Below are 56,157 nucleotides of genomic sequence, written 5' to 3' on the forward strand. Positions count from 1 at the left end.
CCACGGAGCGCAATACCGCGCGGACGCCTCAGGCCGCGGGCACCTCGGCGAGCAGCCCGTCGATCTGGCCGAGTGCCAGCTTCGACCCTTCCTCGTGGCCCATCGCGAGCATCTTCTCCATGTAGGCGACGGAGTCGAAGACGGTCGCGGCCGTCATCCGGGTGCCCGCCTCGATGGGCTCGAAGGTGACGGTGCCGTGCATGACCCCGGCTGGGTCGCGCTCCTTCGTGTCGTTGTCGGCGAGGCCGCCGTCGAACTCGAGGCGGTGCGGCTTCTCGACCGCGGTCGTCGCCCACCACGCGCGCTGGAACTCGCCGTTGGGGCCCGTCGAGTAGTAGCTCGAGGACCCGCCCGGCGTGAGGTCGTGGGACTCGAACGTCGCCGGGTACGGTTCGGGGCACCACCACTTCTCGAGCTGGCGCGGGTCCTCCCAGAGCTGCCAGACCCGCTCGGGCGGCGCCGCGAACTCGCACACGATGGTGAGGCTGCGCGCCTCGGGGTCGCGGGTGGATGAGATGACGGGCATGGTGCCCCTCCCTTAGTCGTCGTTCCGTTGGTCATGTCGCCCGCGGCGCCGATGCCGATCGCGCCGTTCGGGCCGTTCCTCGTCGAGCAGCGCGTCGATCGCCGCGGCGCGTGCGTGCCACAGCTGCTCGTAGCGGCGCAGCAGCTCCTGCGCACGGCCGATCGTCCCGACCTCTCCGCTCACGAGCTGCTCGCGGCCGTTCCTGCTCTTGCTCACGAGCGCCGCCTTCTCGAGCACCGCGACGTGCTTCTGCACGGCCGCGAAGCTCATCGCGTAGCCGGCCGCGAGCTCGGAGACGGAGTGCGGCCGCTGCAGCACGCGCGCCACGATGTCACGCCGCGTCGCGTCGGCGAGGGCGCGGAAGATGCGATCGACCGCCTCGTCGTCGAACGCGACGTCAATTTGTGCAACCATTTGGTTGTAGATTAGAGCGAGCGGATGTCGCGCGCAAGAGCGTCATCGACGAAGTCGGCACCCCGGCTGCCCGGTAGCCTGGTGCCCATGCGCCGCACCGTGACCGCCCTCGCCCTCGCCGCCGCTGTGCTCGCCCTCGCGGGGTGTGCCGGCTCGGCGACACCGTCGGCGACGACGCATACGGGCACCACGCAGCACGCCACCGCGACGCCGACCGCGAGCCCCGCGTCCCCCGCGAGCGCCGCCGACTGCGACGGCGTGTTCGTGACGGTGCAGTTCGGGCTGCTCGGCGCGACGGACATCGACGCCTGCGCCCCGGCAACAGGGCCCATCACCGCGGCGGCCGCCTTGAAGGAGGTCGACGTGACGACGGCGGGCACCCAGAAGTACGGCGATCAGGTGGTCTGCCGCGTGAACGGCTCGCCGTCTGCGTCGACGGCGATCGACGTCCCCGGTCACGACCCCTACACCGAGACCTGCCAGAGCATGCCGGCCGCCTACGCGTACTGGGCGGTCTGGGTGAAGGACGCCGGGAAGTGGGACTACGCCGCGAGCTCGATCACGACCCAGCAGGTGAAGCCCGGTCAGACGCTCGGGCTCAAGTTCACCACCGGCACCGACACGACACCGCCGCAGGGATAGCTCCTATGCCCACCGGGCTCGAGCCTCGGCAACGCGCACGGCGCACGGCGCTCGCCTCGCTGCGGGCGCATGTGCGCCTGCGGTTCCGGGCCGCTCCCCTGCGCCAGAGCGTCATCTTCGCGGCGGTGTTCGTGGTCGCGCGGGTCGTCTACGGCGCCGTGTTCGCGGGGGCGGCCGGTACCGGCATCCGCCTGCTCGACCTGCCGCTGATCTCGCTGCCCGCCCCGTTCACGGGCGTGCAGCTGCTCGGCCCCGTGACGGCGGACGGCATCGGCCGCCTGCTGCTCTCGGCCGCCCCCTTCACCGCCGTCATCGTGGGGTTCGGCCTGCTGAACGCCCTCGTCGACGTACGCCCGTGGTTCGCCGCGGCGGCACAGCGCGGGCCGCTGCGGTCGTTCGCGCGCGCGCTCGTGATCGCGTGGCAGACCCTTCCCGCCCTCGCCGGGGCGCTGCGCCGCGCCGCACGCGCCGCCCGGCTGCGGGGCGAGCCCCCCGGCCCGCACGTGCTCGTTCCCGTGCTCGAGGATGCGATCGAGCGTGCAGTCGCTCTGGCGGCCTCCCTCGAGCTGCGCGGGTTCGCCGCCTCGCGGCGCGCCGAGCCCGACTGCGCCGTGCCGGTGCGCGTGCGGGAGGCGGTGCTCTCGCGGCCGCAGGAGCGGCCGGGGTGGGCGGTGACGATCCCCTCCCTCGACCTCGCGCCGGGGCAGTTGACGGTGCTCGCCGGCAGCACCGGGGCGGGCAAGTCGACGGTGCTCGACGCGCTCTCGGGGGTGTTCCAGCACGCCGACGCCGGCGCGCAGTCCGGGCTCGTCGCGGTCGGCGGAGTCGACCGCGCCACGACTCCGCCGCGCGAGACCGCGGGATTCGTCGGGGCGGTCGCCCAACGCGTGCGGCCCGGATTCGTCGGCGAGACCGTGGCAGAGGAAGTCGGCTTCGCACTGTCGCTTCGCGGCATCGCAGCCGTCATCGTTGCGGATCGCGTGGCGGAGGTATGCGGGCGCCTCGGCATCGCGCACCTCGTGGAGCGCCCCGTCGCGGAGCTGTCGGCGGGCGAGGCCGAGCTGGTCGCCATCGCCGCCGCCGTCGCCGAGCACCCCACGGTGCTGCTCGTCGACGAGCCGCTCGCCGAGCTCGACGCCGTCGCGCGGCCCCGCATCGTGGCGGCGCTCGCGGCGCTCGCCCATGAGGCGGGCGTGTGCGTGGTGGTGGCCGAGCACCGCACGGCGTGGTTCGGCGCCGTCGCGGACCGCTGGCTCGCGCTCGGCGCTGACGGCGAGCTGCGCGAGACGAGCGGTGCACCCGCGACGAGCGCCGCGCCGGACGTCGGCGCACGAGAGCACGGCTCCGCAGCGCTCGCGTCTCACGAGGAGATCGTGGCCGAGGTGCGTGAGGTGACCGTGCGGCACGAGCGGCGGGTCGCCGTCGATCGGATCTCGCTCGAGGTGGCACGCGGCGAGATCGTCGCGCTCACCGGCCCGAACGGCGCCGGGAAGTCCTCGCTGCTCGATGCGATCGCTCTGCCGGCCGAGGCGGGGCGCGTCTTCGCACTCGGGGACGACGTGCACGCCCTGCGGCCGCGCGACCGACGCGCCGCCGTCGCGCTCGTGCCGGAGGGCCTGGAGGACCTGTTCGTCACCGACTCCGTCGCCGCCGAGTGCCGCCGCGCCGATCGCCGCTCCACCGCCTCGCGCCGGGGCCGAGGCGCCCGCACCGCGAGCAGTAGACCGCGGCGGGCGGGCGGCGCGGCGACGCTGGAGCGCTTCGCGAGGCTGGTGGGTGCGGATTCCGCCGCGCTGCTCGGGAGCCTCGCCGAGGCGCACCCACGCGATCTCTCCGGCGGCCAGCGTGTATGCCTCGCCATCGCGCTCCAGCTCGCCGCGCACCCCGCGGTGCTGCTCGTCGACGAACCCGCCCGGGGTCTCGACCCGAATGCGCGCGCCGAGGTCACGGCGGCACTCGCGCGCGCGGCGAGCGACGGCACCGCCGTGGTGTTCGCGACGCACGAGGCCGAGTTCGCCGCATCGCTCGCCCAGCGCACCATCCGGCTCGAGGGCGGCCGGCTCGCCGAGCCCCAGGCGGTGAGCGCGTGACGACCGCCCCCGTCCAGAGGCCGCAGCTCGGAGGCATCCGGCCGCCCCGTGGTTCCCGCGTGGACTGGCGGGCGCTCGCGCTGGTCGCCGGCAGCCTCGCCGCCGTCGCCGCGTTCGCCTGGCCGTTCTTCGCCCCGGCGCTGCCGAGCGACGCGCAGCGGACGGTTCCGTACCTGGCGGTCGCGCTCGTCCCGGTCATCGTCGCCGGGCTGACGCTCGCCCTCGACCGCCAGTTCGCGAGCGCCAAGGCGGTGGCCCTGCTCGGGGTGCTGGGCGCGATCGGCGCCGCGACCCGGGTGCTCGGCGACACGGTCGGCGGCGTCGAGCCCGTGTTCGTGGTGCTGATCCTCGCGGGCCGCGCGCTCGGTGCGCGCTTCGCCTTCCTGCTCGGCATCGTCGTCGTCACGGTGTCCGCGGTCATCACCGGGGGCATCGGGCCCTGGCTGCCGTACCAGCTGTTCGCCTGCGCCTGGGTCGGCGCCGGGGCGGGGCTCCTCCCCCGGCTGCGCGCCGGCCGGTGGGCGCGACGCGCCGAGGTCGTCATGCTCGCCGCCTACGGCGCGATCGTCTCGTGGCTGGTCGGCGCGCTGCTCAACCTCTCGTTCTGGCCGTTCGCCCTCGCCGGCGGCACGAGCATCTCGTATGCACCGGGTGCCGCCTCGTTCGCGGGCCTGCTCGAGAACCTCAAGGCGTTCGCGCTCTACTCGCTCGCGACCTCCACGCTCACCTGGGACACCGTGCGGGCGATCACGACCGTCATCGGGATCGCCGCGATCGGGCGCCCCGTGCTCGCCGCGCTGCGGCGCGCGAAGCTCTGACGGCAGGAGGGGCTGGCGACCCTCGCAGCGCGGGGCGCGGGACGCGCTACACGCTGAAGTACTTCGCCTCGGGGTGGTGGAACACGAAGGCGTCCGTCGACTGCTCGGGGTGCAGCTGCAGCTCCTCGGAGAGCTCGACGCCGATGCGCTCGGGCTTCAGCAGCTCGACGACCTTGCGACGGTCCTCCATGTCGGGGCAGGCGGGGTAGCCCAGCGAGAACCGGGCGCCGCGGTATTCGAGCTTGAACAGCCCCTCGACCGAGGCGGGCTCTTCGTCGGCGAAGCCGAGCTCTGCACGGATGCGCGCGTGCCAGTACTCCGCGAGCGCCTCGGTGAGCTGCATGGCGAGGCCGTTGAGCTCGAGATAGTCGCGGTAGCGGTTCTCTGCGAAGATCTTCGCGGTCGCGCGGCTCACGGACTCGCCCGCGGTCACCAGCTGCACCGGCATCACGTCGACGCGGCCGGAGCGCTCGGCATCCTCTCGCGACTTCACGAAATCGGCGAGGCACAGGTGACGGTCGCGCCGCTGCCGCGGGAAGTGGAAGCGCAGCCGCTCGGTGCCGAGCGCCGCACCCGAGCCGCCGTCGGGGGCGAGGATGCCCGCGGGGCCGAGCGCGCCGGCGGGGTCGTCGCCGTGGTGCAGCACGACGACGTCGTCGCCTTCCGAGACGACAGGGAAATAGCCGTAGGCGACGGATGCCTCGAGCAGCCCTTCCGCCAGGATCCGGTCGAGCCAGTACCGCAGCCGCGGCCGTCCCTCGGTCTCGACGAGCTGCTCGTAGGAGGCGGCACCGCGGCCCGGCTTCAGCCCCCACTGCCCCATGAACGTCGCGCGCTCGTCGAGGAAGGCCGAGAAGTCCGCGAGGGGGATGCCGCGCACGATGCGGGTGCCCCAGAACGGCGGCGCAGGCACCGGGTTGTCGGTCGCCACATCCGACCGGGCGGGCATCGCCTCGGGCTCGGTCAGCGTCAGCTGCGAGCCCTCGCGGTGGATGCGCTTCTTGAGCGCCGGCAGCCCCACCGAGGCAGGGTCGGCGCCACGGGCGATCTTGACGAGCGGCTCCATCAGGGCGAGGCCCTCGAACGCGTCGCGCGCGTAGCGCACCGTGCCCTGGAACATCCCGGCGAGGTCGTCCTCGACGTAGGCGCGCGTGAGTGCGGCGCCCCCGAGCAGCACCGGCCACCGGCCGGCCAGGCCGCGCTGATTCAGCTCGAGCAGGTTTTCTTTCATGACGACCGTCGACTTGACGAGCAGGCCGCTCATGCCGATCACGTCGGCGTTGTGCTGCTCGGCGGCGGCGATGATGTCGGTGATGGGCTGCTTGATGCCGAGGTTCACCACCTCGTAGCCGTTGTTGGTGAGAATGATGTCGACGAGGTTCTTGCCGATGTCGTGCACGTCGCCGCGCACGGTGGCGAGCACGATGCGGCCCTTGCCCGCCGAGGCATCCGACCTGTCCATGTGCGGCTCGAGATACGCCACGGCCGCCTTCATGACCTCGGCCGACTGCAGCACGAACGGCAGCTGCATCTCGCCCGCCCCGAAGCGCTCGCCGACGACCTTCATGCCCTCGAGCAGGTGCACGTTGATGATGTCGAGCGGGCTCTGACCACCCGACATGGCGAGGCCGAGATCGGATTCCAGGCCCTTCGCCTCGCCGTCGATGATGCGCCGCTCGAGCCGCTCGCCCACCGGCAGCGCCGCGAGCTCGGCCGCCCGCTGGTCGCGCAGCGCCTTGGTGTCGACGCCCGCGAAGATCTCGAGCATGCGCGCGAGCGGGTCGTACTCGAGGTTGCCGTCGGCGTCGTAGCGGCGCCGGTCCCAGACGAGGTCGAGCGCGACCTGGCGCTGCTCGTCGGGAAGGGATGCGAGCGGCACGATCTTCGCCGCGTCGATGATCGCCGAATCGAGGCCGGCCTGCACCGCCTCGTGCAGGAACACCGAGTTGAGCACCTGGCGAGCCGCCGGGTTCAGGCCGAACGAGACGTTAGAGACGCCGAGGGTCGTGTGGATGCCGGGGTACTTCCGCGTGATCTGCTCGATCGCCGAGATCGTCTCGATCGCGTCGCGCCGGGTCTCCTCCTGCCCGGTGGCGATCGGGAAGGTGAGGCAGTCGACGATGATGTCGGTAACGTCGAGTCCCCACTCCCCCGTCAGCGCCTCGACGAGGCGCGTCGCGATCGCGACCTTGCCCTCGGCCGTGCGCGCCTGCCCCTGCTCGTCGATCGTCAGCGCGACGACCGCGGCGCCGTGCTCCTTGACGAGCGGCATGATGCGGCCGAAGCGCGACTCGGGGCCGTCGCCGTCCTCGAAGTTCACGGAGTTGATGACCGGCCGCCCGCCGATGAGCTCGAGCCCCGCCTGCAGCACGGCCGGCTCTGTCGAGTCGACGACGAGCGGCAGGGTCGAGGCGCTCGCGAGGCGCGAGACGATCTCGCGGGCATCCGCGACGCCATCGCGGCCGACGTAGTCGACGCAGACGTCCAGGAGGTGCGCACCGGCGCGGATCTGATTGCGCGCGATCTCGACGCAGTCGTCGAAGCGACCGTCGAGCATCGCCTCGCGGAACGCCTTCGAGCCGTTCGCGTTCGTGCGCTCACCGATCGCGAGGTATGAGGCGTCCTGCTCGAACGGCACGTGCTGGTACAGGCTCGCGACGCCGGGGTCGACCTCGATCGCGCGCACGGTCGACGCGGCCCGGCCGACGCGCTCGACGACGGCCTTGAGGTGCTCAGGGGTCGTGCCGCAGCAGCCGCCGACGAGCCCGAGGCCGAACTCTCGCACGAACTGCTCGTGCGCCGTCGCGAGCTCGGCGGGCTGCAGCGGGTACTCGGCGCCGTTCTTGCCGAGCACGGGCAGGCCCGCGTTCGGCATGCACATGACGGGAAGGCGCGAGTGCTTCGAGAGGTAGCGCAGGTGCTCGCTCATCAAATCGGGCCCCGTGGCGCAGTTGAGGCCGATCGCGTCGACCCCGAGCGGCTCGATCGCGGTGAGCGCGGCCCCGACCTCGGAGCCCATCAGCATGGTGCCCGTGGTCTCGATCGTGATCTCGACGAAGATCGGCAGGCGGATGCCTGCGGCTTCGCTCGCCCGCTTGCACCCGTTGATCGCCGCCTTGGTCTGCAGCAGGTCCTGCGAGGTCTCGACGAGGAACGCGTCGGCGCCGCCCGCGATGAGGCCCGCGGCCTGCTGGGCGAAGGTGTCGCGCAGGTGCGCGTAGGTGGTGTGGCCGAGGCTCGGCAGCTTCGTGCCGGGGCCGATCGAGCCGAGCACCCAGCGGAGCCTTCCGTCGCCCTGCTGCCAGGCCTCGGCCCGCTCGCGGGCGATCCGGGCTCCGGCCGCCGCGAGCTCTTCGATGCGGTCGTCGATGCCGTAGTCGGACAGGTTCGACCAGTTCGCGCCGAAGGTGTTCGTCTCGACCGCGTCGCTGCCGACCTCGAAGTACGCGTCGTGGATGCCCGCGATGATGTCGGGCCGCGTCACGTTCAGGATCTCGTTGCAGCCCTCGAGCTGCTGGTAGTCCTCGAGGCTCGGGTCCTGCGCCTGGATCATCGTTCCCATGGCCCCATCGGCCACGACGACGCGCGCGCTCATCTCGTCGAGCAGCGCACGCGAGCGAGGAGGGACAGGCAGGGCCGGATGCATGCTTTCAGGCTACTGTCCGCGGGTCGAATCGGTCGTTCTGCGACGTCCCCTGTCCCCCGGCCTGTCCCCCGGCGCCTACTTGGCGGCAGCGAGCTCGAGCGGCAGCTCGTCGAGGTCGATGAGCTCGTTCTCGTCCTGCGTCTCGACGAGTTCGAGCGCCTCGGCGGGCGTCTCGACCGCCGGCATCGAGCCGGGCAGCGGGCGCCGTGCCGACTCGCGCAGGCCGAATGCCGCAGCTGCGCCGACGACGGCGAACCCGATCAGATAGTACGCCGGCGTCATCGGGTCGCCCGTGGCCTGCATGATCGCCTCGATGAACACGGGGGCGGTGCCGCCGAAGACGGCGACTGCGATGTTGTACGAGATGCCCATCGAGCCGTAGCGCATCGAGGTCGGGTACAGCGCGGGCAGCGCCGAGGCGAGCGTGCCGACCAGCAGCGCGGTCGGCACCGCCATCAGCAGCAGGCCGAGCAGAGTCGACCACACGGCGCCGATCGAGAGCAGCGCGAAGGCGGGCACCGCGAAGACGCCCATGGTCGCGGCGCCGATCCAGACCGTCGGGCGGCGCCCGATGCGGTCCGAGAGCATTCCGGCCACGGGGATCGCGGCCGACATCACGACGAGCACGGGAATGGTCAGCAGCGTGCCGTGGATCGGGTCGAAGCCGAGCGTGTCGGTGAGGTACGTGGGCATGTAGCTCGTGAGCGCGTAGCCGACCGTGTTGGCGGTCGCCACGAGCACGATCGCGATGAGCAGCGGCTTCCACTGCGTGCGCAGGATCGAGAGGATGCCCGTCTTGGGCGCCGGCCCCTCGACGGCATCCACCGCGTCGTTCATCGCCTTGAAGGCGGGCGACTCCTCGATCTTGAGCCGGAAGTACACGGCGATCGCGCCGATCGGGCCGGCGAGCAGGAACGGGATGCGCCAGCCGTAGTCGAGCATCGCCTGGTTGCCGAGCGTGAGCTGCATGATCGAGACCATCAGCGCGCCGAAGGCGAAGCCCAAGTACGAGCCGAGGTCGAGGAATCCGCCGAAGAACCCGCGGCGACGGTCGGGCGCGTATTCGCTGACGAAGGTCGTCACGCCGGCGTACTCGCCGCCGGTCGAGAAGCCCTGCAGCAGCTTCATGACCACGAGGATCACGGGGGCGGCTGCGCCGATCGTGCTGTACGACGGGATGAGGCCGACGATGAACGTCGCCGAGGCCATCATGATGAGCGTCGTGGCGAGCACGCGCTGGCGCCCGAGGCGGTCGCCCAGGCGGCCGAAGATGATGCCGCCGAGCGGGCGGGCGACGTAGGTCGCGGCGAAGACGCCGAGCGAGAACAGCACCTGCACGCTCGCGGCCGCCGTCGGCAGGAACACGGCGCCCATCGTGACGGCCAGATAGCCGTAGACACCGACGTCGTACCACTCCATGGTGTTGCCCACGACGGTGCCGCGCAGGGCGCGCTTCAGCATGGTGGTGTCGACGATCTGCACGTCGTCGAGGCGGAGCCTGCGGGGCCGGGGACGGGCCGCCTGGCGGGTGGCTCGGGCTGTGGTCGGGTGTGCGTGAGAACTCATGGTTCCTTCCTGATTGAGCGACTGACACGACGGCTCGGAACGTGCCGTCGTCGTCCGCCACTCAGGGGCTTAGCGCGACCCCCGTACGGGGGCTGTGGCGCGCGCATGAACCAACAAGTTTACAGGCGTAAACGAATTGCCGCGAATCGGCGGCCGATTATTCAGGCTGATCGGGGGCTAAATCACTGAGCGTCCGGGCCGAGTTCGGGTGATGCGAGATGCAACTCTTTGAGCGCGAGCTTCGCCGCTTGCCACCCCGACTGGCCGTGCACCCCAGGGCCGGGCGCGGTCGACCCGCCGCACAGATAGACGCCAGGAAGCGGCGTGCGCCACGGGGACCGGCGCGGCAGCGGGCGGGCCACGAGCTGCAGGGCCGACGTCGCCCCTGCGGCGATGTCGCCGCCGATCATGTTGGGGTCCATCCGCTCGATCTCGCGCGCGGTCGTTCCCGCGCTGGCGAGCACCGTGTCGCGGAATCCGGGCGCGAAGCGCTCGATCTCGGCGGTGATCGCCTCGGTGCGGTCGGCGTCGGAGCCGGCCGGCACGTGGGTGTACGCCCAGAGCACGTGTCGCCCCGCCGGCGCGCGCGTGTCGTCGAGCACGCTCGGCTGGCTGAGCAGAAGATACGGATGCTCCGGCAGGCGCCCGCTCGCCACCTCTCCCTCGGCGCGCGCGATCTCGGCGCGGGTGCCGCCCACGTGCACCGTCACGGCGTCGCGCAGCTCGGGCGCGGCCCACGGCACGGGGTCGCTCAGGGCGAAGTCGACCTTGGCGATGCCGTCGCCGTAGCGGAACGCCTCCATCGCGGCGAGGTACGGCCTCGGCAGGCGCTCCCCCGCGAGTTTCGCGAAGGCGCGCGGGGTCACGTCGAGCAGCACCGCGTCGGCGTCCGCCACCTCGGCGATGCTCTCGATCTCGACGCCGGTCTCGATGCGCCCCCCGTGCGCCTCGAGGTCGTCGGCGAGAGCGCGCGTGATCGCGCCGCTGCCGCCGCGCGGGATCGGCCAGCCGCGCGCGTGCGCGAACGCCGCGAGCACGAGGCCGGGTGCCGCCGCGCCGAGGGCGGGCAGTCGCTTGTTGGTGTGGGCGATCACGCCCGTGAGCAGCGCGGGTGCGGCACCCGTCGCGAACGCGGAATCCCACAGCGGGCTGCCCTGCTCGAGCCCGCGCAGCCCCAGGCGCAGCGCGACCGCGAGATGCGGCGGCGGCAGGAACGAGCCCCCGATGACCTCGGCGACCCGGTCGGCGTCGGCCGCGAGCGGCCACAGCAGGCGACGCCACGTGGAGGCGTCCGCGCCGAGCCCCTTCGCGGTGCGCTCGAGGTCGCGCCAGGCGAGAGCCGCAGTCGCCCCGCCGGGCGCGGACGCGGCGGCGAGCGCGTGGCCGTAGGACAGTTCGGGCGTGAGCAGCTCGAGGCGCCGGGTCAGCCCGAAGCGGCGGAAGAACTCGGAGTGCACGGCCATCGGGTGCACGGCCGAGCCGACGTCGTGGTGGAAGCCGGGCAGGGTGAGCTCGCGGGTCGCGGCGCCGCCGCCGAGGTGGTCCGAGCGCTCGAACACGGTGACCGAGAGACCCGCGCGGGCGAGGGTGACAGCGCCCGCAAGCCCATTGGGGCCCGAGCCGACGACGATCGCGCGACCGGTGGACATGCCCCCACCCTAGGGTTCGGGCCGCGTGCGCTGTAGGGGTGTCATCTCGGGCGCGAGCGCGCTACGGTCGCGCCTGTCATGGAGGATCTGCGCTGATGGACTGGCTGGGCTGGCTCGGAACCGGCGACTACGACGTGGCACGCGAGGTGGTGCAGCGCGGGGTGGCAGCCGTGTTCCTGATCGCGTTCCTCTCGGCCGCCGACCAGTTCCCGGCCCTGCTCGGCGAGCACGGGCTGCTGCCGGTGCCGCGGTTCCTCGACCGGGCCTACGCGCGCCGACAGCCGACGATCTTCCGCTGGCACTACAGCGATCGGATGCTTCGCCTCGTCGCGTGGGGCGGGGTCGTCGCCTCGGCGGTGCTCGTCGCCGGGCTTCCGCAGCTCGCCGCCCCCGGCGCGGCCGCTGTGCTCACCACGGTGCTGTTCCTGCTGCTGTGGGGCGCGTATCTCTCGATCGTCAATGTGGGGCAGACCTTCTACGGTTTCGGCTGGGAGTCCCTGCTGTGCGAGGCGGGCTTCACGGTGGCATGGCTCGGCGCGGCATCCGTCGTCGCCCCGGCCGCCACGCCCGTGACGACCCTGTTCCTGGTCCGCTGGCTGGTGTTCCGTCTCGAGTTCGGCGCCGGCATGATCAAGCTGCGCGGCGGGCCCGAGTGGCGCGATCTGACGGCCCTGTACTACCACCACGAGACGCAGCCCATGCCGGGCCCGTTCAGCAGGCAGGCGCATCTGCTGCCGAAGTGGGTGCACCGCGGCGAGGTGCTCGGCAATCACTTCGCGCAGCTGGTCTGCCCGTTCTTCCTGTTCGCGCCGCAGCCGGTCGCGTCGGTCGCGGCCGCGATCATGATCGTGACGCAGTTGTGGCTGATCGTCACCGGGAACTTCGCCTGGCTCAACTGGCTGACGGTCGTGCTGCTGTTCTCGGGCATCAGCGACGACGTGGTGCACGCCGTGATCCCGGCGTGGGCGTGGCCCGTGTCGAGTGATGCGCGCGGGCTGGGCGCGCTGCCCGTCTGGTACGGCGTGGTCGTGCTCGCGGCATCCGCCCTGCTCATCTATCTGTCGTGGTGGCCGGCGCGCAATCTGCTCGCGCGCCGGCAGCTGATGAACGCGAGCTTCAACCGCTGGCACCTCGTGAATGCGTACGGCGCGTTCGGAAGCGTCACGAAGCGACGCGACGAGATCGTGATCGAGGGCACGGATGACCCGGCCGGGCGATCCGGGTGGAGAGCGTACGAGTTCCACGGCAAGCCCGGTGACCCGGGCCGTGTGCCGCGCTGGTTCGCGCCGTACCACCTGCGGCTCGACTGGCTGATGTGGTTCCTCGCGCTGGGCGCCGAAGGCGGCGGCTGGTTCGACATGCTGCTCGTGCGGCTGCTGCAGGCCGATCGGCCCACGCTGCGACTGCTGCGGGTCGACCCGTTCGGCGGGCGGGCACCGGCGTTCGTGCGGGCCCGCGTGTACCGCTACCGCTTCGCGACGCGTGCCGAGCACCGCGAGACGGGCCTCGTGTGGATCCGTGAGGATCGCGGCCTGCTCGTGCCACCCGTCGGCGCTCGGGCCGACTAGCGGCCCCTGCGATCGCGTCGCGCGAGCGTCGTCACTCGCCCGTCAGGAGCCGGTCGGGCACCTCGAACTGCAGGCGGGTGAGCCACTCGGGAAAGGCCTCGGGCCAGGGGCGCCCTGTCGGCAGGCGCCGCAGCTGGCGCCGCACATCGCCCGACGACGCCGGCACGGGCAGCACGCGCGTCGGCGCCTTGCTCGAGAGCGCGCCGAACCACCAGTGCCGCCACGTGCCCTCGACGGCCTCGGGGTCGAGCACCAGGTAGTAGTCGGGCAGCTGGGCGCGGCCGGCGCGCAGCGCATCGGCCGCGACCTCGGCCTCCACGAGCAGCGTCTCGAGCGAGATCCGGTCGTCGAAGAACTCGACCCACGCCGCGGCGACGTGCGCGAGCGGGTCCGCGTCGCTGACCACGAACGACGCCGGCGACCGGCTGATGCGGCGCGCCGCCTCGTCCTCGTCGCCCGCGATGCTGAAGGCATCGACGTTGTGCAGCGTGCCGAGCTCTGTGATCAGCTCGGACGACCCAGATCCGACCAGTGTGACAACGGTTCCGCTCGATACGGCCATGTCTCACATTAAGCGCCGAGGCCGCCGATCAGCCATGCAATCCGGCGTGGCGTGTCACTCGACGCGGGCCGCTGCCGCGTCGATCTGCATGCGGCGAGCGCGCACCAGCTCGTCGAACACGTCGAGGGGCAGAGGGTTCCTGGTCGTGAAGTGCACGGACCCCGTCGTGGTCTCGAGCTCCGGGTGGGCCGCCGCGACGGCCGAGACCGCCGCGCCGCTGAACGGGTACACCGAGTAGCCGGCCTTGGTGGGCTGCAGCGAGACGAGCGCCTTGCCGCGATAGGTCAGCGCAGGCATCCCGTAGCTGCGCCCCTCTTCGAGGCCTTCGACGATCTCGCGGGCGCGCTCGAAGTACGGGCGCAGCACCTTCGCGCGTCCCTCATCGATCGAGGCCAGGTAGTCCTCGACCTCGGTGCAGCCGCCGGCGCCCGAGTCGGACATGCGAACAGTGTGCACCCGACCCGGCCTCGCGCAACAGCATCGGCCTGCGCGCATCGAGGCCTGCGCACCGCCCGATCTGCTTAAGGGGGTGCAATGAACCGACTGTGCGTTCTTCTAGCGGGAAAGTGAGGGCGCGTGTAACTTCCGCGCCATGACGAAACCCACCATCGTGCTCGTCCACGGCGCTTGGGCCGACGCCTCCAGCTGGAACCCCGTCGCCACCGCGCTCCAATCGCAGGGCTTCACCGTCCTCGCTCCCACCAACCTGCTGCGCGGCGTGCAGCAGGACTCCGACTACGTCGCCTCCTATCTGGCCCAGCACACGCAGGGGCCCGTCGTGCTGGTCGGCCACTCCTACGGCGGCTTCGTGATCACCAACGCCGGGGCGAGGGGCGGCGACGTCAAGGCGCTGGTCTACGTCGACGCCTTCATTCCCGACGAGGGGCAGTTCGTCTTCCAGCTGCTGGGCGGCTCGGGCTCGGCGTTCGACGTGCCCGACCCGACGACCGTGTTCGACATCCTGGGCTACCCCGGCGCACCCGAGGGCGACGCCGAGGCGCACCTCAAGCCCGACACCGTGCACACGGCCTTCGCGCAGGACCTGCCCGAGGCCGATCGCTGGCTGATCGTCGCCGGCCAGCGCCCGATCACCCTGCAGGCGAACACCACGCCGTCCGGGCCGCCCGCCTGGAGGTCGATTCCGAGCTGGGCCGTCATCGGCACCGAGGACAGGGTGATTCCGCCAGCCGTGCAGCGCAGCATGGCCGAGAACGCGGGGGCGACCGTCACCGAGGTCGGCGGCTCGCACGTGTCGATGCTCAGCCACCCGCAGGCGACCATCGACGCGATCCTCGCCGCGGCGGCCGCGGTCTCCTCCCCCGAGCCGGCCGCGGTCTGAGGCGGGGCGCCCCGGCGTCCGGGGCGCGCTCAGGGCCGGAACTCGACGCCGGTCCACCGCTCCGAGAGGCGCCACAGCTCCCGGCCGAACTCCGGCCGGGAGCTCGGCGCCGTGAGCCGGCGCGGCACCGGTGCCCCGCGCACCCCTGCTGCGGGCGCGAACAGCTCGCCGCCCTGCGCCGCCGGGTCGGTGAGCGCCCGCACGAGCGGCGTCGCTCCCCGGTTCTTCCCCTGCGCGACCACCGCGAGGCCGCGCTCCCAGGCGGCCGGCCGCGGCGTCACGCCGGCGCGAGCCGCGGTCAGCCCGTCGACGGCCCAGCCGGGGTGCGCCGCCAGCGCGATCGCCGACGAGCCGGCGAGGCGCAGCCGCCGGTCGAGCTCGGCGGCGAAGCCCTGCACCGCGTGCTTCGAGAGCGCATAGGCGCGGAACCCGTCATAGCGGCGCTCGCTGTCGAGGTCGTCGATCTCGGGCTTCACGAGCACGGTGGACAGGCTCGTCAGCCCGACCCAGCGAGCACCGGGGGTCCGTGCGAGCGCGGGCCACAGCGTGGCGGCCAGCAGGAAGTGGCCCAGGTGGTTCGTCGCGAAGGTGAGCTCGAGCCCCTCCGGCGTCGTGCGGCGCCGGGCGGAGCCCATGGTGATCGCCCCGTTGGCCGCGACGCCGTCGAGCCGCTCCCAGCGCGCGACCTGCTCGCCCGCGGCGCGAACGGAGGCCGGTGCGGCGAGGTCGAGCGCCAGGAAGTCGACGTCGGCGCCGTCGATGCGCGCACGGATCGCCGCCAGCGCCCGCTCGGCGCGCTCCGCGTCGCGAGCGGCCAGCACGACGCGCGCGCCGGCCGCCGCGAGCTGCTCGGCCGCGAAGTAGCCGATGCCGCGGTTGCCGCCGGTGATGAGGAAGACCTTGCCGGTCTGATTCGGCAGTCGCCTCACGTCCCACCCGTCTCGTCCCGGCATCCGTCACCCTCTCCGCTCTCGCGGCGCCCCGCGCGCGGCGCGGCACACCCACTGGGTGCAAGCACACCGCGCCACCGCCCCCGTGTGCAACTGCGACGGGCGCGGCCTCGCCGCCAGGCCGCGGATTCGGGCCGATTCACCCCATTCCTAGCCGCGCGCGCCTACCGTGTGCTCATGGCGGGCCTGCGCGCTCTGCGTGGTCGGATTCCCAGCCCCCGCACGACGCTGACCGTCGCCGGGGTGGTCGTCGCCGCGCTCGTGCTCGCCGTCGGAGTGCTCGCGTTCCGCCTCGGCAGCGCGGCGAGCGCCGCGAGCCCCGTGCGCGCGCCGACCGCGACCCCGTCGGCCACCGCCCCGACCGTCGCGCAGCTGTATCGCCTCGTCGGCCCCTCGGTCGTGGTCGTCGAGACGAGCGCCGGCGAGCTCGGCACCGGCGTGGTGGCCACGGCAGGCGGCATCATCCTGACCGCGAACCACGTCGTCTCGGGCGGCGGCACGATCACCGTCACCTTCTCGGACGGCACCAGGACTCCGGCATCCGTCGCCACGCGCGACCCGGGCAACGACATCGCCACGCTCAGCCCGAGCGACCTGCCCCAGCCGCTCGTGCCCGCCACGCTGGGCGGCGACGCGCCCGTCGGCGCACCTGTCGTCGCCATCGGGAACCCGCTCGGCCTCTCGTACAGCGTCTCGTCGGGCGTCGTCTCGGGCACGGGCCGCGAGGCCAGCACCGATCAGGGCTCGTTCGGCGGGCTGATCCAGTTCGACGCGAGCGTGAACCCCGGCAGCTCCGGCGGCCCGCTGCTCGACCAGCGCGGCGCGGTGATCGGGATCGTCGTCTCGATCGCCGACCCCGGCCACGACGGCGCGTGGGCGGGCGTCGGCTTCGCGGTGCCGATCGGCACGGCGCTCGGCGGCGGCCGCGACGGCGGCGCGCTGCAAGGACCCGAGATCTAGAGATGCGGATGCCTGAGCCGAAGGAGCCCGGATGAATCAGCCCCACCCCCTCGAGCACGTGCTGTTCGAGGTCAAGCGCACGATCGTCGGCCAGGACGTGCTGCTTGAGCGCATGGCCGTCGCTCTGCTCGCGGGCGGCCACCTGCTCGTCGAGGGCGTGCCCGGTCTTGCGAAGACGCTCGCGGTGAAGTCGCTCGCCGCGGCGATCGGCGGCCAGTTCCAGCGGGTGCAGTTCACGCCCGACCTGGTGCCGGCCGACCTCGTCGGCACCCGCGTGTACCACCAGCACACCGGCGAGTTCGAGACCGTGCTCGGCCCGGTCTTCGCCAACCTTCTGCTCGCCGACGAGATCAACCGCGCTCCCGCGAAGGTGCAGTCGGCGCTGCTCGAGGTCATGCAGGAGCACCAGGTGACGATCGGGCGCGAGACGTTCGCCGTGCCCGAGCCGTTCCTCGTCATGGCGACCGAGAATCCGATCGAGTCCGAGGGCACCTACCCGCTGCCCGAGGCTCAGGTCGACCGCTTCATGATGAAGGTCGTCGTGGGCTACCCGACCCCGCCCGAGGAGCACGCCATCGTCGCGCGCTCGCTGCAGTCCGCGCCGCTCACCCAGGCGATGCTCACGCCCGAGAGCCTGATCGAGCTGCGCACGCGGGTCGAGGGCGTCTATGTCGACCCTGCCATCACCGACTACGCCGTGCGGCTCGTCTCGGCGACCCGGTCGCCCGGCATCGTCGGGCTCGGCGAGCTGGAGCACTACCTCTCCTACGGCGCGAGCCCCCGGGCATCCATCGCCCTCGTGCACGGCGGGCGCGCGCTCGCGTTCCTGCGCGGTCGCGCCTACGTGCTTCCCCAGGACGTCGCCGAGCTCGCGCCCGACGTGCTGCGGCACCGCGTCGTCCTCAGCTACGAGGCGCTCGCCGACGATCTCGATGCCGACGCGATCGTCACGCGCGTGCTCGGCTCGGTGCCCGCGCCCGACGTCGTTCTGCAGAGCCGATGACGGGCTGGTGAGAGCGGATGTCTGAGCCGAACGCGCCGCGCGCGGCGCCCGACGCGCCGCTCGAGAAGCTGCTGCTGCGACTCGAATGGCGGGTGCTGCGCCGCCTCGAGGGGCGCATGCAGGGCGCTTATCGCACCGTGCACCGGGGAACGGGCATCGACTTCGCCGGCCTGCGTGCCTACGTGCCCGGCGACGACGCACGGCACCTCGACTGGAACGTCACGGCGCGACTCGGCGAACCGCACGTGCGCGTCTTCACGGAAGACCGCGAGCTCACCGTGTGGCTCGTGCTCGACCGCTCCGCCTCGATGGGCGCGATCTCCGCAGCCGGCGGACGCGGCAAGGACGAGATCCTCGCCGAGCTCGCATTGGCCCTCGCGCGGCTGTTCGGCCGCAGCGGGAACCGCGTCGGCGCCCTGCTCTACGACGAGGGCGCGGCGCGCGTGGTGCCGCCCGGCACGGGCCGCAGGCATGCGCTGCGTCTCGGGGCCGAACTCGACCGCGAGGCGAGCGCCCGTCGCGGTGGGGCGAGGGCCGGGGCGGATGCCGGCGGCCGACGCCGCTTCGCCCGTCGCTCTGCGACGACCGATCTCGGCGCGATGCTCGACCGGGTGGCCGGCCTCGCCCGGCGGCGCAGCCTGATCGTCGTCGTCTCGGACTTCATCGGAACCGGCGACTGGCCGCGCGCCCTGCTGCGCCTCACGCAGCGCCACGAGGTCGTCGCGCTGCGCGTCGCGGATGCCGCGGACGGCGCGCTTCCGGAAGCCGGGCTCGTCGTCGTCGAAGACGCCGAGACGGGTGAGCAGCTCATCGTCGACACGGGCGACCCGGTGTTCCGCGCCGGCTATCGCGTGGGCGTCGAGCGGCACGAGAGCGAGCTCGCGGCGGGCATGCGCCGTGCCGGCGTCCCCCTGCGCCGCGTCGACACGGCCCGAGAGCTCGACCGGGTGCTCGTCGACCTCGTCACCGCAACGGGGCACCCATGACCGTCGCTGCGCCCCCGCTCCTCGCGCTCGGCGCCGTCGTGGTCGCGGCGCTCGCCGTCGTGGCCGCGGTGTTCGGCCGCCGCCGGGCCGCGGCGCTCGCGCGGCTCGGCGGGGCGACGTCGGGGCGCGCTCGCCGCAGCTCCCTCGCCCGTGCGGTGGGGCTCTGGCTCACGATCGCGGGCGTGGCGGTCCTCGCCGTCGGCGCGGCGGGGCCCGCGGCATCCGTGCCCACGCCGCGCGCCTCGGGCACCGTGATCCTCGCCATGGACGTCTCGCAGTCGATGATCGCCGACGACGTGCGGCCGACCCGCATCGCCGCGGCGCAGAAGGCGGCCCGGCAGTTCATCGCCGCCCAGCCCGACTCGGTCGACATCGGCGTCGTCGCGTTCGAGCAGGGCGCGCTCGTCACCTCACGTCCGAGCCCGGACCACGCCCGGGCCGTGAACGCGATCGATCGGCTGACGGTCTCGGGCGGCACCTCGCTCGGCGCCGCGATCATCGGGTCGCTCTCCACCATCACGGGCAAGACGGTCACGATCGGGAAGGACGGCAACCTGCCGCAGCTCGGCTGGTGGGCCAATGCGACGATCGTGCTGTTCAGCGACGGGCAGAACATGGGTGCGGGCGGGGTCGACACCGAATCCGCCGCGCAGCTCGCCGCGCAATCCGGCGTGCACATCGACACGGTCGGGGTCGGGACCCCGGCCGGCACGATCGTCGAGGCCGATGGATTCCGCATGGAATCGGCGCTCGACGCCGACGCCCTCACGCAGATCTCGCAGATCACGGGCGGCAGCTATCACCCCGCATCCGACGCGAAGCAGCTCGGCAGCGTCGCCGACTCGATCGACCTGCGGCTCACGATCGTGCACGAGCCGCTGCCGCTCGGCGCCGCGTTCATCGCCGTCGCGCTCGCCCTGCTGCTCGTGGGCGCGCTGCTCACCGTCGTCGGCACGGGCCGGGTGGTGTGAGGTGTCGTTCACGTGGCCATGGGCGCTGCTCGCGCTGCTGCTCGTTCCGCTGGTGCTGCTGCTCGCGTGGGGGCTGCGTCGGCGCAGGCGCCGGGCGGCGATCCGCGTCGCGTCGATCACGCTGGTGCGGCAGGCTCTGCCGATGCGCGGCAGCTGGGCGAGGCGGATTCCCGCCGCCCTGCTGCTCACGGGCGTGGCGGTGCTCGCGGTCGGCGCCGCGCGGCCGCAGGCATCCGTTCACGTCCCCTCGAAGTCGTCGACGATCATGCTCGCCCTCGACGTGTCGGGCTCGATGTGCTCGACGGACGTCTACCCGAACCGCATCACCGCGGCCGCACAGCAGGCGGGCTCGTTCGTCGACTCGCTGCGCGGCGGCCCGAAGATCGGGCTCGTGACGTTCGCGGGGACAGCCGGCGTGCTCGTGCCGCCCACCGACGACACCCGCGCGCTGGGCGACGCGCTCACGGGTCTCACGACCTCGCGGGGCACCGCCATCGGCCAGGCGATCATCACCTCGCTCGACGAGATCGCGAAGGTCGACCCCGCGGTGGCCCCGACCGGCGTGAATCTCGCGCCGCCCGCCGAGCCGCCCTCGCCCGACGGCGGCGGCTTCGCGCCCGACGCGATCGTGCTGCTGACCGACGGCGCCAACACGCAGGGCGCCGACCCCCAGCTCGCGGCGCGCCTCGCCGCCGCCCGCGATGTGCGGGTCTTCACGATCGGCTTCGGCACGAGGAATCCTGCGCCGCTCGTGTGCCCGGGCAGTCAGCTGAACGACGGCCCCGGCGGCTTCGGCGGGGGCGGTTTCGGGCCGGGCGCGGGCGGCTTCGACGGGCGAGGCGGCAGCAGCCTGCTGCAGATCGACGAGCGGGCCCTGCAGCAGATCGCGAAGACCACGGGCGGCACCTATCACCGGGCGCAGAACGCCGACCAGCTGAAGAACGCGCTCGACGCGCTGCCGAGCCGGTTCAGCCTCGTGAAGCAGAACGTCGACCTCGCGTCGTGGTTCGCCGGCGCAGGCGGCCTGCTCGTGGCCGCCGCGGTCGGGGTGTCGCTCTGGCAGGGGCGCGTGCACGACCGCTCTAGCGGTCGCCCGCCCCGAGCGCCGCGATCAGCGCCGCCGCCTTGAGCTTCATCTCGGCGAGCTCTGCGGCCGGGTCCGATGACGAGGTGATGCCACCGCCCGTGCCGAACGTCGCGCGGTCGCCCTCGATCACGATGGTGCGGATCGTCGTCGCGAAGTCGGCGGAGCCGTCGGCCGCGAAGTAGCCGAACGCCCCGGCGTATGCCCCGCGAGGCACGCCCTCGAGCCCCTGCAGCAGCTCGACCGCGCGGCGCTTCGGCGCCCCCGTCATCGACCCGGCGGGGAAGAGCGCCGCGAAGGCGCGGACCGCGCCGGCCCCGGGTGCGAGCCGACCGGACACGGTGCTGACGAGCTGGTGCACCGTGCGATACGACTCGACCGCGAAGAGGCTCTCGACCGCGACCGAGCCCAGCTCGCTCACCTTCGACAGATCGTTGCGCACGAGGTCGACGATCATGAGGTTCTCTGCCCGCTCCTTCTCGCTCGCGAGCAGCTCTGCGGCGAGCGCGGCGTCGACCGCCGGCTCTGCCGCCCGCGGCCGTGTGCCCTTCATCGGCCGGGTCACGGCGCGGCCGCCCGGGCCCACCTCGACGAAGCGCTCGGGCGACGCGCTCAGAAGCTCGCGCCCGCCCAGGCGAAGGAACCCGCCGTGGTGACTCGGGGCGAGCCGCCGCAGCCGCCGGTACACCGCCACCGGGTCCGCCGGCCGCCGCGTCGACCACTGCTCGGTGAGGCACAGCTGGTAGGCATCGCCCGCCGCGATCCGCGCCTGGCATGCGCGAATGAGCTCGAGATATGCGGCGTCGTCATGCGTGCGCGCGATCTCGCCGGCGCGGGCGATGGTAGGCGGGGCGGATGCCGCGGCCGGCGCCGCCGCGAGCGCGGCGGCAGTCGCGTCGAGCCAGCCCTCGTCGGCGGCGGTTGCGATGACGCGCACGGTCCGTTCCACGTGGTCGAACATCACCGCGCGCTCCACGAGCATCGCCGCGGCGAGCGCGGCGCGCGGCGCAGCGCCGTGCGCTCCGGCCCCGGGGGCGTGCACGGGCGGCACGCCGAGCAGCGCCGAGCCGAACTCGTGCGAGAACCACCCGGCCCAGAGCGGCAGCAGCGCATCGCCCGGCGCCGAGAGCTCGCCACGCAGCGCGGCGAGCATCGCCTCGGCGTCGGCGGCATCGTGCGCCGCGAGCCGGCGCGGGGCATCCCCCGCCCACCCAAGCAGACTCATGCCGGAATCGGCATGAACGCCGGAATCGAACCAGACGACCTCGCTCCGACCGTCGTCCAGCGCGAGGAACGCCGCCTCAGGGTCGAGCCAGCGCCCGACCTCCACGTCGATCACGGGATTCCCCGAGCGCCGCTACTTCCAGACGTCGTCGGCGATGGCGACGACCTCGCGCACCTTGGCCCACTGCTGCTCCTCGGTGAGCACATTGCCCTCTTCGGTCGAGGCGAAGCCGCACTGGGGGCTGAGCGCCAGCTGCTCGAGCGGCGCGAACGCCGCCGCCTCCTCGATGCGGCGGGCGATGGCGGCGCGGTCTTCGAGCTCGCCGCTCTTCGAGGTGATGAGGCCGAGCACGACCGTCTTGTCGCCGCGCGGCAGGAAGCGCAGGGGCTCGAAGCCCCCGGCGCGCTCGCTGTCGTACTCGAGGAAGTACCCGTCGAAGGCGGTGTTGCCGAGCAGCTGCTCGGCGACTGGCTCGTAGCCGCCCGACGAGATCCAGGTTGAGCGGAAGTTGCCGCGGCACACGTGCGTCGTGACCACCATGTCGTCGGGCTTTCCGGCGAGCGACGCGTTGATGAGCGCGGCGTAACGCTCGGCGAGCCCCTCGGTGCGGATGCCGCGCGCCGCCGCCTTCTCGAGCTCGGTCGCCGAGCACAGGTACGCCCACGCGGTGTCGTCGAACTGGAGGTAGCGGCACCCGGCCGCATAGAACGCCGCGATCGCATCGCGGTACGCGGCGGCCAGGTCGTCGAACGCCGCCTCGTGGTCGGCATAGGCGCCGGTGGTGACCGCGTCGGCGTCGAGACGGAAGTGCAGCACGGTCGGCGACGGGATCGTCATCTTGGGCAGCAGGCCCGCGGGCGCGTTCTCGCGCAGATAGGCGAAGTGCTGCAGGAAGGGGTGCTCGGCCGAGAAGCCGATGCGATCGGTGACCCGCAGCACCTTGTTCTTCGTGTTGGCGCCCGTGAACTGGATGCCGTGATCGGAGTCGACGACCGCGACGCCATCGAGCCCGTCGTAGAAGTCGTAGTGCCACCACGCGCGCCGGAACTCGCCGTCCGTCACGGCGCGCAGGCCGGCCTCCCTCTGCCGCGCGATCAGCTCGACGATCGCCGTGTTCTCGACGACGCGCAGTTGCGCGTCGTCGAGCAGGCCGGCTTCGTGGTCTGCTCGCGCTCGCTTGACGCTCTCGGGGCGCAGGAAGCTGCCGACGATGTCGCTGCGGAAAGGAGGATCGACGCTCACACGATCACGCTAGCCGGTCGCGCACCGATGAGCGGGGGTTCTCCTCGCGGGCGCGACGGATCTCGACGAGCTCGGCTTTCCGCGGCCTATCCGGCGCAGACGCGGCTGTCAACGGCTGTCGCGCCGGGTGCCGCACGCCGTACCTTCACGGTGGAGCAGCGTTGCTCCCTCAGGGGAAAGGGACGAGCAATGAAGAGCCAGGCGGTCTATCGGACGGATTCTGGGGACTGGCAGATCGAGAAGCAGAGCGGCGGCCTCTACCGCGTCATGAGCGCCGGCGCGGATGCCAAGGGAAGCGCCGGCTACATCGAGCAGGTGGGCGGCGTCTGGGTGGCGCTCGCGGGCGCCCGGCTCGACCGCTGCGTCGAAGTGGGCCAATCGGTCACCTTCGACCGCGCCGCGGCCCTGCTGCTGAAGCACGGGGCCGCGTGAGTCCGCGCCACGAGTCGGCGCGGCCCCCGCTCGGCGTCCATCTGGCCGAGGGCGGCGCCGAGGTCGCGGTCTACAGCGAGAACGCCGACGGCGTCGTGGTCTGCGTGCTCCAGGACGACGGCTCCGAGGCACGCACCGAGCTCGATATGCGCACCGGCCATGTCTTCCACGGCTTCGTGCGCGGCATGCGACCGGGCACCCGCTACGGCCTGCGCGTCAGCGGCCCCTGGGACCCGGCATCAGGACTGCGCTTCGACGACGGCAAGGTTCTGCTCGACCCCTATGCGACGGCGACGGCGGATGCCCCGGAGGGCACGATCCTCGGCGTCGTGACCGACCCCGGCTCGTTCGACTGGCAGGGCGACGACCCGCCGCGCACGCCGCTGGCCGAGTCGGTCGTGTACGAGCTGCACGTGAAGGGCTTCACGAAGACGATGCCCGGCGTGCCCGAGGAGCTGCGCGGCACCTACGCGGGGCTCGCGCACCCCGCAGCCGTCGGGTACCTGCGCGAGCTCGGCGTCACGGCCGTCGAGCTGATGCCGGTGCATCGCTTCGTGCAGGACGGCCACCTGCTCGACAAGGGCCTGCGCAACTACTGGGGCTACAACTCCCTCGCGTTCCTCGCGCCGCACCCCGAGTACGCCGCTGCGCGCGACCCGCTCGAGCAGGTGAACGAGTTCAAGGGGATGGTGGCGGCGCTGCACGCGGCCGGCATCGAGGTGATCCTGGATGTCGTCTACAACCACACGGCGGAGGGAAACGACCAGGGGCCGACACTGAGCCTCAAGGGCATCGACAACCCGTCGTACTACCGGCTCGTCGAGGGCGACGCCGAGCACTACTTCGACACGACCGGCACCGGCAACAGCCTGAACGTAGGGCATCCGGCGGCGCTCGCCCTGATCATGGACTCGCTGCGCTACTGGGTGACCGAGATGCACATCGACGGGTTCCGCTTCGATCTCGCGACGACGCTCACGCGACAGGGGGGCGACCCCGACGTGCACAGCGCGTTCCTCGCGCTCATCCACCAGGATCCGACGCTCGCGCCCGTCAAGATGATCGCGGAGCCGTGGGACACGGCCGGCTACCAGGTGGGCGGATTCCCGGCCGACTGGTCGGAGTGGAACGGGAGGTTCCGCGACGACGTGCGCGACTTCTGGCGCGGCACGCCCGGCATGCTGGGGACCTTCGCGCAGCGCGTGCTCGGCAGCCCCGACGTCTACGAGGCATCCCGTCGCTCGCCCCTCTCGAGCGTCAATTTCGTGACCGCGCACGACGGCTTCACGCTCGCCGATCTGACGAGCTATAACGAGAAGCACAACGAGGCGAACGGCGAGGGCGGGGCCGACGGGGAATCCGACAACCGGTCAAGCAACTACGGCGCGGAAGGGCCCACCGACGACCCCGAGATCAACCGCGTGCGCACCCGCCAGCGCAAGAACCTGCTCGCCACGCTGCTGCTCTCGGCCGGCGTGCCGATGGTGCTCGGCGGCGACGAGCGCGGCCGCACACAGGGCGGCAACAACAACGCGTACTGCCAGGACAACGAGACGTCGTGGTTCGACTGGGAGCACGGCGACGACGAACTGGCCGAGTTCACGCGCACGCTGATCTCGCTGCGCCGCGCCGAGCCCGCGCTGCGCCCGGACTGGTATCGCTATGCGCCGGGCTCCGGCAGCCCCCGCACCGTCGACCTGCGCCGCGCCGACGGCCGCCGCTTCACGAACTCGGACTGGCACCGGCCCGAGCACAAGGCGATCCAGTTCGTCTTGGGGCACCAGGGGCACACGACCTTCGCCGTCCTGATGAACGCCGCCGAGAACGGGGTCGAGTTCTCCCTTCCGTACACGCCGCGCCGCGTCTGGCGGCTCGAGCTCACGAGCGACGAGGGCCTTGACGTCGATGCCGCCCGGCGGCTGACCCTCGCGCCCCGCTCCTTCGCGCTGCTGCGCTCGAGCCGCTGAGGACCGCCCGCGCGCTTATGATCGTCGCGTGGTGAGGCGCGCGGGGATCGTCGCGGCCGTCGCCCTGTGTCTATTGCTGAGCGGATGCCGCCCCGAAGCCGCCGGAAACGCGAGCGCGCCCGCGCCGGCCTCGCCCCAGCCCGCCGCGACGCAGCCGGCCGCGGGGGTCCGCCTTCCGCCGACGGGTGCCCGGTTCGACTACCAGCTCGGCGGCGCCTACGCACCGGCCACCGGCGTCGCGGTCGTGGAGCGGGACAGTACGGCGAGGCCCGCCGCCGGGCGGTACAACATCTGCTACCTCAACGCCTTTCAGACGCAGCCCGGCGAGCTGCCCGCCTGGAAGAAGCGGCACCCGCAGCTGCTGCTGCGCCACGACGGCAGGCTCGTGACCGACCCGGACTGGCCCGATGAGGTTCTGCTCGATACCTCCTCCGCGGCGAAGCGCTCGGCGCTGGCATCCGTCATCGGCGCACGGATCGCGCACTGCGCGGCCGCCGGCTTCGACGCGGTCGAGCCCGACAACCTCGACTCATGGACCCGCTCGCACCAGCGGCTCACCGCCGACGACAACGTGCGGTTCGCCGCGCTGCTCGCCCGCCGCGCACATGCAGCGGGCCTCGCGATCGCGCAGAAGAACGCCGGTGAGCTCGGGTCCCGAGGGCGCACCGAGGCGAGCCTCGACTTCGCCGTTGCCGAGGAGTGCCAGGTCTACGGCGAGTGCGGCGACTACACCGCGGTCTACGGCTCGCACGTCATCGAGATCGAGTACACCGACAACGGCCGGGCCGCCTTCACGCGCGCCTGCGCCGCCCGCGGTCGCATCGTCTCGGTCCTGCTGCGTGATCGCGATGTGGTGCCGAGCGACGACCGCGCCTACGTCTCGCGATGGTGCTGACGTGGCGCGGAGGGCAAGACGCTAGCGTTTAACGCATGACCGCTCAGGATTCCGCGCAGACCGAGGCCGACGAGGCCCGCGACGCGACACCCGCCTTCTCTGAGCTCGGCCTCAGCGACCCGGTGCTCAAAGCTCTGAAGGATGTCGGTTACGAGACGCCCTCGGCGATCCAGGCGGCGACCATCCCGCTGCTGCTCGAAGGGCGCGACGTCGTCGGCCTCGCCCAGACCGGAACGGGCAAGACGGCGGCGTTCGCGCTGCCGATCGTCTCGCGCCTCGACGTCTCGCAGAAGAGTCCCCAGGCCCTCGTGCTGTCGCCGACGCGCGAGCTCGCGCTGCAGGTGTGCGAGGCGTTCGAGAGCTACGCCGCGCACCTGCGCGGTGTGCACGTGCTGCCCGTCTACGGCGGCCAGGGCTACGGCGTGCAGCTGTCGGCGCTGCGCCGTGGCGTGCACGTCGTCGTCGGCACGCCGGGCCGCATCATGGACCACCTCGACAAGGGCACGCTCGACCTCTCCGAGCTCAAGTACCTCGTGCTCGACGAGGCCGACGAGATGCTGAAGATGGGGTTCGCCGAAGACGTCGAGACGATCCTCGCCGAGACGCCCGACGAGAAGCAGGTGGCCCTGTTCTCGGCGACCATGCCGGCCTCCATCCGCCGCATCTCCAAGAACTACCTGCGCGACCCCCAAGAGGTCACGGTCAAGACCAAGACCACGACGAGCGCGAACACGACCCAGCGCTACCTCGTGGTGTCGTACCCGCAGAAGGTCGACGCCCTGACGCGCATCCTCGAGGTCGAGAACTTCGACGCGATGATCGTCTTCGTCCGCACCAAGAACGAGACCGAGACGCTCGCCGAGAAGCTGCGGGCCCGCGGCTACACGGCGGCCGCGATCAGCGGCGACGTGCCGCAGGCACAGCGCGAGCGCACGGTCGAGCAGCTCAAGTCCGGCAAGCTCGACATCCTGGTCGCGACGGATGTCGCAGCCCGCGGCCTCGACGTCGACCGCATCAGCCACGTCGTCAACTACGACCTGCCGATCGACACCGAGTCCTACGTGCACCGCATCGGCCGCACCGGCCGCGCGGGCCGCAGCGGCGCCGCGATCAGCTTCGTGACCCCGCGCGAGCGCCGCATGCTCACCGCCATCGAGAAGGCGACGCGCCAGCCCGTCACCCAGATGCAGCTGCCGACCGTGGAAGACATCAACTCGACGCGCCTCAGCCGCTTCGACGACGCGATCACCACCGCGCTCGAGCAGGCCGACCGCATCTCGGCGTTCCGCGACATCATCGGCCACTACGTCGAGCACCACGATGTGCCCGAGGCGGATGTCGCGGCCGCACTCGCCGTCGTGGCGAAGGGCGACGAGCCCCTGCTCCTCTCCCCCGACGACGTGGTGAAGCTGCCGGCCGAGCGCGATGAGCGCCGCGGCCGCGGCGAACGGGGCGACCGTCCCGAGCGCGGGGATCGCTCGCGCCCCGCCGGCCGCCGAGACCGCGGCGATCGCACGGCCGCCCTCGCGCAGTACCGCATCGAGGTCGGCAAGCGCCAGCACGTGGAGCCGCGCCAGATCGTCGGGGCGCTCGCGAACGAGGGCGGGTTGAGCCGCGACGACTTCGGGGCGATCAAGATCTTCCCCGACTTCTCGCTCGTCGAGCTGCCCGCCGAGCTGGGCGGCGAGACGCTGCGCCGCCTTGAGGACACGCGGATCGGCGGCCGCCTCATCGAGCTCAAGCCCGATCGCGGCCGCAAGCCGCGCGCGCCCCGGCGCGGATGACGGGCGAGGGGGCGCCCCGGGCCGAGTACCTCGCCGACGGCATCCTGTTCGACATGGACGGGACGCTCGTCGACTCGACCGCGGTGGTCGAGGCGGCGTGGGCGCGGTTCGCCGATCGCTTCGGGCTGCGGGTCGCCGACATCCTTGCCTATTCGCACGGGCGGCTCACGGTCGACACCGTTCGCCGCTTCCTGCCGGCCGGCGATGACGTCGAAGCCGTCGTCCGCGACATGCAGCAGTGGGAGCTCGTGCGCACGGACGGCATCGTCGAAGTGCCCGGTGCCGCCGCGCTGCTGCGGGCGCTGAGCGGCGCGCGCGTCGCCGTCGTCACCTCGGCGCCGCGTGAGCTCGCGCTGCGGCGGCTCGCCGCGGCCGGCATCGAGGTGCCCGCCGTCGTCGTCGCCGCCGAGGACGTGGCTGTCGGAAAGCCCGACCCGTCGGGCTACCTGCAGGGGGCACGAGCGCTCGGCGTCAGCGCCGAGCGCTGCATCGCATTCGAGGACGCCGACGCCGGCCTGCGCGCGGCGCTCGCCTCAGGCGCCCGCACGGTGGTCGTCGGCGCCCTCGACTCCGAGACCGCCCGAGGGCTCGACCGTGTTCCCGACTTCCGCGGCGTCCGCGCCCGGGTCGAGCCCGACGGCGGCGTGCGCCTGTCGTGGGGCCGCCGCCCCGCCTGACGCCCTCTGCAGTTCGAGGCGCAGCGCGCGGATCTCCTCGCGCAGCTCCGCGAAGTGCTGCGCCGTGACGGCCTGCTCCTGCGCCTCCTCCTGCTCGGAGACGCGCTCGACGATCCACGATGCGAGGGTGGCGGAGACCACACCGATCAGAGCGACGCCGCCGAACATGAGGCATACGGCGACGAGTTTGCCCACGAGCGTCACAGGAATCGCGTCGCCGTAGCCGACGGTCGTGATGGTGACGATCGCCCACCACAGGGCGTCGCCGATCGTCTGCACCCTGCCGCCGTGGCCGTACTCGGCCTCGAGCTCGGCGAGCGCCGCGACATAGATGAGCAGAACGGCGGCGCCCACCGCGTAGATCACGATGCGCCCGCGCAGCGCGACGCCGACGCGGCGCTGCAGCACGGTGAATGCGGCGGCCACCCGCAGCAGCCGCAACGGGCGCAGGATCGGCAGGGCCACGATCGCGAGGTCGATCAGGTGCGTGTAGAACCAGCGCCAGCGGCGATCGGCGAGCGCGAGGCTAACGAGGTAGTCGACGGCGAAGGCCGTCCACCCGATCCACTCGAAGACCTCGGCGACGTCTCGGGCGGTGCCGCGCAGCTCGCCGATGACCTCCCACGAGTACGCGACGAGGAAGATGATCGCGAGGCCGGCCAGCGGCCAATCGGTGATGCGCCGCCACTGCCGCTGCGTCATGCGCGCTGCCATGCGGCGACTCTAGTGCGCGCGGGCAGGGCGGAATGCGACGTGCTTAGGCTGACGTCATGGCCACCGTCCTGCTCGTGCGCCACGGGCGCACCGAGGCGAACGCCCGCGGCGTGCTCGCGGGCCGTGCGGCCGGGGTGGGCCTCGACGGGGTCGGCCGGCAGCAGGTCGAGCAGGCCGCCGCGCGGCTGGCCGCGGTGCCGCTCGTGCGCGTGGTCTCGAGCCCGCTGCTGCGCTGTCGGCAGACGGCGCGCGCGATCCTCGCGAGCCAGGCGGGCTCGCCCGAGGCGCCCGTCGAGCGCGGTCTCACCGAGGCCGACTACGGCGAGTGGCAGGGGCGCGCCCTGAACGAGCTCATGCGCGAGCCGCTGTGGTCGGTGGTGCAGTCGCGGCCGTCGGCGGCGACGTTCCCCGGCGGCGAGTCGATGATCGCCATGCAGACCCGCGCGCTCGACGCGGTGCGCCGCCACGACGACGCGGTCGAGGCCTCGTTCGGCCCCGGGGCGGTGTGGGCGGCGGTCTCGCACGCCGACATCATCAAGTCGGTGCTCATCGAGGCGCGGGGCCTGCCGTTGGACCGGTTCCAGCGGGTGGCCGTGGCGCCGGCATCCATCTCGGTCATCCGCTACGCCGCAGGCGGCGCGCAGGTGCTCGCGTCGAACACGAACGCCGACGATCTCGCCCGCGTGCTGAACGAGGCAGAGCGATGACGGATGCCTCGGCCGACGTTCCCGGCGGCGAGCTGCGCCTCCTCGCCCGCATCCCCTCCGCGTCGAACGCGGCGTTCCTCGGCGCGATCGGCGAGACCCGCGTCATCTACAAGCCGAGCGCCGGCGAGAGGCCCCTCTGGGACTTCCCCGACGGCGACCTCGCCCAGCGCGAGCGCGCGGCCTACCTCGTCTCGGAGGCGCTGGGGTGGCGCATCGTGCCGCCGACGGTCGTGCGCGACGGGCCGCTCGGCGAAGGCATGGTGCAGCTCTGGCGAGACCCGGCCGAGGTGCCGCGCGCCGTCGAGCTGGTCGCGCCGATCGCCGCCGCCGGAACGGGGCGGCGGCGCGTCTTCGACGTGATCGGCGACCCCGATTTCCCGGTCGCGATCGCACACGAGGACTCCCCCGCGCTGCGCCGCATCGCGGTCTTCGACGTGATCGTCAACAACGCCGACCGCAAGGGCGGCCACATCCTCGAGATGGCCGACGGGCACCGCCACGGCGTCGACCACGGGCTCACCTTCCACATCGACGACAAGCTGCGCACGGTGCTCTGGGGCTGGGCGGGCGATGAGCTGGCGGATGCCGAGCTCGACGGCGTCTCCCGCGTGCGGGCGGCCCTCTCTGCCGAGCTCGGCACCGCCCTCGCCGAGCTGCTCAGCCCCTACGAGCTCGAGATGCTCGACCTGCGCTGCGAGCTGCTGCTCGCCGAGGCGCGCTTCCCTGCCCCGACCGGCAGCTGGCACGTCGTGCCCTGGCCGCTGATCTGACGCGGTCGGGCGGCCCGCCTCGTCTCACTCGTCGCTTGTGGCCGCGAGCAGCGGCACGACGACCTCGCTGATGGGCGTCGGGATGCCCCGGGCCCTGCCCTTCCGCGCGATGACGCCGTTGCGGATGTCCCATTCGAGCGGCCGGCCGGCCTCCCGGTCGGCGAGGATCGAGGTGCCGAGATCGGCCGGCATCGCACGGAACCCGTCGAGGATCTCCTGCGGCACCTCGTCGCCGAGCCGGGCGCCCTCTGCTCGCGCGATGGCGAGGCACTCGCGCAGATAGGCGAGCGTGAGAGCGCCGACGTCGGCACGGCGGTACATGCCCGCACGGCGGCCGGTGAGCGCCATCAGCCCAGCGGCGGCGTTCTGCAGCAGCTTCCGCCAGGCCAGCGAGGTGAAGTCGGCGGCGAGCTCGATGGAGCACAGGCTGCCGTGCAGCGCCTCGCCGATCGGGCGCGCGGCCGGCAGGTCGGGCAGCGTGAGCCGCGCCTCCGCCCGCAGCCACACCGAACCGTCGGGCTGCGCCTGCGCGGGGAACCACACCACGGAGGGGACGACGGCCCGGGCGGCAACGCGCGCGCTGACGATCTCCTCCTGCTCCACGCCGTTCTGCAGCACGCAGACGACCGTGTCGGGCCCGCAGAGCGACGTGAGCCACGGGGCGGCGGCGGGCACCTGCGTCGCCTTCACGGCGAGGAAGACGAGGTCGAGCGGGCCGTCGACGCTCGCCGGGTCTGTTCGCACGGGCCCGGGCACCGCGATGCGGCCTGTCGGGCCGTCGAGCTCGAGCCCCTCGCGCGGGGTGCGGCCGCAGAGCAGCGGAGTGCGCCCGGTCTCGTGCAGCGCGGCGGCCACGGTGGTGCCGATGGCGCCCGGGCCGACGACGGCGATGCGCGGGCTCACAGACATCCGCTCGCCCTGCTTCTCGTAACTGAACTCACGTCGTCTAGATCACCACACGAATGCGAGCCGATCGCACTCGCGCGCAGAGAACTGGCACTCAAGACCCGAGAGTGCTAATTTGGATCTCGGTCGGCCGGTCCGGGAGTTCGGGTCGACCAGCCGTCTGACGGGCCGAGTCCAGCTCGTGAGCAGCAGACGCCGCCACCGCCGCCGCGGTGCAGGGCGATCTGGCATCCGATGCGGACCGACCCGGGCTCCGGGCCGGCACCACAGCCGCTTGTCGAAGCCTGCCGCCAGTGAAGGAGGATGCGTGACGGCCCTCGCTCCCAACACCTCTCGGATGCCCCGCCCGAGCTCTCGGTTCCAGGGGCCGCCGATTCCCGTGCGCAGCCTGCCCGCCGAACTCCTCGATGTCGACCTCGACGTGGTCCACCCCGCCGACGACCCCGACTTCGGCCCGAGCGATGGCCTGCTGCTGCGGTGCAGCGCGGTGCTCGGCGGCATCATCGCCCTCGCACTGCTGGCCGGCGAGATCGTGACCTATCTGTTCTGAGCCGTACGGGATTCGCCGATCTGAGACGATTGTCGGCGTGAGCGAGCTGAGCCTGCGACGGGTCGAGTACTTCGTCGCGGTCGCCGATGAGCTGAACTTCGGCCGCGCCGCCGAACGGCTGCATGTCACGCAGCCCGTGCTCAGCCGGCAGATCGCGCTGCTCGAGCATGAGCTCGCCGTGCAGCTCTTCGAGCGCTCGACGCGGGGCACCGCCCTCACCGCGGCGGGTGCCGCCCTGCTGCCCGACGCCCAGGCGATGCTGCAGTCCGCCGCCGCGGTCCAGCGGCGCGCTCGGCAGGCCGCGCGCGGAACGGACCGCCTGATCGTCGGGGTGATGCCCGGGCTCATCGCGACGCCGATTCTGCAAGGCCTGCGGGCGTCCTTCCCCGACCTCGAGGTCGACACCGTGCGCACGAGTTGGGACGACCAAGCCGAGACGATCCTCGACGGCCGCGTCGACCTCGGCCTCGTGCGGCTGCCCATCGACCCACGCGGGCTCACGGTCGAGCCGCTGTTCGCGGAGCGGCGGCTGGCGATGCTGCCCCGCTCGCATCCGCTCGCGGAGCGCGCGAGCGTCGACATCGAGGAACTCGCTGAGCTGAAGCTGCTGCAGTCGCCGGATGCCGTGCCCGAGTGGCGCGACGCCAGACGGCGACGCGGGTTGCCGATAGTGGCGGATGCCTCGTACCCGCATGCCGTCGAGGTGAAGCTCGAGCAGGTCGCGCTGGGGCTCGGGGTCTCGGTCTTGCCGGCGTCGACCGCGCGGTTCTACTCGCGCACCGATCTCGTCGCGCTCGAGGTGCCCGGCCTCGGCCCGAGCGAGGTGGGCGCCGCATGGGCGACGCACCATCGCTCGCCGGCGCTGACGCGCGCGGTCGAACTCGCTCATGCCCTGCGGGCATCACTCACGACGGAAAGGGTCTTGGACGGGGAATCCGCCTCTCGCTGACGCTTGAGACATGACAGTTTCAGCTTCCTCCCGCATCGTCCTCATCGGCGCCACCAGCGGCATCGGGCTCGCCGTGGCGCGCCGCGCCGCGGAATCCGGCGCCCACGTGACCATCGCTTCCCGGCGGCCGGAATCCATCGAGCGCGCACTCGGTGAGCTGCCCGCCGGAGTCGTGGGCCGCGCCGTCGACGCGAGTTCCAGTGCTGCGGTCGCCGATTTCTTCGACGAGATCGGCGAGTTCGACCACTTCGCCTACACGGCGGCCGAGAATCTCACCGGTCTTCCGCTCTCGGAGTACACGGTCGAGAGCGCGCAGAACTTCTTCGCGCTCCGGCTGTTCCACGCGCTCGATGCCGTCCGCCTGGCGGTGCCGCATCTCACGCCCGGCGGGTCGATCACCCTGATGAGCGGTACCGCGGCGTTCAAGGGCGGCACCGGCTGGACGCTCGGCACCGCCGTCTCCGGCGCCGTCGTGTCGGTGATGCGCAGCCTCGCCGTCGAGCTCGCACCGCTGCGCGTGAATGCGGTCGCGCCCGGCGTCGTCCGCTCGCCGCTGTGGTCGCAGCTGAGTGAGAGCGATCGTGAGCAGATGTATGCCGGCCTGGCGGAGTCTCTGCCGCTCGGGCGGGTCGGCGAGACCGACGACGTGGCGAAGGCATTCCTCGCGCTCATGGATCAGGACTACGTCACCGGCACGGTCGCGGTCGTCGACGGCGGAACGCTCGTCGGCTGAGTCGCGAGTCGCGGCGGCGGTCGCGTGCCGATTCGCCTGAAGACCGGATTCCCGTCAGAATGCAGGCAAGACGCCCTCAGCGCGGGAATCGGAGGACCTCATGGCAGACGACGCCGGCACGAACGCACAGCGTCCCGATGGAGCCCCCGAGCGCCGAGGCGCCCGCGACGCACCGCGCATCGAGCAGGTGCTCGAGTCGTTCCTCTTCAGCAGCCGATGGCTGCTGGCGCCGCTCTACGTGGGCCTGGTCGTGGCACTGGTGGTGGTCCTCATCAAGTTCGTCCAGGAGCTGTGGCACCTCCTGTCGCACCTGCCCGAAGAGACCGGAACCGACGTGATGCTCGGCATCCTCGGGCTTCTCGATCTCGCGCTTCTGTCCAACCTGGTCTTCATCGTGATCCTGGCGGGCTACGAGAACTTCGTCTCCCGGATCGCCGCCGCGCACGAGAACGAGGACCGCCCCCGCTGGATGGGCCACATCGACTTCTCCGGTCTCAAGATGAAGCTCATCGGCTCGATCGTGGCGATCTCTGCCATCGGACTGCTGCGGGACTTCACCGACATCGGGAAGTCGAGCGCGCTCGACGACACCGAGCTGACGTGGCGGGTGGTGTTGCACATCACCTTCCTCCTCTCCGGCATCGGGTTCGCTTTCGCCGATTGGCTGGCCGAGAAGCGCCAGGCGCTGACTCTCGTCACCCACTCGGAGGACTGAGGCTCTCGCCCTGCCGACGCCGCGGCGGAGGTGCCGCGCTCAGGCCGGGTCGGCTACGACGATCTTCCCGATCGCGCCGCCGGACTCCACGATGCGATGAGCTTCGCGAAGGCTTGCCGCGTTGAGCGGCGCGAGCGTCTGCGTCAGGGTCGTGCGGATCCGGCCCGCGTCGACGAGCTGAGCGAGTTGCTCGAGGGCACCGTGCTGCGCGCTCAGATCCCAGTTGTAGCGGGCGCGCGCGAACATGAACTCCCAGTGCCACGAGATGGCCTTGTCCTTCAACGCGATGAGGTCCAGATCGCGCTCGTCGTCGATAGCGACGATGTGGCCGAACGGCCGGACGACTTTCGTGAACAGCGGGATGCGCCCCTTGCTCTGCGCGGTGAACACGTAGTCGACACCGCCCGGCGCGGCCGCGAGCACCTGGCGGTCGAGATCGGGAGCGCGATGATCGACGATCACATCCGCGCCGAGCCCCTCGACCCAGGTGCGAGTCTCGGTTCGGGATGCCGTCGCGATCACGCGCACGTCGGTCAGCGCCTTGACGAGCTGGATCAGGATCGACCCGACGCCGCCGGCCGCGCCGAGCACGAGCATCGTCCCGGTCGAGTCCGCGCCAAGACGGAGCTTGTCGAAGAGAGCCTCCCACGCCGTGAGCGCGGTCAACGGCAGTGCAGCGGCCTCGGCGAATCCGAGACTCGTCGGCTTGTGGCCGACGATCCGCTCATCGACGAGTTGCCGGCGAGCGTATGAACCCGGCCGGTCGAGGCTTCCGGCGTAGTAAACCTCGTCGCCCGAGCGGAAGCGCGTCACCTCGTCCCCCACTGCGACGACCGTGCCCGCGGCATCCCAGCCCAGCACTCGATCCTTGTGCGCGCGATTGCCTGAGGCGCGGATCTTGACGTCGACCGGGTTCACCGAGACGGCCTTCACGTCCACCAGGACGTCATGCCCCGTAGGCAGCCCTGGCGCCGGAAGCGAGACGTCGACGAGGCTCTCCGGACCGTCGATCGATCCGCCTGCTCGAGACACAACGGCCGCGACGGCACCCGTGTCGATGATGTGATTCGTGGTCATTCGGACCGCCTTTCTGCTCTGGCATCCGCCCCGCGGCGCAGCCGCTCACGACACTAACCAGCAGAATGTGCTTACCCGCAAGGTGCCCTACTATCCGATGGATAGTGCTCCTGCGCCCGCTCCGTCGTCGTCGCCTGCCGCGACCGTGCGGGCGTGCTCGTAGTGGGAATCCGCCCACTGGCGAAGGGCGAAGACCGGTCCGAGCGCGCTGTAGCCGACATCGGTGAGCTCGCACTCGACATGCAGAGGCACCGCGGGCAGCACGGTCCGATCGATGAGCCCGAACGCCTCCAGCCGACGCAGCGTGGCGGTGAGAACTTTGGGGGAAACGCCCGCGAGCCGCCGCTGCAGCTCGCCGAAGCGCACCGGCCCGTCGGCCAGCGCGCCGATCGCGAGAGCCGCCCACTTGTTCGCCACGACATCGAGCAGATCGCGGCACGGGCAGTCGGCCGAGTACACGTCGCCTCGCACCTTCCTCGTCGGCTCGACAGCCGAGCCCTCATACGCCGTCATCGCACAACCTCCGCCCGGGAACCGCCGCTATTGGTTCCCGATGGATAGTAGAACGAGGCGGGCGCGACCTCGGCACCCTTCGGCGGTTCACGCGTGTCGGGAACGCGAGCCGGGACGCCCCGACACCGACGAGCGCCCGAGGCGCAGCGGCTGCACGTCCGGTCACATCGCGGTTGACTACGTAGTCATTCGCTCCTATGGTGACACGAGACCCCCGCAAAGGAGCGCAAGTATGCCGTCCAATGGAGTGCGCCGCGTGTCGATGATGGACATCGCGCGGCACGCCGGCGTGTCGCAGAAGACGGTGTCGCGCGTCGTGAACGACGAGCCGAACGTCTCTCAGACGGCGCGTGAGGCCGTCCGCCAGGCGATCGCCGAACTCGGATTCCGGCCGAATGCAGCCGCCCGCGCGCTGGTGACGCGACGGAGCCGGCGGATCGGCATGGTGACCGTGACCACGACTGCGTTCGGGCCGGCGTCGATCCTCGAGGGCGTCGAGCGCGCGGCCCGGTCCGCGGGCTATGCGCTCAGCATCGCGCGCACGGTCGGCGAAGACCTCGATGACTATCACGCGGCCATCGAGCGACTCGTCGACGAGGGGGTCGAGGCGATCGTCTTGTCGGAGCCGTTCGACCTCGGTCATCCCGAGCTGCCGATCCCCGACGGCCTTCCTCTGCTCAGCTTCGACGCGCCGGACGCGAGATATCGTCGCGATGAGCTCGTGGTCGGCGCCGACGAGGTGATGGGCGCACGCAGCGCGACCGAGCATCTGCTGGCGCTCGGGCATCCTCGCGTGCACCACATCGCCGGCCCGCCGACCTGGGCTGCAACCGGGCGGCGCATTCGCGGCTGGCGCGCGGCGCTCGACGATGCCGGCGTCGACGCCCCGAGCATCGCGTCCGGGGATTGGTCTCCCGCGGCGGGCTACGAAGCCATGCGCGAGCTGTTGCGCCGGGAGACGGTGACCGCGGTCTTCGTCGCGAACGATTCGATGGCGATCGGCGCCATGCGCGCGGTCCAGGATGCCGGACTTTCCGTCCCCCGAGACGTCAGCATCGCAGGATTCGACGACACCCCGGAGGCCGCCTATCTCGCCGTGCCGCTGACAACGGTCAGGCAGGACTTCGCAGAGGTCACCCGGCTCGCCATGCACCGCCTGTTCCGCACGATCGATGGCCACCCACCGACCGAGCGACACCGCCATATCCCCACCCAACTCGTCGTGAGGGAGTCGACCGCCGCTCCTGCGTGACGCGCGCGATCGTCGGTGTGCACTCTTCGGCGTGCGCTCTCCGCCCCGCGAATTGACTACGTAGTCACCCACCCGATCCAGACAAGGAAGTCCGATGACAGCACCACCCACCCCTCCCCTCGGCGCCACGCGACGCCAGTTCCTGCGCTGGTCCGCAGCGTCCGCTGCCGCGCTCTCGGTGCCGGGCCTGCTCGCCGCCTGCGCGGGATCGGGCGATGTCCGCACTGTGCGATCCGGCCGGGTCACCCTCGACTTCTGGACGCACGACGACGGTTATGTTCAGTTCTTCACGGACTCGATCGGCGTCGCCGACGCGGCCACGCGCTACCGCTACCGGCTGGACGTCACCAAGATCGGTGCCGCCGACCTGGTGACCAAGCTGCTTGCCCAGGCGGTCGCCGAGGCGGGAACGCCCGACGTGGCCGGCTTCGAGATCGGAAACTTCGCGCGAATGCTGCGCGGTGACATCACCGAGGAGCTTCTGGTCGACCTCTCGGCGATCCGCGACCGCTTCGGCGACGACCTCATCCAGGCGCGAGTGGCTCCGTTCAGCAAGAACGGCAAACTGTACGCGCTCGACTCGGATTCTCCCCTTGTCGTGCAGTACTACCGCGAGGACCTGTTCCGGCGGGACGGCCTCGCGCTCGAGACTCCTGAGACCTGGAGCGCGTTCCTCGACGACGCCGAGAAGGTCGCACGCAAGCGCGGAACCAAGTTCGGCGCGGTCGGCGTCGGCAGCGACTTGGGCCAGGTGCTGCAGGGCTTCCAGATCCCCCTGATGCAGAACGGCGGGAACCTCTTCGATGCCGACGGCCGGTTGGCGATTGAGACGCCGGAAGCGGAGCGTGCGCTCGCCTTCCTGGTGGACGGGATCCGGCGGGGCGTCTTCACCACCGTCACCGACCTCTATGGCGGAAGCATCCAGGCAGCGCTTAAGTCGGGGGAACTCGCCGCGATCGCGATGCCGAGCTGGTACGCCGCCTACGGCATCAAGCCCAATGTGCCCGATCAGTCCGGCAAATGGCGCATTCGGGCGCTGCCGCGCTTCACGCCAGACGGCAGCCGCACCTCGGTCGGCGGCGGCACCGGATTCGGTGCGCTGCGCGGCAAGCCCAATACCCAGGCCGCGACGCAATTCATCGAGGCGATCTACCTCAGCAAGGAGCAGCAGGTCGCACGCTACAAGGCCCTCGGCTATCTGCCGACGCTGCGAAGCGTCTACAAAGACCCCGAGTTGCTCGGACTCGAGGACACGTACTTCGGCGGGCAGCGCCTGTTCCAGGTGTACGCCGATGTCATCGACGAGATCCCGCCGTACTACCAGAGCGCCGACATGAGCATCCTGCAGACGGTGCTGAGCGGGTCGCTGCTGGATGCCTATCGCGGGCGCCGCACCCCATCCGAAGCGCTCTCGGAAGCCGCAGACGCCTTCCGCGGCCAGACCCGGGCCGCATGACGGCCACGACCGGAGGAACTCCATGACTACCATCACCGGCGCCGCCGCCGGGCACCGACACCGCGACCCCGCCTCTGGCGGGTGGGCCCCCTACCTGTTCATCGCGCCCTTCTATGTGCTCTACGTGCTGTTCATGATCGTGCCCGTCGTCGCGGCGGTGTACCTGTCGATGACCGAGTGGGTCGGGCTCGGAAGGCCGTCCTTCGTCGGCTTCAAGAACTACGCCGACTTGGTGGCGGACACGAGTTTTCGGACGGCGCTCGGAAACTCCGGCATCTACGTGCTGGTCGCCGTCGTCATCGTGGTCCCCTGTGCGTTGCTGATCGCTCAGGCTCTGAATGCGCGGGGCCTGCGATTGCGGGACCTGTTCCGCGTGACCTTCTTCGTACCGATGGTCCTCTCGCCCATCGTCATCGCGCTGGTCTACGGCCTCCTCCTCGACACGAACTACGGCATCGTCAATAACGTCCTGCGTGCTCTGTTCGGAGTCGGATCCGTGGACTGGCTCGGCGATCCCGGACTGGCCAAGGTGGTGATCTCGTTCGTGCTGCTCTGGCGCTGGGTGGGCTACCTCAGCATCTTCTTCCTCGCAGCGCTGCAGGCGGTCCCCGCGGAACTCTACGAAGCCGCCGAGCTCGACGGCGCCGGGCCGATCCGGTCCTTTGCGACGGTCACCCTGCCCGCGATCAGGCCGGTGAGCTCCTTCGTCGTCGTGACCAGCTTCATCAGCGCAGCGCAGCTGTTCGACGAGCCGTACCTGCTCACTCACGGCGGACCGGGCGAGGCGACGCTCTCGGTCGCGATGTTCATCTACCGTGCTGCCTTCGAGCGGCAGCAGTTCGGCTACGCCGCAGCCGCCGGCGTCGTGCTCTTCATCATCGTGTTCGCGGTGAGCCAGATCCTGAACCGCGCCCTCGCCATCGGGAGGACCCAGTGACCGCCATCACCTCACGCCGCAACGCATCGCAGCCGGCGCCCCGCATGGGCGGCCGCCGCCGGCGGTCGACTGGGGGCAGCATCGCGCTGTACGCGGCCCTCGTGGCATTGCTCGTCGTCTTCCTGTTCCCGCTGGCGTGGGCGGTCGCGAGTTCTTTCAAGCCTCGCGGCGACATCTTCTCGTCGACCTCGCTCATCCCCGTTCCCGCGACGCTCGACAACTACAGCCGCCTGCTGTCCACGCAGCCGTTCTGGGGGTGGTTCGGCATCAGCGTCGGGGTCGCCGTGATCGCCACGGCGGTGTCGGTGTTCGTCTGCGCCCTCGCGGGCTACGCGTTCGCGAAGTTCCGCTTCGCCGGCAAGCGCGTCCTGTTCACCGTCATGTTCTCTTCGCTGAGCATCCCCTTCGCGGTGATCCTCGTTCCGCTGTTCATCCTCGTGGTCAAGAGCCACCTGTCGAACCCATGGTTCGCACTCATCGTGCCGTGGGTTGCTCCCGCCTTCGGGATCTTCATGATGCAGCAGTACATCGTGCAGTCCGTGCCGGACGAGATCATCGAAGCCGGGCGGATCGATGGGAACACGGAGTTCCAGATCTTCCGTCGCATCGTGTTGCCGTTGCTGCGTCCGTCGCTCGGCGCACTTGCCGTGTGGAGCTTCCTGCAGAGCTACAACTCGTTCATGTGGCCGCTGGTGCTGGTCTCGAACTCCGACCAATACACCCTGCCGGTCGGCCTGAACACGCTCTTCCAGGCCGAGAACCGCGCATTCGACCTCGTGCTCGCGGGCGCCGTGCTCGCGAGCGTCCCCACCGTGCTCGTCTTCCTGCTGCTGCGCAAGCAGCTGCTTGAGGGACTGTCCGCGGGAGCAGTGAAAGGATGACCCCCCACCTCATGACATCGCCGCGCAATCCACGTCGTGCGTTCCCCGCTCTCGGCGAGAGGGTGCTGTTCGGAGCGGCGTACTACGCCGAATATCAGCCGGTCCCGCGTCTCGACGACGACCTCGACCTCATGCAGCGCGCCGGCTTCTCCGTCATCCGCGTCGGAGAATCGGTGTGGTCGACCTGGGAGCCGGATGACGGTATTTTCGACCTCGACTGGTTGCAGCCTGTGCTCGACGGCGCCCATCGCCGAGGCATCCACGTGATTCTCGGCACGCCCACGTACGCCGCTCCGATGTGGCTCGCGCGACGCTACCCCGAGATCAACGCGCAGCGCGCGACCGGACAGCCCATGGGCTGGGGCGCCCGACAGGAGATCGACTATGCGCATCCGGCCTTCCTGTTCCACGCCGAACGGCTGATCCGACGCATCTTCGCGCGATACGCGGACCACCCGGCCGTGATCGGCTACCAGGTGGACAACGAGCCCGGCAACGAGATCTTCCACAACCCGCAGGTCTTCCAGCGCTTCGTCGACCACCTGCGGCGCACCTACGGCGACGTCGAGACCCTCAACGCCGAGTGGGGGCTGACGTACTGGTCCCACCGGCTGTCGACGTGGGCCGATCTGTGGACTCCAGACCTGAATGCCCAGCCGCAGTACACGCTCGCGTGGCGCCGATTCCAGGCGGGGCTCACCACGGCTTTCATCGGCTGGCAGGCCGACATCGCGCGGGAATACGCACGCCCGGACCAGTTCGTCACCACGTGCTTCTCGTACGAGCGTCCGACCCTGCAGGACGAAGCGGTCGCCGCGCACCTCGATGTCACGGCGGGCAACGCCTACTACCGGATGCGTGACCGACTGGCTCTGCCTGCCGGCTCGGCCCGAGGCGAGCAGGGCTGGACGACCGACGGCACCTGGGCGCTGTATGCCACCGCGGACCGCATGTACGGCTCACGACAGGAGCCGTTCCTCATCACCGAAACGGATGCGTCGTCGATCGGCATGTCCTGGCAGAACGAGCCCGCCTATGACGGGCAGTGGCGCCAGGCTGCCTGGGCCCTCGTCTCGCGCGGCGCCACGATGATCGAGTACTGGCACTGGCACAGCCTCCACTACGGGGCAGAGACCTACTGGGGCGGGGTGCTCCCGCACAGCCTGGAGCCGGGGCGGACCTACGAGCAGATCGCGGCGCTCGGCGCCGAGTTCCTCGCTGCCGGCGATGCGGTGGCCGGGCTCGAGCCCGATCACGATGTGACCGTTCTCTGGTCGAACGAATCGAAGTGGGCGCTGAGCGAGCACCCGGCGCTCGGCGGGGGCCGGGGGCCCAACGAGCGGACCTTCCAGACGATCGTGGACGCGTACCTGCGCGGCGCCTTCGACGCCGGGCTCTCGTCTCGGATCGTTCACGCCGGGTCGCTTGCCGACGAGGATCCGGCCGAGTTCGCGGAAGCGCACCCTGTGCTCGTCGCCGCAGGGCTGACGATCCTCGACGACGCGACGTTGAGCTGGCTGCGCGACTACGCAGAGGCCGGCGGCCATCTCGTCGTCGGCATCAGGACCGGCTACGAGGATCACGAGGCGCGCGCTCGCACGCAGCGCAAGCCTGCGTTGCTCTCGGCAGCGGCCGGCGCGTGGTACGACGAGATCGCGACGATCGACGATCCGGTTCCGGTTCGCGGGGTCGACGGGCTCTCGCTGCCCGACGATGCTGCGGCCGAGTGGTGGATCGACGGCATCCGGCCGGCCGGCGCCCAGGTCCTCGCGGGCTACGAGCATCCGCATTTCGGTCGCTTCGCCGCGGTGACGACCCAGCGCGCCGGATCCGGCCGTCTGACCATGGTGGGCACGGTGCCGAACCCCCAGCTGGCGGCCGCCGTGCTGCGCTGGGCGACGTCCGGACGTCGTCCGATCGACGCGGGCTCCGGCTGGCAGACACAGGCCCCGAGCCAGACGGTGACCGGCGCCCGCAACACCCGGGGCGAGCACCTGCGATTCGTGCACAACTGGTCCTGGACGCCGTCCGCCTTCACCCTGCCGTGCGGCGCGACTGACGTCGTCACAGGCACGTCGTTCCCGGCGGGGGCGACGATCGAGCTGGGCTCATGGGACGTGCGGGTGCTGCGCGAGGACGAGGGCGCCCCGGCGACGGACGAGCGGCACGGCTGACCGTGATACGGAAGCGAGCACGGGAGGCACCCGTATCTCAGCCACGTGACCGCAGCCGCGTGTGCCGATGACCGCCTGAGCACGCGCGAAAGGGCCGGAATTCCGTGGAATTCCGGCCCTTTCGCCTGTCGGGCTGACAAGATTTGAACTTGCGACCCCCTGACCCCCAGGCGTCCAGAAACACCGATCAGGTTGGCTTTCCGCATGATTCCGCGGGTCAGATCATGCAGTACGGGTCACGGGATGCATGGTTTGCATGATTCTGGTCCCCCTCTGGTCCCCCGTGAAGCGATCAAGAGCGTGACTACTGGGACCGCCACCCGCGTACCGCTCGGCTCGGCTCGGCCACCTAGACACAATTATCCGCTGACAGCTATCCAAGCTGCATCCGCGCGAGCGCCGGAAAGCGCTGTAGCAACCCTTCGGCCTCCGACTTCACATGCCCGCTAGTTCTGGCTGCGCGAAAGACAAGTGGTGCAATCTGGTCGCGGCGCGAGTGTCCGTAGCGTTGCGGACGTTTGATGGCCCGTTCCCACTTCGACACGGCTCCCTCGGGAAGCTCAGCTATGAGGGTGTCGATCAGGGTCGAGTCGAGATGGTCACAGACCTCGACCCATGCGTTGAGGTTGTCGAAAGGGTCGCTTGTGTTGTTGGTCAGCCCTTCGACCACCCCTGCTCTGTTCGCTTCGACCACTTCCAGTGCGAGGCCGGCATCGTGCTCGGCGAGACGCGCGACAACAGCAGCTGCCCATCCCCAACGATGGTGGTCAAGTCCAAGATCGAGCGGCAATCCTCTCCGAAGCGCGCGGGCGGCCACGTCCGGCGCCATGAACGCGATGAATGAGTCGAGTGCGATGAGCGACGGTTCGAGTCGGTCGAGGATCAAGCGCACCTCATCTGACTTCCGCTCAAACAGCTGAACGCAAAGGTAGAGGCCCGTACCGGATGGTCGTCCTTCTGGTGTGGCAAGCGACTCTTCGAGCTTGGCGAAGTCAAGGCGGTCTGCGACGTCGGCGAACGTGGCGGCATCTGCTTTCTCCACGAGACCGATGAAGACGTCAAAGTTCATCTGCCCCCATTGATCCTGCGGACCAGACAATACTTGGGCGACCTGGTCACGATCGAGCGCGCGGACGAGCGTGCGAGCCGCCGGCCGGCATTTCGCTGGAAGATTAGCTCGGCGCCCGAAGGTGATCGCGGCGTACCCGAGGGTGCCAAAAACCAGATTGAACAGATCGTTCCATCGTCGGACTGGGTCCATCATGAGCAACGACGCGATCTGACCTGCGGAGTGCTCGACCAAGCGCAGGGCGAGGTCATGATCTGCCGCTGAGAGGTTCTCGATGAGCGTCGAGATGTGCCATAGCTCCGGTGGGTTGGCGTCGAGCATCTGCCTGTAGGCCGACTCATCGAGATGTGCTTTGGTCGAGGCGCGGAGCGTCTCGCCACCGATATTGCACAGGCGGTCCAGTGCGTGTGAGCTGGAGTAGATGTGCGGCCAGCCACCGTCGAGGATTAGGCGCGCGAGCCGTCGCCCGTCCGTGAAGCCGGCGACCTGTTCGGCAAACTCGGCGTCAGGCTGGTGCAGGCTGTTCGCGAGATCTCCAAGCGCCCAGCCGTTCTCGGGCGCGATCGCCGCGTACCATTCTCTGAGCCGGTCTGCATGCGCTCGCACGGTCACCATCACCGCGCCGTCAGAGTAGGCGATGACCTCAGACAGTAGCTGTGCCGCTTCGGCGATGTCGCCGTCCCCGGAGATAGCTAGCGCGCGGCGAGCGAGTTCGCTGTAAAGCGCGTCAGAGAGCACTCCCTCGCGTCTGAGTATCCATCGTGCGTCGGTGTCCAGGTTCCGACCGACGAGCCACGTGCACCCTCGTAGCGGCGTCGAGGCCGAGTTCAGTACGAAAGCGATGAGGGCGCCGACTGCCTTTCTGTCGCGTTCAACTTCCAGCGCGGGAAGTTGCGGTGGAGCTGGCATCGTCGTGTCCACGGGCGTGGCGGTTGTGTAAGCCGTTGTCCGGGGTGATGCCGACGCAGAGGCAACCGGGAGCACTTCCGGCCTCCTGTGAGGCGGGAACACATGTCTGGGTGGATGAAGGCTCCAGGTGATCACATTTAGCGCGGCTTGGAGATGGGCGCAACGGATGCGGCCGTCAGATTCGGAGATCAGCCGTCGGCGGCGCAACTGCTCGATAGACCGTTCCAGCCACTGTTGGTCTCGGTGAAGAACTGGCAGGAGAGCCTCTAGTTCATCTTGAGCAACTCCAGAGTCAACCCCCGCGACCTGTGCGACCGCGATGGCGGCCAGCGCCAGGTCCGCCCGGCCTTGGTCCCGAAGTTCCATCGCTTGACGACGAACCCTTCGCCATCCGCCGGTGAGAACGTACGCGAACTGCCAGGTGGTCGGCTCGCGCTCGGCGAGGTCGATGCGTCGCTCGAAATTGAAGTCATGCGGGTGGTTTCCGACGTGATCATCGAGAGCACGGATATGAGGGAATAGGCTCGCCCGCTGTTCACGCACGAAGCGAGCGAGTCGGGCCACCGCACCTGAAGCGCTGAGGTGGACGGTGTTGACGCCACCGGCAACATGGTCGATACCGACGATGAGCACCAGCCTCTCGGGGGTGGCGGCTTCCGCGATTTCGCGCACTGTGTCTGCGGAGAGGTCCTGGGCGTCGTCGATGAACAGGACCTTCCTGTGTGGAAAGGCAACCAGATCCGTTAGCCATGAGCGCACCCCGTCCTGGCGCGCGTTGTCACGCAATCGGAGGACTTCGTATCCGTCATTCATCAGACCTCGGAGTGCCTGATAAGCGCAGATGGACTTTCCCGAACCTGTGGGACCGTTCACGACCACTGCGCGATCATGTTGAAGCGATCGCTTGATGGTTTGGACCTCGTCAAGTTCTGGGCACGAGTCCACGTCCTGCGGGCCGAGGCGCTGACCCGCCAGCCAGGAATCGACACCTCGGCTGCCTGCATAGGTCACCGTGTGCCATGCTGAACGTTCCTCTCGAATCGCATACCTTTCCGCGAGGGCCGGTAGGACAACCTCTGCCGTCTCCTTCAAGTCCTCGCCCCCCATCGCGTGGGGCCCGATGCGGATCGTTCGCCAGGACTGATCGAGTGGCCGCACTAGTTCGTCGACTACGACTTGGTCGCTCTCGGAGTAGCCGACGATGAGGAGTGTGCGAGCGTGCGTTGAGCGGAGCTGCGTGATTGTTCCGAGGACGTCAGATGGGACTACGCCGGGCTCATGCGGCAGTGTCCAGGGCACGTGTGGCTGGGCGACATCGCCGTGCGGTTTGAATACCACCCCCGCAGGCAACGCGGCTCCGTAGAGTCGCTGGTACGCACATTCGAGCGCGGTGTCCCAGTTGAGCGAGACCACACACTCGATAACGCCGGAGTGGACGAGGCGAGCGAGGGCTTCGTGCGCGACGGACGGTTGCGTGCTACGTTCGCCGTCCAGCTTGACGAACTGACTCTGGAACCGGTGGCGCGCGGTTGCGCTACCTGCGACCGCCGCCCAGGCCTGCTTTACGTCAGCCCATTCATCGCCCACCAGCGACTTCGCGTCGGCATCCTCACGACCAAGTGCGCTGGCCAACTTCGATCGTGCAGCAACGTCAGTATCCAGCGCGTCCCAGAGGAGCGAGGTGAGGCCTCGGGTGGCGGGGAATCGACTACTGATCGACAGCCCAGCGCCCACGACGACAACGCCCCCTAGCGCGAGCGCCGCGTCGGCACTTGCGATGCGTGCTGTCAGGTCGATCGAAAGCGCTCCAACCATACTCACACGCCGTCACCGTTCCGCGAGATCGCTGTGTCCAGCCGACGATGAATCATGGACAGCGTTCCCAGAACATCAAGAGCGTCCAGTTCGCTCATGGTCCAGTGCAACTTGGGCTCGTGGGCCACTGGGTTCCGGAAGGCGCTGAACAGCCCCTTCGCGAGATTGGCTATACCGAGTTGCTCATCCCGCTCGGTGCGGGTTCGCCCTCCGTTGATTCTGAGCGGTGGGATTGAGCCGGCCATCGTCTTCTCGATGAGGCCGTATCCATCGGCATCAACGCCGGTCTGAGAACGAATCCGTGCCCCCAAACCCTTGATCGCCTCGAAGACCGCTTCGTAGTAGTCCGCGCGGACGAGGTCTTCTCGACAGTACGCAAGTACCTCGGCATGCGCTCCGCGTTGTTCGAGAATCTTGTAGAGCCGTTCCGAGCGAGCCAGCGCCTCAGTATCAGTGGACGCCCTCTTCGCCGTTGCTACTCGCCCGTCGGCGAGCACTTTGAGGCTCACTAGCGATAGAACTTGATTGAGCTCATCGCGTGCGATGTCTGCGCGAGACTTACGATCGAGCGTGCGCTCCGCCCGCATTGCCGCCCGAACAAGAGCGATCAGCGCATTCCCGTTACCGGTCTTCGCTTGATTATTGGAGACAGCGTGGGCGAGTCGGCGCCACTTAGTGTGCCCTTCGCCGGGATCAGAACGAAGCGGGACTTCGGCCATAATGCGTGTGAGTTCGGTGCCACTGTATAGGTCACCGATAATCTTGGAAACGCCCTCAATAGTCCCGAGGGGAAAAGCACTGATCACACTGGTCACGTCCGGTTCACACCCACTTGGCGCGGGTCCGCTGCATCACCTTGCGCGCTCCGCTATGGTTCATTCTCCAGCGGGCGATCGCGAGGCTGACATCGTAGGCATCCGCTGCCTCCTCGTCGGTGGCGTTCGCTCGAGCGAGCCGGAATGCTCCGTCGTTGGGGATCAGCATCTCCCCCGAGAGCCAGTCGGCTTCGGCTTCTTGGTCGCCGCCGAGCCCACACTTCCTCTCGTCGGAAAGCGAAACGCCGAACTGGTGCTCCAGGACGACGTGGGCGAGTTCGTGGCACATGGTGGTGCGACGACGGGTCAGGGGCTGAGCGTCGTTCTCCAGGATGACCACGCCACTCCCGTTCGGGATCAGCGCCCCGGACAGTGCGCTTCCGTCCGCTCGCAGGAAGTGATCACGCGCGACACCATCAAGGTCACTGAGCTGGACGACCGGGATGCCGTACTCAGAAGCGAAGGCGTAGGGGTCGAAAGGCGCATGCGCGTCGATGCCGATCTCGGCCCGTAGCTCCAGCGCGAGGCTCTTCGCCTCGGTCTTGAATCCTCGACGCACGAGTCATCCCTGAGCCCGTGCACGTTCGATGGTCGCGCCGATCACCTGTTGCAGGTACTTGACGTCGGTCTCACTCAGATCCTTTCGGGCGCGCAGAAGCGGTGCGAGCTGCGCCATGAGGTCAGGTTCGCGGTTGTCGTTGGCGTCACGCTGTCCCTCATGCTCGAAGAAGTCCTCGGCCGGGAGTCGGAGCCAGGCAATGATCGTGGCGAAACCGTCAGTGTCGGGCTTGAGGCCGTTGCCGAGCCGAGAGAGCAACGAGGGACTCACCCCTACTTCACCGGCGAGCCCCCGCCAGGAAAGCTGCCTCTCCTGACGCGCGGCGTCTAGCGCGGAGTACAGCGCGGCCGTGTTGATCGTGGTTTTGGCCATGCCTCCAGTGTGTCACATCTGCGACAGCCTGTCGCCTCCGACACGGAGTGTGTTAGAATTGAAACATAGCATCAAGTTTAGAACGCCGAGGAGGTGAGGAGCATGGCGGGTAAGCGAGGGCGCAGCGCGGTCACGGGTCGGTTCGTGAAGCAGTCCACGGTGAAGCGTCACCCGAAGACCACGACCAACGAGAGCACCGGCAAGCGCGGCAAGAAGTAGTACACCACCTGCTCCATGCTCGCTGAAGTGTCGGTGGTATGGGACAGGCTCAGAGAAGTCCAAGACATTCACAACCAGATCGGAGGGCCCGATGGCTCACCTCAAGCAGCAGTTCAAGGATGCGCTGAGCTCCATCGAGCCCGGCGATGACAAGGCCAACGCACCGGAGGCGCACCGGCTGGTGCGCGATGCACTCGAAGCTGACACGAAGCTCACCGAGTACGGAGTGGACCCGGTGCTGATCGGTTCGTATAAGAGGAGCGTGTCGATCAAGCGGGTCAAAGACGTTGACGTGTTCGTGCGGCTCCCTGACCTACCGAACGACGTCACGTCGAAAGACATCCTCGACCGATTCTTCACCGTCCTGCATGCGGAGTTCGGCAGTGATGACGACGGTCACCGGCGAACCAAGCGCCAGGATCGCAGCCTGCAGGTGTCGTTCCCCGAGTACGACCTGTATGTCGACGCGGTGCCCGCCCGCCCTTACTGGGACGGCGAGACGTGGGAGATCCCGCAGAAGGGCGATGAGGACGAGTGGGTGCGTACCAATCCGGAGAAGCTCACGTCGCTGTCGAGCGAAATGAACGCCGCGCATGACGGCTATTACGTTCCCACGGTGAAGCTGCTCCGTCAGACCCGACGTTCGATACTCGGCTCCGGCAAGAAGCCTGGTGGGTTCTTCATCGAGGTCGCGACGTACCAAGCCTTCGCCTCCGGCCTGGTCTCGGGCAACGATCACGCAGAGTATTACGTCTCTGCTCTCGAAGAGGTCAGCAAGATCCTCGACGACTACGTCACCCTCGGCATCGGAGTGAACGACCCCACCCTGCCGGGGCACACCATCAGCATTCGTGCGACAGATGATGAACTGGATGCAGCCAAGACTCGTTTCGCTGACGCTGCGGAGACCGCACGCGAAGCGCTCGACGAGGAGGACGAGGGCAAGGCCGCACTGGCGTTCCAGGGATTGCTGGGCAAGAACGGGGATGACGAGACCGTGTTCCCGATGCCGCCGGGATTCAACGAGGATGGGTCGAAGCGCGCGTCCGCCATCTCGGCTGGCGCACGGACCGTTCCGGCGGGCACGAGGACCTTCGGGTGACCCTCACCGAGTACGACGACTACGTCGCATACTCACGACAGCACTTCGAGGAAGGGCTGATCCGAGCCGGCTTCACGGAGGACGACCACGGCTGGCGAGGGACAATCGTTCACCCTGGGGGTACGACCGAGGTTCTCATAACGCTGCGTTCCCGCTACCCCTTTCAGCCACCCCGCGTGGTTCCGCTCGACTCAGATGCGGTCGCGTGGTCCTGGCACCGGGAGTTGGACGGGGCGCTGTGCCTGGTTGCCGAGGACGATCATGAGGGGCTGTGGTGGACGGAAGCGCCGGCGTTCCTCGAACATGTCACTGCCTGGTTCGAACAGGCGGCAGCAGGCTGGCCAGACGACCGACCCGACCTAGACCTCGACCGCTACTTCAAGCCCTCCGAGGATGAGCGGCTTTATCTCTACGATGACCTGACCCGATATCCCAGCGGATTCGTTCGGTTCCGCCCGGCAGCGAACAACCTAATGCGAATCGGCGGCGGCACCAAGCCAGCGAAGTCCTCGAAACACAGCAAGGATCGCTTCGGATACGTTGCCGATCTCGGCGATGTAGACGTGCCCCCCAGATCATGGGACGACATCTCCGCTCGCATCAACCCCAGCGTCGACCTGGACCGCAGAATTCGCGAGCACACGATAGAGATCGTGGTGCTGATCTACAGCCGTGGCTCTCACGACGGCGCAATCACCCTCGAAGTATGGCCCACCGAAACTGGCGGCATCGCAGTCAGGCGCCTGAGCTCGGGTGCCGACACCGATGCCGCCAAAGCCGCACGCTCGGGTCAGCTTGCTCCCGAGCTCCGCGGACAGCGAGTCGCAGTTGTGGGCGTCGGAGCCCTCGGCTCGTTCATTGCGGACATGCTCGTGCGTTCTGGTGTTCAGAAACTCACCCTGCTCGATAGCGACGTCGTTATGCCCGGGAATCTCGTCCGTCACCTTGTCGGCCCTGAAGCCGTGGGGCGGTCGAAGGTTGAGGCCGTCAAGCAGCATCTGATTGACCGCGGTGGAGTTGCAGGTGCCGACATCGAGGTGATCGATCATGCGCTCACCTCAGGTGACGAAGCTGTCGAGCTTCTGACCGACCACGATCTCGTGGTGAACGCGACCGCCGATTTCGCCACCACTGCACTCCTCCATGTCACTGCACGGGCGTTGTCCAGGCGGCTCGTCTCAGCGTCGATCCAGAACGGTGGTACGAGCTACCGAATTGATGTGCTGCCGCCGCTCGACGGAGCCGAACCGCTACCGCCCTCGTCCAACGTTGTCGATCAGCCTGAGTCTGAACTGTTCGAAGCCGGCTGTGGCAGTCCAATCTCTCCGACGCCCCCTTACGCGGTGATCGAGGCGGCCGCAGCGACCGTGCGTCACGCCGTCGGCCTGCTCGTCGATCGCCCTCTCCACCCAGCGGGGGAAACGCGAGACCTGTCGATCGGCGCAGTAAGGAGTCACGAATGACTCGACCACCATCGCGCATCGACCTGCTCGTCGACGCCTACGAGACCATCGCCTTCGAGGCAGCGAACCACCTCCCTCGGGAGACCGGTGGCATCCTCCTCGGCTACCAGGACAACGGCACCATCGTGGCAACTCACGCCCTGGTTGTTGAGGGGCAGGGGGCAACGACGAACAGGTACGTTCGCGACGACATTCGCGCGGACGAGCTCTTGCAGGAGTTTCTGGAGCAACGAGCTGACGACGATCCGATCGGCTACGTCGGTGAGTGGCACAGCCACCCCTCCCTATCCGGACCAAGCACCGTCGATCACGCAGCGATGCGGGCGACCGCCAAGGTCAGTTCCAACCCGATCGCACTGCTCGTCTTTGCGCCTGGCGCAACCGGTGCGTTCTTCGGACTCATCGCCCGGCGCCAACGGTTCGGGAAGACCACAACGAAGGAAGCAGTCGTCTCTGTCCCTCCTTCGAGATTCCCTCCCCTCGGTCCTTTACCGGACGGTGCCGTTCGCGGCGACGGCCCGGTATTCATCTCCTACCGCCAATCAGATGGCACCGCGCAAGCGGACGCTCTTGAAGATCTACTCCGGGCCGCCGGGCTTGTCGTGTGGAGGGATCACACCGACCTGCGACCCGGCACGACCACCGACCGCCTCGAACAGGCGCTCACCCGAGGTCTCTCGGCGGGCGTGCTCGTCGTCACCCCCGACATCGCACACAGCGACATCGTCCGCGAACGCGAACTGCCACGTCTGCTCCAGCTCGACGCCGATCCCAACTTCAGCCTGTGTATCGCGAACACTGTCACACGGGCAGGCGAAGAAGTGAAGTGTGACTACGACGCCCCGGATCGGCTCCTACGACTCGCGCCAGCACGAACCCTGGCTGACAAGAAGCAGGCGAACATGCGCCAGCCGTCTGGCGGCGAAGTCGAGATCGTGCGTGATCTTCTGATGCACCGCGTCGAGCAACGAAAGCCCATCATTCGCGCAGAAGGACGCGATTTCACGATTCGCGTGCAAAGCCGCCCTGCATCATCTGCCCTCGACGCCGACGAGGAGGACCTTCACATCCGACTCAAACCGTCGGACGACGGGCGGCTTCCTTCCCGAGGCGCGCTGCAACTGCTCCAGAAGACTCTCCCGCTGACCAGCGATGCCGTGTACGCGTCCGGCGCAAAGAGCGTGCGCGTATCGGGCGGAGCCCACCTGTCAGTTGGGCTAGCAGTTGGCGCGGCGCTGCCTGAAACGAAGATCGGCAGGGTGGTCGTGGTCGATCCGGAGGGCAATGCTTGGACGTCCGCCGCGCCCGATGACGACCCGCAGACCACCGAGCTGACCATCGAGCCCACCCGGATAGAGCAGGATCAAGCGGCAGAACTCAAACATCGCGTGGCGATCTTCGTGACCTTGACACCACATGCAGATCGGACCGCTTTCGAACAGCTCGTGAACGACTCAGCCGATGGATTCGACGCAGCGGAGATCATCTCGCTTGGGAGTACAGAACGAATCGACCCACGAGAAGCAGCTCGTCTAAGCACGGCCATCGCACAGCAAATCAAGAAACTCTCTGCCGGCCAAGGACGCGCCGAGGTACACCTCGCCTTCCATGGCCCTTACACGATGGCCGTACTTGTCGGGCGCTACCTCAACACGCTGCGAACCGTCGTCTATGAATGGGATGGCAATAGGAAGGATGAGCCCCGCTACAAGCCCGTGCTCGTCCTCGAACCTGGTGTGACGGGCGGACCGATCACTGATGTCTTCCAGTAAGGATCGGCACGACGAGCGTCGATGATGCCTGTACGCGATCCCTACGCAGGCATGGTCTTCCCCTCATCATCCAGCCTTACCGAAAGCCCGCTCGAGATGCTCAGCCGTGACGGGGTTCACGGTCTCGTTGCGCTGGATGTAGTGCTGCATCGTGATCCGCGGGTCGGTGTGCCCGAGGAGCTCGGAGGCGAGGAGCGCGCCTTGCGCGTCGTTGACGACAGTGGCGACAGTACGGCGGAAGCGGTGCGGCGTGACGTTCTCGATCCCGGCCTCGTCCATCACGTCGCGCAGGAGCCTGCGGATGTTGTTCGTCGTGCGCGGCGTCCCGACCCGCGTGCTGAACAGGAGCGCACCCGGGTCGACGTCACCGGAACGGAGGAGACGGGAGCGGATCGCGTGAAGGGCGAATGACGGCAGTGCGACGCGGCGAACCGAGCGATCCGTCTTCGGATGGTCTTGCCGGTGGGTGGGCTCGCCTTTGCGGCTGATGATCGTCCCGGCTATTCGTGCTGTCGGGATCGGACTATCCAGGTCGAGATCCTGGAGTCGGATGGCGAGGACTTCGCCGATGCGGGCGGAGGTGCCGAGCATGACCTCGACGATCTGCCCGAGCTGCCGATCCGGCCTCGGGCCCGCCAGTATCCGCCGGGACTCCCATGCCTTGATCGCGGCGCGGATCTCTTGCACCTCGCCGATCGTGAACGCCTCCGGGATGGTCTTCTTCCGGTGCAGCCGGGAAACGTGGTCCATCGGGTTGCGAGGCAAGATCTCGTGGCGAACCGCGAGAGCGAGGGCGAGTCGGAGAACGACGCGGGCGTGCTTGGCGCGGCTGTAGCTGCGTCTGGCGAGCTGCTTGAGGAAGTAATCGCAGCGGGCGACCCCGATCTCCCGGAGCGTGAGGTCTTTGAACGCGGGGACGACGAGAGTGCGCATGTCGCGCTCGTAGAGGTTCCTCGTGGTTCGCGAGAGGCGGTCTTCGATCTCCATGTCCTCCAGCCAGTAGGTGACGAGCTCCAGGAACGAACTGTCGGCGCTCATCCCGTTGAATCCGGGCTGGTAGAGGGAGCGTTCGGCGAGCTTCTGCTTGAGCTTGCGCTCCGCGGCGGCCCGTGAGGGGCCGGTGGCCTGAACGAGCCGGTTGCTGCCGTCCCAATCCCGGTATCGGGCGCGGGCCACATGGTTGCCATTGGGCTGGGGACGGGTGGCGATGATCCCGAAGGTTCCGATCGGCGTGCGGGGCCTACCCACACGCGCCCTCCCCCGCTCCGGGAAAGGTGGCAGCGCCAGTAGGAGAGGCGGGCTCGCGTAGGGTGTCCATCCAGGCGCGGATGTCGGTGATGCCGAACATGATGCGCTTGCCGAAGCGGTAGGCGCGCGGGCCTTTGCCATTGGTGCGCCAGTCGTAGATGGTGGAGACGGGCACGCCGAGGTAGTCGGCGAGTTCGTCGATGTTCAGGAGCGGTTCCAGGGCGTGCGGGCTGGACTGGTGTTGATTCATCCCTCCAGTCTCGAAGGACAAACGAGCGGGGCTGTTCCCCGGCCCTCTTCCCCCGGTGAAGTTGCCCGCCGTCCGGCATGCGAATCACCGCGTGCCGTTGCGGCGTCGCTGTTCGAACGGTGCGGGCGAGGCCGCGATGCGGTTTCCTATGGCGTGCGCGCCGTTGTCGGTTCGGCAGGCTCGATCGGCCGAAGCGCACGACGGTGGCGGCGGTGGGTTGCCGACTCCTCCATACGAGCGCGAATGAGGAGGACAACGCTGATCGGCCCCATGATGAGGAACTTGAGCGCGTTCCAGCAGAACAGGAGCACGAGGAGGTTCAGCCAGCCGGGGCCGCCGTCCTCGATCAGGGTGACGCAGTAGTTCGCAGCGAGGAAGTATGGCGCGGCGAGGAGCATCGCGGGGGTGCCCCATTTCAGGCCGCGGCGGGTGCGGATCGCATCGAGCGCGATGTTGGTGGGCATGTAGCGCCGCAGGTAGTAGCGGGCGTGGGCGCTGAGCGCCCAGAGCAGCCGGATCATGGCGTTTCCTCTCGTGGCACGGTCAAGTGACGAGACAGTGCGTAGAGAGTGGCCCGAGGGCCTGTCCGCGAGGGACGCCATATCAAGGAGGAATCTGCCTCTCCTTCAGAGTACGGCTCTCGGCCGACATTCGTAAGAGGTGCGCCCATGCGTTCGGGCGGCGCTCGCGCACCTGTCTGGCATACACGATGGGAGCCGGGCATGGTCACGATCACTTCTCTCGCCAAGGACGAACGCTCCGCACGGGTCGCTCTGGCAGCGACCTTGGAGCCCGACAACGCGGTGACCGGCAGGCTCATCGCTGCGGTCGGCGCCGTCGAGACTGTGCGCCTGGCGGCCGGTACCGGCGCGTTCCCGAAGAAGATCGATACCGTCGAGGCTGGGCTGTGGCGCAACAAGGTCGCCCCGCGCATGGAGGCCCGCACGGTCACGCAGGCACTGTCGGAGACTGGCCGTCTCGGGCTGCGCATCCTCATCCCCAGCGACGACGAGTGGCCGACCGCCCTCAACGATCTGGGCGATCGTGCCCCCACCGCTCTATGGCTACGAGGCGCCGTCTCCTTACTCACTGCGCCGCTGAACGATCGCGTCACAATCACCGGAGCCCGCGCCGCCACGAGTTACGGCGAGCACGTCGTCGGCGAACTCGCCTCTGAGATGACCCATGCCGAGCGGATCATTGTGGCCGGCGGCGCCTACGGCATCGACGCTGC

General features: G+C 69.7%; 50 protein-coding genes and 1 pseudogene (1 of these 51 running past the window's edge). 30 read left to right on the top strand and 21 right to left on the bottom strand.

The features are described 5' to 3' along the window. Positions 1-28: 28 nt before the first annotated feature. Both ABD716_RS15020 and ABD716_RS15025 read right to left on the bottom strand, forming a co-directional pair. Positions 29-526: an SRPBCC family protein gene (locus ABD716_RS15020; RefSeq protein ID WP_344778285.1), complete on the bottom strand. Its 498-nt coding sequence runs from the start codon at positions 524-526 to the stop codon at positions 29-31. A gap of 12 nt (positions 527-538) precedes the next feature. Continuing rightward, positions 539-940: an ArsR/SmtB family transcription factor gene (locus tag ABD716_RS15025; RefSeq protein WP_344778287.1), complete on the bottom strand. Its 402-nt coding sequence runs from the start codon at positions 938-940 to the stop codon at positions 539-541. An 87-nt stretch (positions 941-1,027) separates the two neighbouring features. On the opposite strand from ABD716_RS15025, the gene ABD716_RS15030 reads away from it, so the two are divergent. The 3 genes from ABD716_RS15030 to ABD716_RS15040 are packed head-to-tail and all read left to right on the top strand — an operon-like array spanning position 1,028 to position 4,490. After that, positions 1,028-1,582, top strand: a complete 555-nt coding sequence (locus tag ABD716_RS15030) for a hypothetical protein (RefSeq protein ID WP_344778289.1) — start codon at positions 1,028-1,030, stop codon at positions 1,580-1,582. 5 nt (positions 1,583-1,587) lie between these two features. Continuing rightward, positions 1,588-3,672, top strand: coding sequence for an ATP-binding cassette domain-containing protein (locus ABD716_RS15035; protein WP_344778291.1), 2,085 nt, complete (start codon positions 1,588-1,590; stop codon positions 3,670-3,672). After that, entirely contained in the window at positions 3,669-4,490 is an 822-nt protein-coding gene (locus ABD716_RS15040; protein WP_344778293.1) for an ECF transporter S component, read from the top strand. Before ABD716_RS15035 ends, ABD716_RS15040 begins: the two co-directional genes overlap by 4 nt. Before the next feature lie 46 nt (positions 4,491-4,536). Here the strand turns inward: ABD716_RS15040 and metH are convergent, their stop codons facing one another. From metH to ABD716_RS15055, 3 genes are all read right to left on the bottom strand, one after another. Beyond that, positions 4,537-8,136 (bottom strand): methionine synthase, encoded by a 3,600-nt coding sequence (gene metH, locus ABD716_RS15045; RefSeq protein ID WP_344778295.1) that lies wholly within the window; start codon positions 8,134-8,136, stop codon positions 4,537-4,539. 75 nt (positions 8,137-8,211) lie between these two features. Beyond that, positions 8,212-9,702 carry an MFS transporter gene (locus ABD716_RS15050; protein ID WP_344778297.1) on the bottom strand — a complete coding sequence of 497 codons (1,491 nt, stop codon included), beginning with the start codon at positions 9,700-9,702 and terminating at the stop codon, positions 8,212-8,214. A gap of 182 nt (positions 9,703-9,884) precedes the next feature. Further along, positions 9,885-11,351 carry a phytoene desaturase family protein gene (locus ABD716_RS15055; RefSeq protein WP_344778299.1) on the bottom strand — a complete coding sequence of 489 codons (1,467 nt, stop codon included), beginning with the start codon at positions 11,349-11,351 and terminating at the stop codon, positions 9,885-9,887. A gap of 95 nt (positions 11,352-11,446) precedes the next feature. Between ABD716_RS15055 and ABD716_RS15060 the strand changes: the two genes are divergently transcribed. After that, a complete protein-coding gene (locus ABD716_RS15060) occupies positions 11,447-12,919 on the top strand; it encodes a lipase maturation factor family protein (RefSeq protein ID WP_344778301.1) in 1,473 nt (490 codons plus the stop codon). Between the two features lie 31 nt (positions 12,920-12,950). Here ABD716_RS15060 and ABD716_RS15065 read toward each other — a convergent pair whose 3' ends face one another. Beyond that, complete coding sequence (locus tag ABD716_RS15065; protein WP_344778303.1) at positions 12,951-13,481, bottom strand: hypothetical protein; 531 nt, start codon at positions 13,479-13,481, stop codon at positions 12,951-12,953. A gap of 54 nt (positions 13,482-13,535) precedes the next feature. Then, positions 13,536-13,922, bottom strand: coding sequence for an iron chaperone (locus tag ABD716_RS15070; protein WP_344778305.1), 387 nt, complete (start codon positions 13,920-13,922; stop codon positions 13,536-13,538). Between the two features lie 151 nt (positions 13,923-14,073). Here ABD716_RS15070 and ABD716_RS15075 point away from each other — a divergent pair, with 151 nt between their 5' ends. Continuing rightward, on the top strand, positions 14,074-14,820 hold the full coding sequence (locus tag ABD716_RS15075) for an alpha/beta fold hydrolase (protein WP_344778307.1): 747 nt from the start codon (positions 14,074-14,076) through the stop codon (positions 14,818-14,820). Between the two features lie 29 nt (positions 14,821-14,849). Here ABD716_RS15075 and ABD716_RS15080 read toward each other — a convergent pair whose 3' ends face one another. Next, complete coding sequence (locus tag ABD716_RS15080) at positions 14,850-15,773, bottom strand: SDR family NAD(P)-dependent oxidoreductase (RefSeq protein WP_344778309.1); 924 nt, start codon at positions 15,771-15,773, stop codon at positions 14,850-14,852. Positions 15,774-15,947: 174 nt separating this feature from the next. Between ABD716_RS15080 and ABD716_RS15085 the strand changes: the two genes are divergently transcribed. From ABD716_RS15085 to ABD716_RS15105, 5 genes are read left to right on the top strand one after another with little or no spacing between them, the layout of a single operon-like run. Further along, positions 15,948-16,730: a S1C family serine protease gene (locus tag ABD716_RS15085; protein ID WP_344778310.1), complete on the top strand. Its 783-nt coding sequence runs from the start codon at positions 15,948-15,950 to the stop codon at positions 16,728-16,730. Between the two features lie 31 nt (positions 16,731-16,761). Further along, positions 16,762-17,733, top strand: a complete 972-nt coding sequence (locus tag ABD716_RS15090) for an AAA family ATPase (protein ID WP_344778311.1) — start codon at positions 16,762-16,764, stop codon at positions 17,731-17,733. A gap of 17 nt (positions 17,734-17,750) precedes the next feature. Then, entirely contained in the window at positions 17,751-18,719 is a 969-nt protein-coding gene (locus ABD716_RS15095) for a DUF58 domain-containing protein (protein WP_344778313.1), read from the top strand. After that, positions 18,716-19,690, top strand: coding sequence for a VWA domain-containing protein (locus ABD716_RS15100; RefSeq protein WP_344778315.1), 975 nt, complete (start codon positions 18,716-18,718; stop codon positions 19,688-19,690). Before ABD716_RS15095 ends, ABD716_RS15100 begins: the two co-directional genes overlap by 4 nt. Before the next feature lies 1 nt (position 19,691). After that, a complete protein-coding gene (locus tag ABD716_RS15105; RefSeq protein ID WP_344778317.1) occupies positions 19,692-20,819 on the top strand; it encodes a VWA domain-containing protein in 1,128 nt (375 codons plus the stop codon). Here ABD716_RS15105 and ABD716_RS15110 read toward each other — a convergent pair. Both ABD716_RS15110 and ABD716_RS15115 read right to left on the bottom strand, forming a co-directional pair. Continuing rightward, on the bottom strand, positions 20,773-22,113 hold the full coding sequence (locus ABD716_RS15110; RefSeq protein WP_344778319.1) for an anthranilate synthase component I family protein: 1,341 nt from the start codon (positions 22,111-22,113) through the stop codon (positions 20,773-20,775). The two genes, ABD716_RS15105 and ABD716_RS15110, sit on opposite strands and share 47 nt — an antisense overlap. 18 nt (positions 22,114-22,131) lie before the next feature. Beyond that, on the bottom strand, positions 22,132-23,241 hold the full coding sequence (locus ABD716_RS15115) for a 5-methyltetrahydropteroyltriglutamate--homocysteine S-methyltransferase (protein ID WP_344778321.1): 1,110 nt from the start codon (positions 23,239-23,241) through the stop codon (positions 22,132-22,134). A 189-nt stretch (positions 23,242-23,430) separates the two neighbouring features. Between ABD716_RS15115 and ABD716_RS15120 the strand changes: the two genes are divergently transcribed. The 5 genes from ABD716_RS15120 to ABD716_RS15140 are packed head-to-tail and all read left to right on the top strand — an operon-like array spanning position 23,431 to position 28,996. Next, on the top strand, positions 23,431-23,673 hold the full coding sequence (locus ABD716_RS15120) for a hypothetical protein (protein WP_344778323.1): 243 nt from the start codon (positions 23,431-23,433) through the stop codon (positions 23,671-23,673). Continuing rightward, entirely contained in the window at positions 23,670-25,640 is a 1,971-nt protein-coding gene (gene glgX / locus ABD716_RS15125; protein ID WP_344778325.1) for a glycogen debranching protein GlgX, read from the top strand. Before ABD716_RS15120 ends, glgX begins: the two co-directional genes overlap by 4 nt. A 28-nt stretch (positions 25,641-25,668) precedes the next feature. Then, on the top strand, positions 25,669-26,535 hold the full coding sequence (locus ABD716_RS15130) for an endo alpha-1,4 polygalactosaminidase (RefSeq protein ID WP_344778327.1): 867 nt from the start codon (positions 25,669-25,671) through the stop codon (positions 26,533-26,535). Positions 26,536-26,570: 35 nt separating this feature from the next. Beyond that, the gene (locus ABD716_RS15135) at positions 26,571-28,319 is read left to right on the top strand and encodes a DEAD/DEAH box helicase (protein WP_344778329.1); all 1,749 of its coding nucleotides are present in this window, start codon (positions 26,571-26,573) and stop codon (positions 28,317-28,319) included. Beyond that, positions 28,316-28,996, top strand: a complete 681-nt coding sequence (locus ABD716_RS15140) for an HAD-IA family hydrolase (RefSeq protein WP_344778331.1) — start codon at positions 28,316-28,318, stop codon at positions 28,994-28,996. The genes ABD716_RS15135 and ABD716_RS15140 overlap by 4 nt, the downstream gene beginning before the upstream one ends. A 120-nt stretch (positions 28,997-29,116) precedes the next feature. Here the strand turns inward: ABD716_RS15140 and ABD716_RS15145 are convergent. Continuing rightward, positions 29,117-29,710 (bottom strand): annotated as a pseudogene (locus ABD716_RS15145) (potassium channel family protein); the annotation flags it as partial. Between the two features lie 56 nt (positions 29,711-29,766). Between ABD716_RS15145 and ABD716_RS15150 the strand changes: the two are divergent. Further along, entirely contained in the window at positions 29,767-30,417 is a 651-nt protein-coding gene (locus ABD716_RS15150; protein ID WP_344778333.1) for an MSMEG_4193 family putative phosphomutase, read from the top strand. Then, the gene (locus tag ABD716_RS15155) at positions 30,414-31,187 is read left to right on the top strand and encodes an SCO1664 family protein (protein ID WP_344778334.1); all 774 of its coding nucleotides are present in this window, start codon (positions 30,414-30,416) and stop codon (positions 31,185-31,187) included. Before ABD716_RS15150 ends, ABD716_RS15155 begins: the two co-directional genes overlap by 4 nt. Before the next feature lie 24 nt (positions 31,188-31,211). Here the strand turns inward: ABD716_RS15155 and ABD716_RS15160 are convergent, their stop codons facing one another. Then, positions 31,212-32,096: an oxidoreductase gene (locus tag ABD716_RS15160; protein WP_425553480.1), complete on the bottom strand. Its 885-nt coding sequence runs from the start codon at positions 32,094-32,096 to the stop codon at positions 31,212-31,214. 304 nt (positions 32,097-32,400) lie between these two features. On the opposite strand from ABD716_RS15160, the gene ABD716_RS15165 reads away from it, so the two are divergent. The 4 genes from ABD716_RS15165 (at position 32,401) to ABD716_RS15180 (ending at position 35,040) form a co-directional block, all read left to right on the top strand. Then, a complete protein-coding gene (locus tag ABD716_RS15165) occupies positions 32,401-32,643 on the top strand; it encodes a hypothetical protein (RefSeq protein WP_344778338.1) in 243 nt (80 codons plus the stop codon). Between the two features lie 37 nt (positions 32,644-32,680). Then, on the top strand, positions 32,681-33,592 hold the full coding sequence (locus tag ABD716_RS15170) for a LysR family transcriptional regulator (protein WP_344778340.1): 912 nt from the start codon (positions 32,681-32,683) through the stop codon (positions 33,590-33,592). 10 nt (positions 33,593-33,602) lie between these two features. After that, entirely contained in the window at positions 33,603-34,325 is a 723-nt protein-coding gene (locus ABD716_RS15175; protein WP_344778342.1) for an SDR family oxidoreductase, read from the top strand. Between the two features lie 100 nt (positions 34,326-34,425). After that, the gene (locus ABD716_RS15180; protein WP_344778344.1) at positions 34,426-35,040 is read left to right on the top strand and encodes a TIGR00645 family protein; all 615 of its coding nucleotides are present in this window, start codon (positions 34,426-34,428) and stop codon (positions 35,038-35,040) included. Between the two features lie 39 nt (positions 35,041-35,079). On the opposite strand, the gene ABD716_RS15185 is transcribed toward ABD716_RS15180, so the two are convergent. Continuing rightward, positions 35,080-36,117 (bottom strand): zinc-binding alcohol dehydrogenase family protein, encoded by a 1,038-nt coding sequence (locus ABD716_RS15185; RefSeq protein WP_344778346.1) that lies wholly within the window; start codon positions 36,115-36,117, stop codon positions 35,080-35,082. Positions 36,118-36,207: 90 nt separating this feature from the next. Next, complete coding sequence (locus ABD716_RS15190; RefSeq protein ID WP_344778348.1) at positions 36,208-36,630, bottom strand: winged helix-turn-helix transcriptional regulator; 423 nt, start codon at positions 36,628-36,630, stop codon at positions 36,208-36,210. Between the two features lie 232 nt (positions 36,631-36,862). Between ABD716_RS15190 and ABD716_RS15195 the strand changes: the two genes are divergently transcribed. The 5 genes from ABD716_RS15195 to ABD716_RS15215 all read left to right on the top strand — a co-directional run bounded on the left by ABD716_RS15195 (position 36,863) and on the right by ABD716_RS15215 (position 43,330). Then, positions 36,863-37,882, top strand: coding sequence for a LacI family DNA-binding transcriptional regulator (locus ABD716_RS15195; RefSeq protein ID WP_344778350.1), 1,020 nt, complete (start codon positions 36,863-36,865; stop codon positions 37,880-37,882). A gap of 94 nt (positions 37,883-37,976) precedes the next feature. Further along, positions 37,977-39,338: an ABC transporter substrate-binding protein gene (locus ABD716_RS15200; RefSeq protein ID WP_344778352.1), complete on the top strand. Its 1,362-nt coding sequence runs from the start codon at positions 37,977-37,979 to the stop codon at positions 39,336-39,338. A gap of 22 nt (positions 39,339-39,360) precedes the next feature. Beyond that, the gene (locus ABD716_RS15205) at positions 39,361-40,275 is read left to right on the top strand and encodes a carbohydrate ABC transporter permease (protein ID WP_344778354.1); all 915 of its coding nucleotides are present in this window, start codon (positions 39,361-39,363) and stop codon (positions 40,273-40,275) included. Continuing rightward, the gene (locus tag ABD716_RS15210; protein WP_344778356.1) at positions 40,272-41,156 is read left to right on the top strand and encodes a carbohydrate ABC transporter permease; all 885 of its coding nucleotides are present in this window, start codon (positions 40,272-40,274) and stop codon (positions 41,154-41,156) included. The genes ABD716_RS15205 and ABD716_RS15210 overlap by 4 nt, the downstream gene beginning before the upstream one ends. Further along, positions 41,153-43,330 carry a beta-galactosidase gene (locus ABD716_RS15215; protein WP_344778358.1) on the top strand — a complete coding sequence of 726 codons (2,178 nt, stop codon included), beginning with the start codon at positions 41,153-41,155 and terminating at the stop codon, positions 43,328-43,330. The genes ABD716_RS15210 and ABD716_RS15215 overlap by 4 nt, the downstream gene beginning before the upstream one ends. 373 nt (positions 43,331-43,703) lie before the next feature. Here ABD716_RS15215 and ABD716_RS15220 read toward each other — a convergent pair whose 3' ends face one another. Genes ABD716_RS15220 through ABD716_RS15235 form a run of 4 tightly spaced genes read right to left on the bottom strand, consistent with a single transcriptional unit; the run spans position 43,704 to position 48,869 of the window. After that, positions 43,704-47,123, bottom strand: a complete 3,420-nt coding sequence (locus tag ABD716_RS15220; protein ID WP_344778360.1) for a P-loop NTPase — start codon at positions 47,121-47,123, stop codon at positions 43,704-43,706. A 2-nt stretch (positions 47,124-47,125) separates the two neighbouring features. After that, entirely contained in the window at positions 47,126-47,938 is an 813-nt protein-coding gene (locus ABD716_RS15225; RefSeq protein ID WP_344778362.1) for a TIGR02391 family protein, read from the bottom strand. 7 nt (positions 47,939-47,945) lie between these two features. Then, positions 47,946-48,497, bottom strand: a complete 552-nt coding sequence (locus ABD716_RS15230) for an ImmA/IrrE family metallo-endopeptidase (RefSeq protein WP_344778364.1) — start codon at positions 48,495-48,497, stop codon at positions 47,946-47,948. 3 nt (positions 48,498-48,500) lie between these two features. After that, positions 48,501-48,869 (bottom strand): transcriptional regulator, encoded by a 369-nt coding sequence (locus tag ABD716_RS15235; protein WP_344778366.1) that lies wholly within the window; start codon positions 48,867-48,869, stop codon positions 48,501-48,503. Positions 48,870-49,179: 310 nt separating this feature from the next. On the opposite strand from ABD716_RS15235, the gene ABD716_RS15240 reads away from it, so the two are divergent. Genes ABD716_RS15240 through ABD716_RS15250 form a run of 3 tightly spaced genes read left to right on the top strand, consistent with a single transcriptional unit; the run spans position 49,180 to position 53,425 of the window. Continuing rightward, a complete protein-coding gene (locus tag ABD716_RS15240) occupies positions 49,180-50,190 on the top strand; it encodes an SMODS domain-containing nucleotidyltransferase (protein WP_344778368.1) in 1,011 nt (336 codons plus the stop codon). Then, entirely contained in the window at positions 50,187-51,653 is a 1,467-nt protein-coding gene (locus ABD716_RS15245) for a ThiF family adenylyltransferase (protein WP_344778370.1), read from the top strand. Before ABD716_RS15240 ends, ABD716_RS15245 begins: the two co-directional genes overlap by 4 nt. Then, complete coding sequence (locus tag ABD716_RS15250) at positions 51,650-53,425, top strand: SAVED domain-containing protein (RefSeq protein WP_344778372.1); 1,776 nt, start codon at positions 51,650-51,652, stop codon at positions 53,423-53,425. The genes ABD716_RS15245 and ABD716_RS15250 overlap by 4 nt, the downstream gene beginning before the upstream one ends. Positions 53,426-53,491: 66 nt before the next feature. Here the strand turns inward: ABD716_RS15250 and ABD716_RS15255 are convergent, their stop codons facing one another. The 3 genes from ABD716_RS15255 to ABD716_RS15265 all read right to left on the bottom strand — a co-directional run bounded on the left by ABD716_RS15255 (position 53,492) and on the right by ABD716_RS15265 (position 55,444). Further along, positions 53,492-54,673, bottom strand: a complete 1,182-nt coding sequence (locus ABD716_RS15255; RefSeq protein ID WP_344778374.1) for a tyrosine-type recombinase/integrase — start codon at positions 54,671-54,673, stop codon at positions 53,492-53,494. Beyond that, positions 54,666-54,923, bottom strand: a complete 258-nt coding sequence (locus tag ABD716_RS15260) for a helix-turn-helix transcriptional regulator (RefSeq protein WP_344778376.1) — start codon at positions 54,921-54,923, stop codon at positions 54,666-54,668. Before ABD716_RS15260 ends, ABD716_RS15255 begins: the two co-directional genes overlap by 8 nt. Before the next feature lie 146 nt (positions 54,924-55,069). After that, positions 55,070-55,444: a sulfate permease gene (locus ABD716_RS15265; protein WP_344778378.1), complete on the bottom strand. Its 375-nt coding sequence runs from the start codon at positions 55,442-55,444 to the stop codon at positions 55,070-55,072. A gap of 201 nt (positions 55,445-55,645) precedes the next feature. On the opposite strand from ABD716_RS15265, the gene ABD716_RS15270 reads away from it, so the two are divergent. Further along, a protein-coding gene (locus tag ABD716_RS15270; RefSeq protein ID WP_344778380.1) for a DNA-processing protein DprA crosses the window boundary here: on the top strand, positions 55,646-56,157 show its 5' portion. The gene runs 484 nt beyond the window's last position; 512 of the gene's 996 nt are visible here — the first part of the coding sequence; the start codon lies at positions 55,646-55,648; the stop codon falls past the right edge of the window.

The sequence above is a fragment of the Gryllotalpicola kribbensis genome, assembly GCF_039538245.1.
In the GTDB taxonomy this organism is placed as follows: Bacteria; Actinomycetota; Actinomycetes; order Actinomycetales; family Microbacteriaceae; genus Gryllotalpicola; species Gryllotalpicola kribbensis.

Bases quoted from the DNA above. Each gene is read 5' to 3' on its own strand.
- ABD716_RS15020 (WP_344778285.1), bottom strand. From the start codon at position 526: ATGCCCGTCATCTCATCCACCCGCGACCCCGAGGCGCGCAGCCTCACC.
- ABD716_RS15025 (WP_344778287.1), bottom strand. From the start codon at position 940: ATGGTTGCACAAATTGACGTCGCGTTCGACGACGAGGCGGTCGATCGC.
- ABD716_RS15030 (WP_344778289.1), top strand. From the start codon at position 1,028: ATGCGCCGCACCGTGACCGCCCTCGCCCTCGCCGCCGCTGTGCTCGCC.
- ABD716_RS15035 (WP_344778291.1), top strand. From the start codon at position 1,588: ATGCCCACCGGGCTCGAGCCTCGGCAACGCGCACGGCGCACGGCGCTC.
- metH (WP_344778295.1), bottom strand. From the start codon at position 8,136: ATGCATCCGGCCCTGCCTGTCCCTCCTCGCTCGCGTGCGCTGCTCGAC.
- ABD716_RS15050 (WP_344778297.1), bottom strand. From the start codon at position 9,702: ATGAGTTCTCACGCACACCCGACCACAGCCCGAGCCACCCGCCAGGCG.
- ABD716_RS15055 (WP_344778299.1), bottom strand. From the start codon at position 11,351: ATGTCCACCGGTCGCGCGATCGTCGTCGGCTCGGGCCCCAATGGGCTT.
- ABD716_RS15060 (WP_344778301.1), top strand. From the start codon at position 11,447: ATGGACTGGCTGGGCTGGCTCGGAACCGGCGACTACGACGTGGCACGC.
- ABD716_RS15065 (WP_344778303.1), bottom strand. From the start codon at position 13,481: ATGGCCGTATCGAGCGGAACCGTTGTCACACTGGTCGGATCTGGGTCG.
- ABD716_RS15070 (WP_344778305.1), bottom strand. From the start codon at position 13,922: ATGTCCGACTCGGGCGCCGGCGGCTGCACCGAGGTCGAGGACTACCTG.
- ABD716_RS15075 (WP_344778307.1), top strand. From the start codon at position 14,074: ATGACGAAACCCACCATCGTGCTCGTCCACGGCGCTTGGGCCGACGCC.
- ABD716_RS15080 (WP_344778309.1), bottom strand. From the start codon at position 15,773: ATGCCGGGACGAGACGGGTGGGACGTGAGGCGACTGCCGAATCAGACC.
- ABD716_RS15085 (WP_344778310.1), top strand. From the start codon at position 15,948: ATGGCGGGCCTGCGCGCTCTGCGTGGTCGGATTCCCAGCCCCCGCACG.
- ABD716_RS15090 (WP_344778311.1), top strand. From the start codon at position 16,762: ATGAATCAGCCCCACCCCCTCGAGCACGTGCTGTTCGAGGTCAAGCGC.
- ABD716_RS15095 (WP_344778313.1), top strand. From the start codon at position 17,751: ATGTCTGAGCCGAACGCGCCGCGCGCGGCGCCCGACGCGCCGCTCGAG.
- ABD716_RS15100 (WP_344778315.1), top strand. From the start codon at position 18,716: ATGACCGTCGCTGCGCCCCCGCTCCTCGCGCTCGGCGCCGTCGTGGTC.
- ABD716_RS15120 (WP_344778323.1), top strand. From the start codon at position 23,431: ATGAAGAGCCAGGCGGTCTATCGGACGGATTCTGGGGACTGGCAGATC.
- ABD716_RS15135 (WP_344778329.1), top strand. From the start codon at position 26,571: ATGACCGCTCAGGATTCCGCGCAGACCGAGGCCGACGAGGCCCGCGAC.
- ABD716_RS15140 (WP_344778331.1), top strand. From the start codon at position 28,316: ATGACGGGCGAGGGGGCGCCCCGGGCCGAGTACCTCGCCGACGGCATC.
- ABD716_RS15150 (WP_344778333.1), top strand. From the start codon at position 29,767: ATGGCCACCGTCCTGCTCGTGCGCCACGGGCGCACCGAGGCGAACGCC.
- ABD716_RS15155 (WP_344778334.1), top strand. From the start codon at position 30,414: ATGACGGATGCCTCGGCCGACGTTCCCGGCGGCGAGCTGCGCCTCCTC.
- ABD716_RS15160 (WP_425553480.1), bottom strand. From the start codon at position 32,096: ATGTCTGTGAGCCCGCGCATCGCCGTCGTCGGCCCGGGCGCCATCGGC.
- ABD716_RS15175 (WP_344778342.1), top strand. From the start codon at position 33,603: ATGACAGTTTCAGCTTCCTCCCGCATCGTCCTCATCGGCGCCACCAGC.
- ABD716_RS15180 (WP_344778344.1), top strand. From the start codon at position 34,426: ATGGCAGACGACGCCGGCACGAACGCACAGCGTCCCGATGGAGCCCCC.
- ABD716_RS15185 (WP_344778346.1), bottom strand. From the start codon at position 36,117: ATGACCACGAATCACATCATCGACACGGGTGCCGTCGCGGCCGTTGTG.
- ABD716_RS15190 (WP_344778348.1), bottom strand. From the start codon at position 36,630: ATGACGGCGTATGAGGGCTCGGCTGTCGAGCCGACGAGGAAGGTGCGA.
- ABD716_RS15195 (WP_344778350.1), top strand. From the start codon at position 36,863: ATGCCGTCCAATGGAGTGCGCCGCGTGTCGATGATGGACATCGCGCGG.
- ABD716_RS15200 (WP_344778352.1), top strand. From the start codon at position 37,977: ATGACAGCACCACCCACCCCTCCCCTCGGCGCCACGCGACGCCAGTTC.
- ABD716_RS15205 (WP_344778354.1), top strand. From the start codon at position 39,361: ATGACTACCATCACCGGCGCCGCCGCCGGGCACCGACACCGCGACCCC.
- ABD716_RS15215 (WP_344778358.1), top strand. From the start codon at position 41,153: ATGACCCCCCACCTCATGACATCGCCGCGCAATCCACGTCGTGCGTTC.
- ABD716_RS15220 (WP_344778360.1), bottom strand. From the start codon at position 47,123: ATGGTTGGAGCGCTTTCGATCGACCTGACAGCACGCATCGCAAGTGCC.
- ABD716_RS15235 (WP_344778366.1), bottom strand. From the start codon at position 48,869: ATGGCCAAAACCACGATCAACACGGCCGCGCTGTACTCCGCGCTAGAC.
- ABD716_RS15240 (WP_344778368.1), top strand. From the start codon at position 49,180: ATGGCTCACCTCAAGCAGCAGTTCAAGGATGCGCTGAGCTCCATCGAG.
- ABD716_RS15250 (WP_344778372.1), top strand. From the start codon at position 51,650: ATGACTCGACCACCATCGCGCATCGACCTGCTCGTCGACGCCTACGAG.
- ABD716_RS15260 (WP_344778376.1), bottom strand. From the start codon at position 54,923: ATGAATCAACACCAGTCCAGCCCGCACGCCCTGGAACCGCTCCTGAAC.
- ABD716_RS15265 (WP_344778378.1), bottom strand. From the start codon at position 55,444: ATGATCCGGCTGCTCTGGGCGCTCAGCGCCCACGCCCGCTACTACCTG.